Raw genomic sequence first — 57,671 nt, forward strand, 5'->3', positions numbered from 1 at the left:
ATGCTCTATGGGATTTCATAGGGATTCCAATCTGCCTGTATGCTGTTAGTCTTGAACAAAACTGGTGTTTTAGCTTTCATTCATCTCGCCATCTGAATTTTGGCTTTGCCCCAAACAGTTTGTCGAAATAGCCCCGCAAAAAAGAGGCCCCGCCGTTCTCTGTACGAGATAAACAGGGCCTCTTTATATACACCCGATCAAACCGGGTTGCCTAAACCGTTAAAAACAGTCTTTAACCAAAAGCCTCGCTGAGGCTATTTCAGTTTCTTTTCGGTTTCCTTGATCACGCTGTCGAGAACCTGACGTTTTTTCATGGTGCTGACGGCTGATTTCAGGACCTTGATTGCGCCTTTGTCATCGCCCTTGTCTTCCAGTGCGGTGGCAAGTTGGTTGAGCATACCGAAATAGCGGATATGGCCCAGGGTATCTGCGGCGCTGTCGGGGTCGTCGATCAAGGCAGCGGTTTGTGCCTTTGCGCCCTGATCGATTTTGGCGTTGATGGATTTAATCTCCAGCTCGGCCTTGTCCTTTGCCCCGCTCAGCACCTTGAAGTCCCGCAGCATCGGGGCGCTCAGGGCCAGATTGGCGTGACGCGCCGCCGGGTTTTTGGCACAGCGGTTTGTCACATCGCGCAGCACATCATTGGCACTATCCAGCGACGGCGCCCCCGCAAAGGCAATGGTCCGGGCCACATCTTCGGTGAAGTAATCCGGGGCCAGTTTGCTTTCTTCGAGGGATGATGGCGGGTTCACATAAACCCGTAGCACGTTGGAGCTGATGATTTCATCATTCACATCAATCACGGCCTGAATGTTATAGAAGCCGGGTTCATCAATGGTCCAGCCATCGGTCGATGCACTCACCATGTGCGAGCCGTAAAGGGCCTGTCCCGGTTTCAGGTCGGTGGTGTGCTCATGGTGACAATGAGTGGAAAGAGACCGCCACTTGCGGGTTTTCCCCTCGCTACGTTGCACAAACAGCGTGATGTGACGCCCGTCTTCCAACAAATCTTCTTCGATTTCCACGGCCTGATCCGATACATTCTTGAGCTTGAGTTCAAGGGAAACAGGTTCCAGGAACTGATAGCTGTTGTCCGACTTGTTCGGTCTGATTTCCAGATCAAAGTTGCCGCTCTGCAAACTACTGTCCTGTTCCAGATTGTGGTTAGAGAACCAGTCTTCATTGCCCATCTGCACAAAACGGCGTGGCGCATGGCGCATATAGACCAGCTCTTCATCCATAAAACGGAACCGGAAGTCAGAGAAGAAGGCACTTTCCCCACCGGATACCCGGAAAGGGTAGCTCATAAAGGTACGCGCTTCATTGTTGTTAGTTAGTGGTATCCACGGATCACCGCCATTATAGCTGAGCGATTTCTGCCACGAATGCGCCAGATTAAAGGCATGGCCCATTTCATGGATTGCCGTCCAGAACACCATGCGCCGACGCCATGCCGCCGCATTGGGGTCACCCGCCGGGGCGTCCTGAATAAAGCTGTCGGTGAAAATCGCCGTGCCCTGTCGGTGATTGGCCCCGATATCATCAAACATGATCCCGCCAAGGCCGCGCCCGCGGTCATGGCGTTTGGCAAAGAGCACCCACATGGCCCATTTCGGCAGATTTGCAAAGCGCGACCAATAGGTCACCATGGCATTATGCATTTCTGCATCGCTCCACGTGCCGTTGGCCCCCGACCCGCTTGTGGGGATCACCGATCTGTTCGGCGACATGGAAACATCAAACCCGGCACGGCGATAGACCGTATCCATCGAGATATTTTCCGCAGGCAGGTTCGCCGGACGGTTCGGATGGGACCCGATATCATAGGTGGTTGTTGGAACATCGGCATTTGCAACGCGATCAACCTCGAACTCTACCTCGTCAAAATGCTGGCTTTCAAAGTTGAGGTTATAGACACGGCGTGTTCTGCCCGGCCCGATCAGTGTCAGTTTGAATGTACCATAACCAATCCCCCGACCACGGGCTGCTTCAAAGATAACACGATTTCCGGGGATCAGACTGTCGAGACCATCGCGATAGGTGATGTTCGCTTCGACCCGGCGGTGGTTCCACCCCAGACAGCGGTCTGATGTAACCTCGGCAATGGCATGGGCTGTCGAAAAGGGAAAGCGGCGATTGACCTCTATTGAAATGCGGTTTTGCGGGAAAAAGCGATCCACATCCAGACGAACCTTGATGTTGATCAGGGACAGCGGCACAAAGGGGCCAGCCGGACTGACGGGCCGTGCGGGCACCGAAGGCGTTGGCAGCGGCAAGGGACGACGTGGTATCGGGAACGGGCGTGGTGTTGGCCTGAACGGACTTGAATAGCTATAGGTACCACTCAAGGCTGAACAGAAATTAAGGGGGATTTGTGGCCCCGGAATACGACCTGGTATGCGACCTGGTATTCTGCCCGGTATTCTGCCCGGTATTCTGCCCGGAATACCCGGTATACCCGGAACACCCGGAACGGGACCGCCCGGCACAGGGGTCAGCGCAGCCGGATCTTCATCACCAAAGGCATCATCAAATGCTTCAAGATCATCGTGGCCCAAATCACCAGGATCGGCCGGATCGCTATAGATACCGGGGACATAATCGGGATGTTCCTCGTCCTGGATCAGAACCACTTCATCGGTAAAATCGTCTGTATCCAGTTTCGATTTTCCAGAGGCCTTTGTTTTATTGGAACTTTCTTTCGTTTTTACAGCCATTGTAAACTCCTTCCAAATTCTTCAATTTAAAAAGGAGGATCTGAAATCAACGTCACCCCGTTACAGCTTCCAATCTCTGTCGTTTGCATCACCAAAGTTTTGGATCACCACAGCTCTGGATCATCTGGCAAGCGTCCTGTTCCGGCTTGCCGATGACTGCATCGGGGATGGCACAAATCTGATTATCGAGCGTTTATTTTTTTTACCAGACTGGATCTGGCGCATAATGTCAGCATGTTCATACAGTACTGGCACCCCGTGTTTGCCTAACAGATTCCACCAGATACCTTGTTCCAGATACCGTGCTGATGAAATCCCGCAGATAACACAAATCAGCAGGCAAAACACAAATCAACAGGGATGCGAGATACTTTCTCTACCCCGATGTCTGGTCACAGACTTTATTTCCCCCGCCCGCAAGGGACAAGACAAACCGCCATATAACCGAACAACAAAATACCGGGGTGCAAGCCAAGAGAGAATAAAAAGTTACAGACCGACGCGTTTTCACTTTCTGTCAGAAACCTATCTCTATTCAGATACCTCTTGCTAAGTTGATGGCTTCCCAAATCCATCGAAGATAAGTAAACCATAGCTTGCGTTTCATGTGTTGTGAATAAACAGTGAATAAAGCGTCCCCCAGTTTATCCCAATCTTTTCATTAACAAAATCAACCAATCAAAAGCACTTGGTTTACCCGATTTTTTCCCCTATTTTTAATTACCTCGGGAATCATTATATCTATCCCCCATGACATATTGAGAATACAAGGAAACCGATGTGAGCGAACTCATCCTCTATACAAGCGAAGATGGAAGTACACGTTTAAATTTGCGAGTTGAGGAAGAGAGTGTATGGTTAACACAATTGGAAATTGCCGAGCTGTTTCAAACTAGTAAACAGAATGTTTCGCTTCACACAAAAAATATTTTTGAGGACGGAGAACTACGATCATCGGCAACTGTCAAGGATTCCTTGACAGTTCAAAAGGAAGGTACTCGACAGGTAAAACGCCGAACAGCATTGTACAACCTAGACCTGATTTTGGCCATTGGCTACCGCATACGATCTCCCCGTGGTGTACAGTTTCGCCAATGGGCGACAACAAACCTGAAAGAGTTTCTCGTCAAGGGCTTCGTCATGGATGACGAACGCTTAAAAACCCCCGGAGGTTGGGATTATTTCGACGAGCTTCTTACACGTATTCGCGATATACGGGCATCAGAAAAGCGATTTTATCAAAAGGTGCGCGACCTCTTTGCCCTGAGTTCCGATTATGGAATAAAAGCAGAAGAGACCAGTCTTTTCTTTGCAGAGGTCCAGAACAAACTACTCTATGCGGTAACTGGCTGTACTGCTGCGGAGCTTGTTGTCAACCGATCAGACCCGACGAAACTCAACATGGCCTTGACGAACTGGCAAGGAGAAAGGGTCCGTAAAAACGATGTCATTGTCGCTAAAAATTACTTGTCAGCAGACGAAATTGATACCTTAAACAGACTGGTTGTTATCTTTCTGGAACAAGCAGAATTACGGGCCAAACAGAGGCAAGACCTAACCCTTGAATACTGGCGTAGCAATGTTGACAAAATGCTTGAATTCAACGATCAGGCAATTTTGGATGGCGCAGGCTCTATCAGCCGTAAACAAATGGAATCTATTGCTCACGATAGATATGATAGCTTTGATCAAGAACGTAGAGCAGCAGAAGCAGAAGACGCTGATAAAGAGGATCTCAAGGTTATTGAACAACTGGAACAGAAGCTGAAAAATCGAAATTTAAATAATGAAAAATAACATAAAGCACTAAAAGTGACATAATCATACAGACAAATAATACTTTAACATTCCCAACAATCTCTCACGAACAACTATTCAACAGAGCCAAAGTAACTTTGCTGCCCTAATCCCTTCCGTCGCTCTGCCTCACTTCATTCTGCGGCCCTTCGCTTTGCCGGAAGGCCGCAGAGCCGATGACGACCATGAGGGCGAGCAGGACAAAGAGGCCAAAGGCAAAGCGCAGGGAAGAAATTTCGGCGATAAAACCGATCAGGGGCGGTCCCAATAACAGGCCGCCGTAGCTGAAGGTGGCGACCGAGGCAATGGCCACGCCGGGGCTGAGTTGTTTGCTGTTCGCCGCGCGGGAAAAGACCAGCGGAAAGACAATGGAATAGCCCACACCCATCAAGGCAAGGCCCAGATAAGTCATGAACAGACCGGATGCTGTGGCGGTGATCGAACTGCCTATCAGCGCTGCGCCCCCGCAAAACCGTAGGATGTTCACCGGACCAAAACGGATGATCAGGCGATCCCCCACAAAGCGCATGGCAACCATGGTGATGGAAAAGACCGTATAGCCAAGGGCGGCCTGTCCCTCGCCCACCTGGATGACAGAGGTCAGGAATACAGCCGACCAGTCTGCCATGGCTCCCTCGCCCACCGCACAGGAAAAGGCCACCAGTGCGACCACCAGTAATGCCCCCCGTGGCAGAGCAAGTCGCGGCCCTTTTTTCTTTGTCTCTGGTTCCTGTGCTGCCTTATCTTTTTGGGATGCGCCTTGATCCTTTTGTGTCTGCCAAATCTGTGGCAGGGATGAAAACCAGATCAAGGGAGATAGCATCACGGCAAAGGCAAAGAACTGATGGCCATAACTTATCTCGTCCCAGGCGGCGATTGCACCAAGCCCCGCCCCGATACCTGCACCCACAGAAAAAAAGGCATGAAAGCTGGACATAATAGAACGCCCGTAATCGCGTTCGACCTCTGCCGCCCAAGCGTTCATGGCAACGTCCATCGCCCCCAGTCCAGCCCCGAACAGAACCACGGCAACACACAGCATGGCAACTACCGGACTATAGCCAACCAGCGCCACAGCCAGACAACACACCATCGCACAGCTTAGCGTCACCCTTGCCGACCCAAAACGGTCAGACAGACCGCCCGCAACGGGAAAGGCTGCAATCGCCCCGCCAGACATCAGCAACAGCAACAACCCAAGATCCCCCGGTGAGAGATCAAACCCCTGCTTGATAGAGGGAATGCGTGCCGCCCACGACCCGTAGAGGGAACCGTTGAGGATAAACATCGCTGTGACCGCCCAACGGGGGGATCGCAGGCCCTGGAATTGATTATCGGGTGATTGCTTTTCGGGTGATTGCTTTTTTGGGGCTAACCTTTCTTTGGCCAATTTTTCTTGAGACTGGCCTTGTTGGGACTGGCCTTGTTGGAATTGATCCTGACCTTTCGATTTTTTGCCCACAGCGATTACGCTTTCGTCAGACATGGTGCACCTCTATTTCAAACGCATCGTAAACTGTGGTCATGTCGGGTGAGGCAGAGGTTATCAGAACATCCATATCCGCACAGGGAATAACCTGATGCGCCGATTTCTCATCAAGCTTGTCCGCCGGTGCCAGAACCACAACACGATCTGCATTTTCAGCCATGATCTGTTTCACAGCGGCTTCTTCCGGGTCATCTGCGGACAAGCCAAAATCAGGGTCCAATCCGCATGTGCCCAGCACCGCCATATCTGCCCGCGATCTGGACAGGGTTCGAATGGCCTCTGCCCCCGTGGCAATGCCCCCCAAAGGACGAAGAGTGCCCCCGACCAACAGGGTTTCGATGCGCTTTTCCAACAAGATTGATGCAATCAGGGGTGACGGCGTGATCACCAGCCCCCCGTAACCAACGGGAAGGTGCCGTGCAAAAAAGAGAACCGAGGTCCCACCGTCCAGAAACAGACTTGGGTGTTCACTTAACAGATCTTGAAAAACCACCTCGGCCTTTACCAGCCAATCCGGCACTTCTCTCAAACGATCAACCACAGGGGAAAGGGGCTTGGCCACGGGTATGGCGCCCCCCTTGACCCGTTTGAGAACTCCCTGTTTTTCCAGCGCAATAAAATCCCTGCGGATGGTATCAAGTGACACCGACAGTTCGTCGCTTATGCGGCGGGCCACAAGTGTTTTGCCAACCTCAAGCCGTTTAATCAAAAGTGCCTGTCGAGTGTCCGGGTTATTTAGATCAAGTGATTGCATTTAAAGAGCTGTCGAGAACAAAAGGATAAGTTTATGTCAACAAATACTGCATAAAACTGCATTAAAATGCAAAATATTGCAAATATTATTATAAAGTTCATTTTTTGACCGGAAATCATCAACTTACAGAAACCTATTGTTAATTTAATTCCCCGATAATGTGTTTAGGTCATAAGACCTGCCTGTGTCAGGTATCAGGCACTTGGTTTAGGAGCATATAATTAATAGGGCATCGAACAGCATGAAAGGGGGCAGCCCCGGCCAAAACATGCTTCAAATTCTCTACGCACAGGACAGCGTAGCCAATTGTGCTGCCATGAAAGAATTTCTGGAACAATCTGGCCCCGTACAACAGGAACTGGGACCCTGCGTTGTGACAACCGTTCATTCCGGGAAAGCTGCTCTTGAACACGCGGAACAACAGACCTTTGATGTCGTCATGGCAGATTGTCATCTGCCGGATATGTCCGGACTTGAAATAACACAAGACCTATTGGAACAGCACCCCGAATGCCCCGTTTTTCTGATGGTGAACAAGGGGGCGGAACACCTTGCGCTAGAGGCTATTTCACTTGAAGTAACGGATTATATCGTACTGGACGAAAACCGGACTTACTTCAAATTTGCGCCAATCCTGATCAAAAAACTTCTGGCCCGGGCAAAGGCCAGAAAAAACAGGATCAAAGCAGAACAAAAAATTAAAAAGACAAAAGAAAAGCTGGAGCAACGGGTAGAAAGGCGCACCCGGGAACTGGCAGCACAATCCTATCTTCTGGAACATTCCCTCAACGCCCTGAATCAGGGATTTATTGTCTGGGACCCGGATGATCGCCTGGTCATTTGCAACAGGCGCTTTCACGACCTTTTCGGCCTTCCCCCTGGAACATTAAAGCCGGGAATAACACTGTACGAATTATTGTTGTTTCTGGCGAAAGACGGATACTATGGCAAAGGTGATCCGGAAAAGCTGGCCCAAAAAAAACACGCGGAAATTATGGTCGAGCGCCAGCAAGAGAAAGAAGTTCGCGTTACAGAAAACAATCGCGTGCTGGAAATTTCGCAGTACCAGGATGATAATCTGGGGCGTATCGCCACCTTCACAGATATAACAGAGATCCATCACCGCGAACGCGAAGCCGCCATGCTACAAGAAGCGTTGAACAACTTCACCGACAGCGTCATTCTCTATGATCATGAAGAACGGGTCGTTTTCACCAATAAACAATATCACGAGACCTACCCGGCCTCACCTGCGCAGGATCAAATTGCCGGTCATACCATGGCCGAACTTCTGCAAAGCAGCCTGAACGCCGGGCAAATAAACCATCCCCTTGCCAAAACTGACCCGGATGCGTGGCTGGCGCAACGCCTGAAAGAACGCCGGGAAAACATGCATACCCAGGGCGAGACAGTTCACGCCAACGGGCGCAGCTACTTTTACAAGGTTAGCAAATCATCAAGCGGCGGCCACATTCATATTCAATCTGAAATAACAGAACAGAAAAAAGCAGAAGAAGCCCTGCGGATCAGTGAAGAGCGCCTACAGGCACAGGTCAATGAGTTCAGGGAAAACGAAGTCCGTATGGAAGCCCAGGCCGCTGATCTTGTTCTGCTGGCTGAAAACCTGTCCGAAGCCCATGACAAGCTGGCCCGCCTTAACGAACAAAAAGACAAGTTCTTTTCCATTATTGCCCATGATCTCAAAGGACCTTTTAACGCCTTACTTGGTTTTTCCAGCCTGCTTTCTGGTCAAGGTGAAACGCTAAGCCCCGAGAAAACAAAAGAATATGGCACCTTGGTTCACCAATCCGCGGAACAGGTATTCAAGCTTTTGGAAAACCTGTTGGAATGGTCGCTGTTACAAATGGGGCGCATGAAATACGAACCCGGCCCCGTCGAATTAAAAGACGTCATTCAGGCCAACAAAGTTCTTTTCACCACGGCCGCAGACAAAAAAGGCATTACTTTTATCTGTAACCCAACAGACTATATTGCCCTGGCGGATTACAATATGATCGATACGATCATCCGCAACCTGATCAATAATGCGATCAAGTTCACACCCGAAGGTGGAACCGTCACAATTGATACACGCAACAACGGTGACTTTATCGAACTGGAAGTATCCGATACCGGTATTGGCATTGCCCCTGACCAGGTTTCAAAGCTTTTCAGGTTGGATGAAAACATTTCCACCAAGGGAACAGATGGCGAAATAGGCACGGGACTTGGCCTACACCTTTGCAAGGACCTTATCGAACATCAGGGCGGGAAAATACATGTTTTAAGCGACAGAAAACAAGGCGCGACCTTTCGTATTACCCTTCCTGTCTACCCGGCTGAACTGCTTTCAGATCAATTGATCAAAAGATCGCCAAAGCGCCCCGCATAGCTCATCAGATACCTGATTTCTTGCCGCCATTCCTTACCTGTGATTTACCACTTGTGATCCATCACCTGTGTGATCCAGGGCAGTACCAAAGGGGATTCCTGAGAAAGCACCTTAAACAAAGAAAATCCCTATACCTAAAGCGCCTTCTGGTTTTCAATCTGACGCCAGAGCTTGCTTGCTTCCAAACCCAAGAGATTACAGAGCATGGCAAACTCCTTTTGCTCTCGCGGATCAACCTCACGATCTGCACAGATAATCAGATGCGCCACCCGCAACAGGGTTCGGGACCGTTTGTATTTCCCTTCGAAAACTTTGATTTTTTTATAAAGCTCGGCTTTGGCCCCCTCTGTTCCGCTTTTGAGCAGATAGATATAATCATCCAGAATTTCAATCGCCCGGACGGGATCAAAGGTTTTCAGTGCTTCAATGTTATCAATGGCATAGTCGATGGAATAGCGTTCCTCGATAGAAATTTCCCCGTCCGAATAAGCCGTGATGGCACAAACAGCCATTGCCGCATGCAGGAAATCCTTGTTTTGATAGCGACGTACTTCGGTAACAAGCTTTTCCAATAACAAGCTGGACATTTGCCTGATCCCCCTCTTTTTCGAATGTTTCACATTACCCAGTATTACCCTTTACCCAATATTATAGGTAGGACCTGTTATCTCTAACTTCCAGTAAGCAAACAATAAAACAAGTTTTTTATTCCTATGATTTTGGACGCAGGAATAATACACTTTCTTTTGTACCCGTCGTATTATTGCCCCAAAAATACATAATTCTTCTGTATCAGTGATGTTTTTTCATCGTTGCAATTTACGATTTCACGGCAAATACTGCGTTCGTTTTTTTAAGGGAAAACATTACGTCGACAGCAATCGAATTCAGGGCGGTTTTATGGGCATTATTCACGCAACAAAGAACACGACAAAGGCTTTCTTTCGCACCTATCTCCTTGTTACAGGACTGGTTACGGGGCTAATAGCGGGCCTGGGCTTTACGACGCAAAGCGCCCTTGCCGACGGCAAGATTGATCCGGCACTCTGGAAATTAACCGATGAAGACAGTGTTGTGTGGCTATTCGGCACGGTTCATGCCCAAGACCCCGATCTTCAATGGCGTACAGAAAAAATAAAACAGGCCTTTGCCAGCGCCGACAGCTTTTATATGGAAGCCCCGGTTGCGGATGCAACACCGGAAACAATGGTCCCTCTGCTCCAGAAATATGCCTTCAACACATCCGGTACCCCCTTTTACGAACAACTTACCCCAGATGATCGGGCAAACTTTGTACGCGCCCTGAATTCTTTGGGTATTCCAGAAGAAGCCATGAAGAACTTCGACAATCTGCGCCCCTGGTTTACCGCGGTCACGCTGGCGGGGGTTCAAATGCAAGCAGAGGGTCTGAACCCCGAGGCAGGTGTGGATAAAGCCCTCTGGGAAGAAGCCAAAGCTGCGGGGAAAGAACTGGGCTATCTGGAAACGTTGGAACAACAGCTCCGAATTTTCGGCAACATGACACCCCAAGAAGATATGGCCATGTTCAACAGCTCCATGGTCCAGATGGTCGAAGATACCGACATGCTGGATCAACTGTTTACCTATTGGAAAACAGGCCAGATCGAAAAGCTTGCGACGCTGATGAATGCCTCTTTCGACGGACAGGATCGCATCAAAACCGCCTTGCTGGATGACCGCAACGCCGACTGGTCGGAAAAAATCGAAGACATCATGCGCGGATCAGGCACCGTCTTCATCGCCGTCGGCGCCGGTCACCTCGGCGGTGACCAGTCGCTGCAATGGTATCTGGAACGCCTGGGGTACGAGGTGGTCAGGCAGTGAGGAATACTTGGTCAGGGATGCTCAAGGGGTAAGAAATACAACTTGAAAAAGCCTTGACCATTTAACACCCCTGATAATTTTGTGCGATACAGTTTTGTATCAACTTCGCGGCAGTTTCTTTTTCTTCTGTGGACAGGTCTTCATCTAAACTCTGCATATTCTGCGCGGCTTTGGCATGGCCATTTTCAGCAGCAAAGAAAAACCACATCTTCGCGCGCAGCAGGTCCTTTTCTACCCCGTCTCCTTTGTAGTACATCACCGCCAGATTTCGTTGTGAATAGGAATTTCCCTGTGCCGCGGATTGCTTGAACCAGTCCAAAGCCTTGGCATAGTTTTTGGGCATTCCACGGCCTTGCAAGGCTAGACGCCCCAAATTCGCTTGCGCCAAGGCAGATCCCTGTCGGGCTGCAAGGCTAAACCATTGAATAGCCTCATCAACTTTGAAAAGATCCCGTGAGTTTTCAATAAAGAAGATACCCAGGTTCACCTGCGCTTCCATATTGCCCTGCTTGGCAGAACGGGTTAGCCAGATAATCCCCTCTTTGAGGTCCTGATCAACCCCTTTGCCTTGTATATAAAGCATGCCAAGGGCTGCTTGAGAATAGTGATCCCCCTTGTTTGCGCCTGCGCGATATAACTTGGCCGCAGCAACGTAATCCTGTCCCATACCTTCGCCATGCTCATACATTTTGCCAAGATTGAACTGGGCATCGGTATAGCCCTGTTCAGCCGCTTTGCTGTACCATTCGAAAGCTTGCTTGTAATCCCTTGGCTTGCCCTGCCCCTGATAGGACAACACGCCCAGGTTAAACTGCGCGACTTTATCACCTTTTTCTGCCAACTCTGTTAGTACTTCTGCCGCTTGGGTATATTCCCCTTTCTGAAAAAGGGTCGTCCAAAGCTGATCGTCCCGCGAAGGGGTGTTATTGTTTGAACTCGATAATGTCGGGGATTTTTCTGCCTCGGCCATTCCCTTTAGGTCCCAACTGGCTTCCTCTATCCCTTGTTCCGCAGCACGTTGGTACCACTTTTGCGCCAGCGCCAAATCCTGTTTCGTTTCATACCCGATGTAATAGAGTTCGGCCAAACTGTTCTGGGCCGCCGCGAAGTCTTTCTCTGCAGCCAGCGTCATATAGTCAATGGCTTTTGCCACATCCTTTTGTACACCGTCCCCCTTTTGATAGAGAGAACCAAGAAGAAATTGAGCGATATCATCCCCCTGTTCCGCAGATGGTAAAAACCATTCCGCAGCTTTTGCAGGGTCAGCGTCAACAACCTAGCCCTTCAGATAAAAAATCCCCATCTGACGTTGGGATGCCATATGCCCCTGGTCTGCTGCACGTCTGAACCATTTGAACGCTTTCCGGTCATCCCCCGGGTCGGCACGCCAGTTGAGATATAAGACGGCGAGATAATATTGCACCTTGGCATCACCAGCTTCTGCCAATGGGGTCCACTCTTCAATCGCTGTAGCATAGTCTTGACGTTTTGCCGCTTCCCCGCCTTTGTTGAAATCAGCTGCCCATAGTGAGGACGCATAGAAAAAACATAACAGCGACAGAAGATATTTCATGAAAAAGTGCGCCCCCAAAGCGTTAGAAAAACAGCAGATATCAAAGAGAATTAAAGCATTGAATAAAAACAGGAACAGAAGGTAGGCATATGACGCTTAAAGAATAATGTATCCCATCATGGTTATGCAACTATAGATCAACAAAATTTCACACCCTATTCACTCGGCAATAATCACCAGAACAGTTTGGGCTTCTTCCAATCCCTGATCGGCGGCCATTTTGTACCACTTGCGGGCCGTGTCCATATTTTCTTCAACGCCAGAGCCAAAGTGATACATCATCCCCAGCATCATCTGGGCCTGTGCTTCGCCGTTCACTGCGGATTTTGTCAGCCATTGGTGTGATAGTTCATCATCGGGGGCAACACCCTGCCCTTCCTTGTACATAACGCCAAGATAATACTGCGCCGTGGCGTTTCCCTGTTCGGCAAGCGGCGTTAATTCTGTCAACGCAGCGGGATAATCCCCCCGGATCAATGCGGTCTTCCCTTTATCCAGATCAGCAGCTTGAACAAGATTTCCAAAAAGAAAGCTATAAAGAAAAAAAGCACGAACAATAAACTGTTTCATTTAGAACCCCGCATGAAAAAAAAATTATCACCTATAAGACAAATACACCCGCTATCTGTCCTGACTTTAATGAATTAAACATCAGTAAACGCCGTGTGCTCGGCTAAAAAATCAAAAAAACGCGAATGTGCATCCCGCCTCGGGCACGATAGGTCAGTAATGTTTTTACAACAAAAAGCAGCCTTTAAATTTGCGTTGTCGGCACTCTGTGACCCTTTTATTTGCTTTTTGCAATTGTGCTTTTGTCAGTTGTTTCGCAAGAAGATCCTTGTAAACCAGGGCTTCTTCAACACCCTCTTCGTCTGCCAGAGAGAACCATATATAAGCCATGTCATGATCCCGATTGACACCGCTATGGCCGTGATAATAAGCCAAGCCTAATTGATACATCCCAGTCGGGTTACCATTTTTAGCCGCTTCACTATACCAACGTACGGCGATTTTATCGCTCTGTGGTACATCGTTTCCAGTGCTATAGATATGCCCCAGATTAACTTGCGAATGACTATTTCCCGCCTTGGCTTCCTTGTGGTAAATCTTCAGGGCTGTTTGACGGTCCACACCCCCCGCACTTCCGGTGAAATAAATATACGCAAGATTATGTCCAGCACGGCTCACGCCGTTCTTGTATGCGGCCTTGAACCATTTTACAGCAGCTTTGGGATTCTTGTTTACACCCAACCCACGATCAAACATTTCCCCCATATAATACTGGGCATAGGGAACGCCCTTTTCTGCGAGCGGATATAAAAATTCCAGCGCAAGGGAAAAATCGCCATCCAAATAGGCATTAGCGCCCACTAAAAAATCATCCTTGTCGTCTTCCCAAACGCGATCAGATGATTCCCGCGCCTTTTCATCCGGAAACTCGACAGCAATGGTGCCTCCAGAAGAAGAAGAAACAACCTTACGATTATTCCCAGCTGTCTGTTTTGCGTCAGCATTTTGCGCCTTTAGTCTGGCCAGTGGTTTCCTTGCCTGTTCATCCCCCTCATCAATGGCGCGCTGATACCATAGTTTTGCATTATCAATCTCACCGATTTTTTCATAAACACGCCCAAGCCCCAGATAAGCCGGGGTAAAACCTTTATCAGCCGCTAACAGATACCATTTAAGAGCATCTTCATCACTTTGGGCCAGCCCGGCATCACCCTTTTCATAGAACTCTGCCAAGGTAGCCTGAGATGCATCATTATTATTTTTTGCCCCGCGGCGGGCATGATATAACGCCAAGGTATCACTTTGTTCTCCGCCAACACCACTCTCATAAAGAAGCGCGAGCCGACTATCGGCATCGAAATTGCCCCGTTCAGAAGCACGCAAAAACCATTTTCTGGCTAAGACAAGGTCACGTTCCACCCCGTGGGCCAAACCATACATTTCACCCAGGTAAAACTGGGCCTCACCATCCCCCAATTCGGCAAGCTTATAAAACTCCTTAAGAGCGACGGCATATTCGCCATCAAGATAGGCGCTGAGCGCCTTGTCAAAATCTTGAGCGAAACTAGACTGGACAAAACTTGGCACAGCCAAAAAAACAATCGTCACCCACGATATAATGATCCGCATTCCAAAATTCTTTTTGACATGTTTCATTGCCTGCTTGCCCTCAAACAAAGATGTAAACAATACCCGCAAAGTATCAATCATTCGCAATTTTGGTAATTTTGATTGATACAGGTGCGCGCTATATTCTCCATAACTGCCAGAATGCTTTCAGAGAAATATTCTTTTGATTTATCAACGGCTGACTTTGAAGATTCGTCGCCTCGAATAGTCGCGATATGTAACCACATCCACCCCTCTTCATCCCGTGGATCAAGCGATATAAGGGCAAGACCTAATAGAGATTGAGCCTCAAGCCTTCCTTGTTTAGCCGCAAGCCTGAACCATTTCACTGCCTTTCCCATGCCTTTTTTGCCCTTGTCTTTCTTTTCAAGAACAAGCCCCATGATCTGTTGCCCCTTGGCATCTCCCTGAACAGCAGATTTCAGTGCCCAGTCTTGCGCCTTTTCAAGATCTTCGGGTGTTTCACTCCCAACCATATAGTAAAAAGCAACTTGGGCCTGCGCTTTGGAGTAACCTGACGTTGCGGAACGCTTAAAAAGATAAAAGGCCTGTTTAATGTCCCGCTCGACCCCTAATCCTCTGTAATACATATCCCCCATAAGATACAAAGCTTGGGGATTATTTGCCTCGACGAAAGGGTGCAGTATCTCAAATGCTTTACCATAGTCACCCGCAGCATAGAGTTCCTTATACTTTTCCATGGACGAGGCAAGAGATCCAGAGGACGACGAAGACGGTAAAGTGCTCTTGTCTTGCCTCTCAGTGATCGGGGCTTCCTTGGCAAGCTGTTTGGGAACCGGACGCGCAGGAATGTTATCAGGCTTTCTTTTGGGTTTGGGAATACTGGACAAAACTGCCCTCAGTTCTTCCAGTTTTACCTCTGCTTCTTGATCCCCGGCCTTTGCAGCCAATGCGTAAAAGTGCTGGGCACGCGCAAGATTCTTCCCCCCCAAGTCACCATTTTCATGCATCTGCCCGAGTGAGGTATAAGCCCCGATTTCCCCCAACTCCCCGGCTTTTTCATAGTATTCTGCCGCTTTTTTTAAATCTTTGGACACCCCCAGACCGTAATGATAGTGCATGGCTAAACCAACGTGAGCCCTGGGATCTTTCTGAGCGACCGCAGATTTATTAAGTTCATAGGCTTTTTCAAAATCCCGTGCGACGCCCTTCGCGGCCATATAGTGCGACGCCAGTAAAGTCAGAGCAGCGCCATCGCCCGTTTCTGCGGCACGAGAAGCCCACTTGAACGCTTCGTCATAATCTGGCGGACTTTTTTTGGCATAGATTTTTGATATCATGATTTGGGCTTCCAGATCACCTGCTTCTGCCAGGGGCAAGCCGGCCAATAAAGCGGCGCCATAGTCACCTGAATCTACAGCAAGAATCATGAACTTATAGATGCTCTCTTTTTCATCATCACTGAACGTCTGTCCCGGATCTGGATTTTCTTGCTGAACAGGATTATCAACCTTCTCGACGTCTGACTTCGCGTCAGCTTTTTTGCTCTTTACTCTCTCAGGAGATCTCTGCGGAGATTGAACCTGAGCATCTTGCAACCGTTCCATTGCTTCCATGGCAAGCCAATAGTCCTGATCCGCAGATTTCTGGTACCATTTACGGGCCTGATCCAGATCTTTTTCCACCAAAAATCCATGCTCATACCAGTACCCCAACTGGAACTGGGCATATTCGGATCCCTGTTGTGCATAATGGATTGTCAGCTCTTTAGCTTTTTTATCGCTTTTGGGTACGCCCTTTCCGTAGTGATGCGCAGAAATAATTTCGGCAACAGCGCGGTTTACCCCTTGATCTGCTGCACGCTTATACCAGTGATATACCTGTTGTAACTCTTTATCCCCAAATGAATAGACAGCCAAATCACTTGCATATTGTACCTGAGCCGGGGCATAGCCGCTCTCTGCAGCCTCTTGAAGCCATAATTGAACTTGATCGAAATGTTCAGTGTCAAACCACTTAAAATACTTTCTTTGTAATTCTAGTTGAGCAGGCGCATAGCCTTTTGATGCCAGACGAAACCATATATCTTTGGCTGTCGCTTGATGATTTTTTTCGTAAGCATCAACACCTCTGTAATATTCCCTGTAATAATCTTCCACCTCCAAAGTTTCAGAGGCCAAAGGGTCCATAATTAAATCGGGAAACGTTCCAGAAATCCGAACCAAAGCAGCCTTGGCCAAATCATTTTCGTTATCGACTGCATGGCGAAACCATCTAACAGCTTGAGAGATATCTAGCGGCGTCCCTTCACCATTTTCATAGAGCGTTGCCAATAAATATTGAGCTTCACCATTTTCTTGCTCTGCAGCAAGATAGGCCCATTTAAAAGCAGCTTTCAGATCTTTGTTTTCATCATCCTTGTAGTAATATTCGGCAAGTTTGAACTGAGCACGATGAAATCCCGCCTTGGCAGACTTTTTAAACCACTTGAAAGCTTGATCTTGATTATCAGGAATATCAGTTCTGTTAAGATATAATTCCCCTAAATCGTTCCCAGCAAAATCAACGCCAAGATCAAAAGCCTTTTTGTACCAGAAAACAGCCTTATCAAAATCTTGCGGTACAGATTTCCCTTTACTGTAAAGCTCTCCCAAAAGATGCATTGCAATAGCTTTATCGGTATTATCCCGAGCACCTTTTTCAAAGTACTCTATCGCCAACGCAATATCTTGTGGCCTATCCTCCCCTTTCAGATAGGCATAACCAAGATCAACCAAAGCATCACTATCACCTAACTGTACCAGATGATCAGCATTGTTGAAATCTTCCTCCATTTCAGTTACGCGCAAAAATTTCTCAACCTCAAATACCTTGTGTCCTGTGGCATCATCGACAAAGGAACCATAGCCTTCGAAAAACGGCCCCCCAGACAGCGAAAAAGTCAGTCGAGATCTTGCTTTCGAGTGTCCTTGATCAGCTGCTTTTCGATACCAGTAGATGCTTTTATTTTTTTCATACTCAACACCAAAACTGTTTTCGATGATAAACCCGAGCAAGTACTGTGCCTCGGCATGGCCTTGTTCGGCTGCTTTTCTAATCCATGCCAGCCCCTTTTTCTCGTCTCCTTCAACGTCCAGAGCTTTCCGATAAATTTCCCCGACCATATACTGTGCTTCGGCATTTCCCTTTATCGCATGGGGAAGAAGGATTTTCAGGGCCTGTTCATAAAGCTCATTTTTGAAAGCTTGCCTTCCATCCACCAAAGATCCCGCCATTTCACCGCTTGTTAATTCGGGGGGCATCACTTCGGGGGCCGCCGTTTTGTTAGGACCTGTTTCCAGATCATTTTCAGAAAGCGATTGTTGATTGACCAGTTCTTGCGTGTCGGATGACAGATCGGTGTTTTCTTCGTCTGATGCGTTCCTTTCATCAAACAGAGACACCAGCATGTCCAAAATGCCCCCGGTAGATTCCTTATCTGAAGTAGATTCCTTATCTGAATCTGTCTCGGTTACTGTTTCAGTTGCTTCTTCCGGGTTTAGATCTGGCTGGTTATCATCCAGATCATGATCATTCTTGCCCTTAGAATTTGGCGTATCCCCAGAATTTGGCGTATCCCCAGAATTTGTCGCATCCTGGGCCGTTCCACTATCCCCTTGGCCGAGCTTCTGGTTAATAATCTCGGACAATTTGACCAAGGACTTTCGATGTCCCTGATCTGCAGCAAGTCGATACCACTTCAGGGCCATATCCGGGTCTTTGGCAACACCCAGCCCCTGTTCATAAATCTGGCCCAAAATATACTGGGCTTTGTCGTATCCGTCTTCGGCAACCGGGGTCAGTGCCTCGCGCGCGACAATATAATCCCCCTGTTCAAAAGCTTCAAAACCATCCGGCTTTTCGGTGAATGACAAAAATACGCCAAGACCGACAAGCGCAACAAACAAGGGCAAAAGTAAAAAGCGGATCATGGACTAACCTGTGGAACAAAAAGAAATTATGACAAAGGAAAACACTCAACACCGCATCAGGGTTTTCCCCAGACACTTTTCGACAAGGGCATCTGCCTGTTTTATCTGATCCGGTGACATCTGTTGTCTGACAGACAGCAACGCAGGGGGCACCGATGATGATCCAACAGACGATGATCCAGATGAAGCATTGTTAGACCTGTTCTTCAAACTATGGGCAACAGATAGCCACATATAGGCTTTCACCAGATCCCTGGGCATCCCCTCGCCCCGTGCATACATTTGCGCCAGGCTGATCTGGGCATCCGTTTCCTGTTGCTCGGCGGCAAAGGTGAAATACCTGTGGGCCAGTTTATAATCCTGTGGCACCAGCTCCCCGGCATGATAGATATTGGCAAGCTTGTTCTGGGCAAAAGGAACGCTCTGTTTTGCGGCCCGTCGATATAGTTTGAAAGCTCTTTCCGGGTTAAGCGGCACACCGTTCCCGGTTTCGTAAAGATAAGCCAGTGCGGCTTCGCTGCGCGCATCATGACCATCGACAGCCCTTTGCAGCCATTTAACCGCTTTGGGCAAAGCGTCGTCTTTTGGACTGTTCAGATACATTCGGGCCAGACTGCCCTGTGCCGAAACATCCCCCTGATCCGCCGCCATGCCATACCACAACAATGCCCGGTCAAAATCTTCGTCCCCCCAATCCCCGTATTCATAGGCACGCCCAAGCCTGTTCTGGCTTTCGACATTGCCCAACTCAGCAGCACGGGTGAACCACCTTTCGGCCTCGCCGTAATCCTGTGTTACGCCCTGTCCCTTTTCGTACATCAGGGCGACATTGAACATGGCAATCAGGTTCTTTTTCTCTGTTCCGTCCTGGGCAAATGGCAGATAATTATCCATCGCGGTTTCATAATCACCGATGTCATATGCCTGTGCAGCCTCGTCCAAACTCGGCCCCCAATGATAGGACCAATAGGTGTGAAGCGCCGGGCCAAGCCCTGCCGCAAGAACAACAAGCCCACCGACAATAATGAGAAACCGTTTCATTTTAGTCCTTTTCAAATATGCGCAAACAAGCAAGCAACCTCGCGAATGCACAAGAGCATCAGGAACAAGAGAAGAACAAAACAGGCAAAGATATGATAAAATAAGACATTAGCCCCTCCCCCAGAGATCACGAATAATAACGTGACGGTGACTAGTTTTGCAACCAAGGATACAGATAATTTATTTTCTTGTTTCCCCATCCTCTTGTCTGGTTTCATACTGTTTCGAACTGAAAAAACCGAAAAACCACAGCCCGTTCCACATCAAAGACAAGGATCACAGCCGTCAATGCAGGGGGAAATTGATCAGCTTTTAGTGTTATCGTCTGCCGTTAATGCCATGGCGTTAGAGGTGGTGAGCACAAGCCCATTGCCCAAAAAACTGCCCGCAGCACAGGCCAAACGGCTTCGCTATGCAGACGACCTGACCTTTGTGGATCTCTACGAAAAAAGCGATAATTCTCTCAAAGAACAGATCCGTTTCACCAAACTTTCCGACTGGTTAGATGATCTGCGCCATAGAAAGGTTTCGGCGGCATGGCTGGTCCGGCAACCTCGAGAACAGACTGATACCGACACAACAAACACAGATGGCTACCACCCTCCCGAACATATGCAGATGGCTTTTGCCGGGGGGACAAAATCATGGTCCCTGATCACGTCTGGCCCCGGCTTTACCGAAGAATGGAAAACGGATTGGCAGCTGAACGGCAAGGGTAAACACGATCCAAATAAACACGCCCCGGATAAACACAACAGGGGTCAAGAAAAACAGGAACCACCTGTTTGGCAAGTTCGATATGGCTGCATCAGAAAAACCGATCGGGAAACACCCCGGCCAGCGGTAAATCTTGCGCAGGAAACCGTCCGACTGGAAAAGATACTACAAGAGATTGCAATACTGGCCGGACGGTTGGGCTATGACAACTGGCCCGCCGTTTTTGCCAAAGCACTTGATGCACTGGTGGGAAAGCCCGGCACCTCCTTACACCCGAACCTGAGGCCGCCCTACTATGCAGCCTATCCCAAAGAAGCTCATCGTTTACTGGCAGCAGCCTATAATGGCTGGGTCTTTGGCGGTATGGGGTCCTGGAATGATGTTGTTTTTTCCACCCTCGAAGATCAGGCCACTTATGACCGCCTGACCCCCGAACTTTATCAAGCCATCTGCCATGCCATCGTTGGCATCAGTTGCAGCTTTCGGAAACAATAATGTATTCGCAGACGAACACGGCATTACATCATTCATAACAAAAAAGATAAACTCCACCTTAACGAACAAACTTATTAAAGTGCAGATCATTATTTTCTTTTTGAGCTTTCAATTGATTTCCACAGCTCAATCATTTTTTGCAATATCTCAGGATTCTCAATCATTTCTTCAAGAAAAGCGACCTGATCACGACATCTCTTGGGTATTTTACCAACTATCGGTCCAAAGCCGTCTTCCTGTGGGGTAAAATACTCATGACACCATGGTAAAATGGCAGTTTCATAGAGATGAAACATTGTCTGCTGGGGTAACCCTGCATCATCCATATCAGAGGAATTACACACATAAAAGCAATAGGGCCTGTTTTTCTCCGTTCTTGACGTACCATAACAAACTTCAACATAAACTTCGTCTGTCTCAGGGTCACGAAGAACATCCCTGACAATACAAGGCCTGTTTTTAGGCCCAGGAACAGTATCTGGCAAATACGGAAACCAGCACCACAGTACATCCCATGGCACCGGCAAATTTTCATTAAAAGGGTAGAAGGTATAAGCTGTCACAAATTACTCGATTATTACCAAGCCTTTTTATCAGCAATGGATACGAGTCTTTTCTTCACGTCATCAGAAACAACCTTAGATAAAGCATCTAATTGCTGATAAGTGAGTTCGTCGCTATAATCCGCATGTGGTGGAGTGCGACGCTTGGTGGCATACGCGCTACCATTTTCTTCTTTAGTCAATGCACTCATTAAATTTTTACCCTATATTTTGTTCAACTGAATAGTAACTTGTATATTCTTAATTAAGGACTAAATTTCTCACCAGCCCTCAGCTACTTATCAACAGGCTATTAAATTCGGGTTATGTCTTCTCTACACATTTGTGCACGTAGTCAATGTATTTTCAATATTGACAGACAAATTAACATCACAAAAGCATTCTAAATTTCATCATAAACTCAAAATATATAATAAATATCAGATAATTAGAAAAAATTTGAAGCTTTAAATTTTTGCCAATAAATTTTACTATTATGCATTGACAGCAATTTAAACACTTTAAATTCACGATTCGACCCCGTAAATAAATTAACCATTACGATAAATACAAAACTTAGTATATTCTTTTGGCTATCCCCCCTCCCGTTCTTTAACCCGCCATTGATCCAGTTGGTCCAGACATTCGGCAAGGGGGATGGTTTGAACCCTCGGCATCTGTTGGTCTTTGCACAGGAAACGAAGCGACTGGGTGACCACGGCGGGCAAGCCGCGCAGGTAACGGTGGTAAAGGGCGCGCAATTCCGCTTCTTCATCGCTCATTTCTGCACCATAGCCTTTGGCCCCGCCGGAAAAGGGTTCATAGCGGGCAACCCCTTCGGAATGGTAGAGAAATTCGTAAAGTTCCATCAGCCAAAAGCCATTATCCCGGCGGCGTTCTGCGCGGCGGTCCCGACTGTCCTTGGGGCCAAGAACACCACGATCATAGAGCTGTTCCAGCAAACTAAGGGCACCACCCCTGTTGCTTTGCTCTATTGCGCCTATAGATACCGTACCTGTATTCTCCTCAACCTGATTTTGTTGATCCTGATTAAACCGGATATGTCCTTCTTCGGCAGTATGATGTGCTGGTGATCGTTCTGACTTTGCTGTTTTCATTGATTTTCCCATATCCAAAATCATCCCTTTGACTGTTGTTTTTACGGTCCGGTGTCAGAGGCTGTTCGCTGTGACTATTCTCTTGATCTTCTTCATCTTTCTTTTGGCTAATCAGCCTTGTCCCCGCTTTGACGAGCCTGTGTTAAGCCCCCAAGAAAGAAACCCAGGGCTTCCGGTCCTTCATTGTTTCGCCGCTCTCTCTCATTCCGTGCGGGGATCAGGTTGTCCCGGGCCTTCAAGTTCCGTAACAAGCGCTGTCGCAGGTCCTGTAACGGCGTCAACAGAGCTTCCAGCGTCCCCCAGTCGGGCCACCACTTTTGCCGCCCGGCGTCCTGCAAAGCCTGTAGCACACAGTCCGCGGGAAAGCGTGTCAGTTCATCCGCATAGACCTCTAGCTGAAGTTCCAGTGACGCCGCATCCATATTCCGGCTGTTGGTTTTGACCTTGAGCTTGAGCAGTTCACGCATGATCTCTACCCGTGACAAAGGCGCCAGCGACAAGGACAAAATACGTGCGACTTCATTCTGCTGTTCCCGCGTCATGGATTTTGGAAAGGCCACTTCTTCCAGCCTGCTCTTCGCCCCCTCGCCCGCAGGAAAAACCGTCCTGTATTTCAGCCCGACCGAGGACCCGAGCACCGATTTCACCGAGGTTAAAACCGCCCGGTCGTTGTCCACCACCCGCTGTCCCCGACGAATGGCTTCGGCCAGTCGATTGGCTGCCAGATGAATTCTTTTTGACCGGATAGCTATTGGCTGATCCATTTCCGGTCTGGATACGCAAGATCCAGTTTTGCCAGGTCCGGTGCCAATCGATTTTACAGGCTCTGCGTCCGCCAAGACTGGTCCAGTAGTTTCGGAATTTAAGGGCCTCTGTGGCAATGTCTTGTTCCTCTAGTCCACGGGTGCGGGCAAAGTCCTGATCCCGCCCATCCGGCACCCAATCCGTATCAAGGCGACAGGCGCGCCTTTGTTTCCCTGATTGCTCTTTCCGGGATTGCTTTTCGAAATCCACATCCTGATCATGAGGGGACTTCACTCCCTTGGGAGTTAAGGGGAGAGTCTGGCCTCTGGCTTCTGGACTCTGGGGTTTATCGCCCCCCTTATCCGCGTGAATATCATCTGTAATATCCGCCTTGTTATCCCCCCCTATATCAGCCTTATTATCTGGGGCCTTATGCCCTTGTCGTATCCTAGGCTTAACCTGTGGCGTCTTTTTCCTTTTAGGAGAAGAACTTGGGTCAGAAATCAAAGCAGCACCTTCGCCAGCTGAGTTTTTTTCCGTAACCGTTTTCCCTGTGATAAGGGACGGGTTGCCCCCTTTGCGCCCGTTGCTGCGGGCCACAGAAGACTTTTTCAAATCACGCAGCATCCGTCGCGAATACAATCGACCTTTGCGATCCCGGCTGAAAACCCCGGCCTCTTCCAGCTCACCCAGTAACGCGGTGACTTCTTCAGGCGTTGATCCAGACAGGGACGCAAGGGCAGACGTCGTGACGTTGCTGCCGTTGATCTCTAAATATCCCCCGGCCTCGTGCATGATACAAATCATCTCTAACCACAGCCCCCGCGCCGCAAGGGAACAGAGCTTCAACCCCACATCTGCCCGCCAGTCCGTCGGAAAAAAACTTGAACCACGGCAGTTTACTCATGGATAAACCTCCTTCTCTGTCTGCCAGAGACTAAGCATTAATACAGCCACCCGGAACTTGACAGAACCAGCTATCTTGCTCAGTCTTCGAACACACGCAATAAGGGAGAGATCGTGATTAAGAAGTTTATTACCGCGTTTATTTTTATACTGCTTGGCACCGGATATTCGAACGCATTTCCAACCCACGGCGACCTTATTTACGACGCCTGTAAAAATGGAAAACAGGTCGGTAAACGCGTCTATCTTGAAGGTGAGTTGCTGACAACACCCGATAACCTTTTGGCTGCAAAAAAAGGCATTTATTGTGCTGGCTATATCATGGCCGCAGAAGATGATCTTAGAGAAAAAGAAGCAGTTTGCTTGCCTCCTCGTAGCAGTAAAGTTTCTATTAATGCGGTGATCGATTACTTCGAAAAGCATCCAGAGTTGAAGAAAAAGAACGCTCGAATTGCCGTGGATGCTGCGATTAAAGCTAAGTTCCCTTGCCCTTGACCATAAGCCAAGAAAACACCTGAGATGAATCTTATAATTTCCGTCATAACCGCATCTGGCATTTTGCTTTCTGGGACGACCTTTGGAACTATCGACAATAAAACGCCATTCCCGCGCCCCAATACTGGTGGTGCCCTCTATGCCCAGTGCAGTCCACCTGCAGAAACACCCAAAGCCGAATATGGCGGCCTTTATTGCGGTGGTTATATAATGGCTATTCACGATAGCCTCAAAGAGCGGGTTGATTTTTGCACCTATGGCGATCCGACCAGCTATTTTGTTGATCAGGTTATGGATTATCTTAAGGCCCATCTTGAAGAATGGTCTCAGAGTGCTCCCCCCCTGATACGCAAAGTATTGATTATGGAAAATGACTGCTAGTTTCAGCATAATTTCCGCCTGAAGATTATCGCGCATCAATAAAGTCCCGTCGTTAGGTCGGACAGGCCGGAACCGTCTGTGTCGCCTTCGGGGGTATAGGGGTTGTCCTGGTCCTGCCAGTCCGGGGTCAACTTGCAGTCACCACAAATCCGCATGCCGATCCATTCGCTTTTAAAGGTCTTTTGACAGGAAAGGCATTTGCGTTCTTTCGCTGTGCTTTGGCTACCACCTTGACTATCGGGGCGGGAATGCTGGCTGGTCTTGCGGGCATAGCGCTTGACCCGTTCCACACGCGCGGGATCAACCCGCAAAATCACATAACGATCGCGATGCGGGCCAAGGCATTGGATCACCCCTTTTGCCACCAGTTCCTGTATATGTTTGGGAAAGGAGTTCACCTTTGCCATACCGCTGTTTGTTTTCAGGACGTTATAGGGCAGCTCCTGCCCCGGGGCATCGGCCAATGCCTTGAACACGGCATAGGGCGTGGGCGTTAGCTGGATTTTCGCGTCTTGCGACTTTATCCCGATAGTTTGGGCAGGTGAAAATCCGATAGAACAATCGGGCTGCAAGTCTTCGGCGGGTGTATATTTCATTTATAGATCAATCCCTTATTTCTAATTTTTTTCTGGATGTCTTCTGGATGTCTTCGGGGTGTCTTCTGGGTGTCTTCTGGGGGGAGGGAGCTTGCTCAGAACACTCCCTTAACCCTGAACCGATTGGTCCTGAGGAAAGGTGCTTTCCGTCTTTTCCGTCTGAACCACGGGACGTCTTGGCAAAAGAGACAGGCTCAAGGCCCGACGTGACAACGTGGCGCTTGCGCAAATCCCCTTCTTGAAGCCCTGAATTATCAAAGCGGGGGGGCAGCACAGATGGTAAATGTATTAAATCCCCCATCCTTTGAACTTGTTGGCGGTAAAAATCCTGCCAATCATTCCGGCGTATCATTCATCCCCCTCTTCGATCATCAGCGACCTCAAGCAAGCATCCGTGAACACTTTTTATTGCAAAGTGCGAAAAACCATATAAATTGTTCATGATTTGTTCTTATTTTCATATAAAAGTTTCCTTTTTGGAAACTTATGTGGCAACAAATTTAGCGGGTTCAAGCGAGACAGAAGACCGAAAAGATGGACACAATAGATACAGCGATAACTGTCTGATAGTAATTGCTTCTGAATGCGGTGAAATCGTTAGTATAAGTTCAGTTTCTGCTTGACTTGATGTGAAAAATGTATCCATAGTGGAAACCGAAGTCAAGAAAAATGTATCCATTTTGTAAACTTTATTTTGTCGATTCTGGATACTTATGAATTGACACGAACGAAACAAGACCGGTCAAAACAGACCGATGCACAAGAACAGAGTGCTTTTTGATTTGGTAATGTGACAGATAGTGTGTGCGGTAGTTTATGAAATATACCAACGGGATAAAATCGTCAGGCTGATGATATGGAAAACAGAATTAAGGAAATACGCACAGAAAAGGGAATGACCCTGCAACAGGTTGCGGACAAGGCCGGAACGACCAAGGCACAGGTGATGAAGCTGGAAAAGGGTGATCGGCGCTTGACCGACGTCTGGATGGTCCGCCTCTCCATCGCCATGTCCTGTGACCCAAAGGAGTTGCTCAACACCAATCGCAGCACCCGCCAGTCTATTGATACCAACAAATCTGATGATGCTGATGGAACAGGCCGTTTTGATGACGATGTTTCAGGGCGTAAACCTGCCGGAACGACTTCTCCCCCCCCTGCTCGTCCTCTTGCCCCGGCATCTGGCTGTGAGCCAGTGGCTGAAATTGCCGTACGGGGGGGCATGGGTGGCGGTGGTGAAGCCGGGGTATCCTATAGCGACGATGGACAGGGTGGCGTTGCCATTGCCGATGATGTCAAAGGCAACTGGTTCCTGCCCACGGAATACCTGCGATCTGAACTAAGCGTCAGCCCCGTCGCCGCGCGCATTATCGAAGTACAGGGGGATTCCATGACCCCGACACTGGTATCCGGCGACCGCGTGATGATTGATACCAACGACCAGCGCCCGACCCCACCGGGTATCTTTGCCCTCTGGGATGGCTTTGGCGTTGTGGTCAAACGACTGGAACTGATCCCCAATTCCGACCCGCCCCTGCTGCGGATCAGTTCAGACAATGCCAATCACAAGGAATACAAACGCACCATCGAAGAGGTAAACATCATCGGCCGCGTCGTCTGGTACGGCCGCCGGATGTAGTGGCCAGAGGAAAAACGATCAACGAAGACACACCCAAAAAAAGAAACAATACAAAAATAACTATGAGCCGCAAAATCCACTTACGCCACCTGAAAGAAACATCTTATAGATCAAGAAAAGCCTTCTGAAACTATGCAAAATAATAGGATATACTTCATGCACGCCAAACTAACACTTGCCGAGCGTATATGTAGCAGTTTTTGGTTTGGCATCGTCGCCCTAATATCATTATCTTCAGCCCTCGCCAGCATTGGGTTCCTGATGGCTACTCCCGCCAGGGTTCTTGCATCTTTTTTCTTCGGGGGCTGCTGTGCTGTTTTTTTTGTTCCCGCCGCGATTTTGAACCCAAACGAATTTTCGACAAATCGCGCACTAGCGACCGGGGCTTTAACCACTTTCTGTTCGGCAATCCTCATTGCTATAGCTATAGGAATCCTCTCTGAGAATAGTAAAGTCTGGTATAGCAACGACCCGGGCAAAATCCTGTTAGAGGACATAAAAGTTACACTGATTCTCATACTTTCAGGCTCTATACTTTCCATACCCTTCAGTGTGATTGGTGTAGCTGCTGCATCTCTCTTTTTTCACATGGTAACCAAACGTCGAAAAAAGCTAGCCCCGGAAATAGATCCGGATGTGTTTGAGTGATCCCGACTAATGACACGAACTCACAAGTTTCAAACAAATCACAATCGAAACCCTCTCTTTATTCCCATGGGGCTATTCCTATAATTACCGTGCAAGTAATATGACCGCCGGGTATGCCATACCTTATAAGATAGAGGCCGTATTCATGAAGTCACCATCTTGAAGGAGGTAATTTCTGCTAGACGGCAACTATGACGTTTAATAAAGTCGCTTAATTATTATAATAAAAAACAATCCTCTATCACCTTCCCCAAATGGGGGATGTTTCTTTGTAACCTAGGTATACACTTGAACAATAGAATACTCTTTTTAGCGAAAATAACTGCTTACCATCCTGACGATTAGAAAAACCACATATGTCTTACAAAGTTTTCCGCCTGATTATTGGCCTCTATTGGGGACTTGCCAGTTATTATTTTATTTTGTTTGTCCTGGACTTCGGGATCGACAGCCTGTACCCACAGCGATCCTTTGACGATGTTATTGGTATCCGCCAACTTTCGTCTTTCCTGATCGCATTTACGGTGGGGTATTTTGCCCTGCCCCGCTTTTTGAATGATCAGCAAGGCGCCAGACGCCGGGCCTTTATGGGGGGCATGCTTTGCTTTGCCCTGACAATGTTTCTGATCAATACCGTTGTGATATTGACCAGTGACTATGACAAGATCCAGTTTTTCGGTCAGGAACCTTCTGATCTGTTAAAAGTGCTTTTCCATCTGTCAGGTGCTTTGATTTCATCTGCTATTGTCTCGCCATTTGGCGGTCTTTTTGCCCTTATAGCTTTAAGGGTTCTTCCAACACCGACAACCGGGGCAACACCAACAACCGGGGCAACACCGACAACGGGGCCAACATCTAAGCAACCGGACAGAGATCAACCTTTAAGCCAGAGCAACCAATCAAAAATCAACTGAGCTGAAATCACACACCATGAACCCCAAATTCACACTTGCAGAACGCGTTTGCAGTGGTTTTTATTTCGGTATTGTTGCCGCCCTTTCACTATCGATTATTTTCGCAGACATTCGCCTTCTAACCCCAATTTTCCTGGGTGGCCTCTGTAGCGGATTTTTCATTCCCGCCGCCATTTTAAACCCCACGGAATATAAGACCCTGCGCGCCATAGGGGCCGGATCATTGACCACTCTCTGTGCCGCTCTGATTACGGGGCTTTTGATGGGTGTTTTTTACGAAAGCGGCCTAAAGCTTACCAATTTCAGCAACTACAGCTACGCAAAGCTTGTAGAACAGGTAAAAATGACATTTTTTTTCATGGGTTTTGGCGCAATCTTTGCCATTCCCTATAGCCTGATCGGGTCTATCGCCGCGATAGCTCTCTCCCACGTCCTCACCAACCGCCGAAAAAAGTACGCCCCCGAAATAGAACCAAGCGTTTTTGAGTAGCGATAGGAACTTTTCAGATCTGATACTTTGTTCAGCCTAGGATTCTAAGGATAAAATTATTGCCCGGTAATGATCAAAAGGCTCTGGTTCATGACACAGGTACATCGTGCATCTTTGCATCCTTCGCCCACTTCACGACCCGCTTCTACACAATCTGTGCTTCCCTCGGCAAAACTGGAACTGACCTATCCTTACCTTTGCGGGCAACGGGTTGCCGCCGAGTTTGATGCCCGTGTTGCTGTCGGTCTCGAAGACAACGTTCTCTTGATTGGTGAAATTGAACTCTATGGCTTTGACGCCAATAATCAGGGGGCCTATGAAGTTTGTGCCGACCCGTCCCTTTGCAATCTGATCCGGCGTTATATTGAAGCATCGGTAACAGAGCGGGATCGAGCCTATGAAGTTTTAGGTCATCACAAAGTGGCCGATAAAACACAGCCTTTCCGGTTGCCTGATATCCCCGCCAGATCACGGGAACCCCAATCCCCCGCGCGATCCCCAAAGCAGGATTTTAGGTCTTTTGTTAATGCCTATGCCAGCAGCTTTGTTGTTCCACCAAATGATACACCTTGATGCCTGGATTAATACCCGGTACATAATCGGTACAAATCTTTACGCGAAACTGTATTCTTACAGGATCAACACTGCCCCCAAATACCTATATCATAAGACAAAATTAAGATTTTCTTGATACGATCAGAAGATGAAAAAGTTCGGTACCATCGCCCTTGTTTCCACATTTCTTTGCAGCTGTATTATAAATTTTTCAATTATAGTTCAAGCACATGCACAGGATGGCAAAGCTGATTCCGCGCGCTCTCTGCATTTGGTAACCGAAGAATACCCCCCTTTGAATATGAGCAGAGATGGTCTTATTACCGGACTGGCAACCGAGTTAATCCGTCTTGCCGCCCATGAAAACAATATTAAACTAAAAATTGAAATGATGCCGTGGAAACGGGCTTATCATATCGCCAAAAACCGTCCCACTGTTTGTATCTATTCAACATGGCGCACTGCGGAACGCGAAGACCATTTCACCTGGATTGGCCCGTTGGCAAAGGATGCCTGGTCCTTTTATGCACCCAAAGATGCTTATATCAAAATCTCTTCACTGAAAGACACCTATCGCTATCGTGTTGGCGGTATTGACGGTTGGGCCTTTACCCAATACTTGCAACAAAATGAACATCCACATCTTGATTTAATCGCCGTCGAAGACGAAACGAACGCCCGGAAATTACAGACAAGTCGCATTGATCTTTGGGCAACCGGTCGGATTTCAGGCCAGCAAATTATCAAGGACCAAAAAATATCCAACTTTGAAGAAGTCTTTGCGGTCCGTGAAATCGGCTTGTGGCTGGCTTGTAACCCCCAAACAAACCCCGATATTATTCACGACCTGCAAAAAACACTGGATAAATTTGAACAGAACGGCACTGCACAAAAAGTCAGGGCCACGTTCCAGTTTAATTAAAACCCTATCCCCTTACCAAGATACAATTTTAGCTGGCAATTTATTTTTTTTAATACTTTTTTTACACACCACAACATACAATAGTATGCGAACCTCTGCTGTGGCCCTTAAAAATCTAGCCGCCTCAGTTCGATTTCATAGCTAGTAATGAAGCATACACCCTGAACAACAACAGGGTGAAGGAGACACCATGAAGCTAAGTTTTTTCACAAACCTTGGCATACGATTTCAAATCTTGGCGATTTGTATTCTTTCCCTTGTGGGTTTTATCGCCGTAGGTAGCGTCTTTCTGATCAGTAATCAGGTCAGAAACGGATATATTTCCAACCAGGATAAAGCACGTCATGTTCTGGAACTGGAAGAAAACCTGGATAAAAAGCTTTTGAACGCACGTCGCCGTGAAAAAGATTTTCTGTTGCGTCTGGATAAAAAATATGTCGGCCAACACGCAGAAGTTATGACGGAAATAAACCAATATCTGAGTGAGCTGGAAGTTCTATCCCACACGCCAGAATTCACAGGATATGTCAACGATCTGAAAAATCTGTCTGCGAACTATGAAGCACAATTCAAAACAGTTGTTCACGATCTAGAGGAAATCGGACTGAATGAAACCGAAGGCCTTCGTGGTGAGCTTCGCGGTGCCGTACACAATGTCGAAGAACGTCTGAAAAACCTGTATAATTCCGAATTAACAGTGCTGATGCTAATGATGCGTCGGCACGAAAAAGATTTCCTCTTGCGGAATGATCCAAAATATATTGGCCGTATTGGGGAACGTATCGATGAATTTAGAACAGAAATGAGAGCATCTGGTATCACCAGCAACGATGCCAAGGAAATCACAGACCTTCTGGGCAAGTATCAAGCCGCTTTCAACAAGCTTGCAGATTTGAAACTTACCTTGGAAAAGGATCAAAAGAAACTGAGTACCGTCTATGCCGAAGGTATTCCAGCGCTCTACAAAATGGAAGAAGCTGCCAACGCTGATTATGAAATGGCCAAGGAACAGACAAAGGCCAACGCCGAGATGACAATCCTGGTCATGGCGTCGGTTATCCTGATCACGGCAATTATTGTATTCGCCATTGGCTGGTGGATCAGTACTCTTCTATCCCGTCCGATCCAGGGGCTGACCTCTGTCATGGAAGATTTGACAAATGGCAACCGCGATATTGATGTACCCAACACTGATTCAACCAACGAACTGGGCAAGATGGCAAATGCCGTTCTTTTCTTTAAAGATCAATTGATCGAAAACGAACGTTTGAACCAGGAACAACAGGCCGCTCAGGAAGAACAACTGCGAAAGGCAGAAACCCTGCGTGATTTGATTGCCAACTTCGATAGCGAAGTCACCAATGTCATATCCCAGGTTGACCAAGCCATTGACACCATGTCAAAAACGGCCCCGACCATGCGCCAGGCCGCAAGTGAAGTCAAAGGCAAATGTGATATTTCTGCGCAGTCCGCAACCCGTGCAACAGAAAACGTACAAACGGTTGCCACGGCATCCGAAGAGCTTTCGGCCTCTATCAAGGAAATCGGTCGACAGGTTGAACAGTCCACCGACGTCACACAAGAAGCTGTTCAGCAAGCTGATACAACACGCAATATTATGTCAGAGCTGGCAGAATCAACCACGAAAATTGGTGAAGTCGTCGGTCTGATTACCGATATTGCGGAACAGACCAACCTGTTGGCCCTGAACGCCACGATTGAAGCCGCCCGAGCAGGTGAAGCGGGCAAAGGCTTTGCCGTGGTCGCCAGCGAGGTGAAAAACCTGTCCAACCAGACGTCGAAAGCAACAGACGAAATTGCGCTACAGATCAATGGCGTACAGGCCGCATCCATGCAGGCTGCCGAGGCGATTACAGGTATCACAACAACGATCCAGCGTGTGCATGAAATTGCATCGGCTATTGCCGCCGCAGTCCAGGAACAGGCCGCGGCAACATCGGAAATTGCACGATCTGTCGAAGAAACCGCGGGCATTGCCCAATCCATGCGTCAAGATCTGACCGAAACGTCTGATACAGCCCAGAACACTGAACAGGCAGCGGGTAATATGCTGTCCACTGCTGATGATCTGACAAATCAGTCAAATGTTCTCAGCACGTCCATTCAGACGTTCCTCGGCAATATTCGTTCCGCTTGATAGAAAATTTGGTGGATGAGGCCGCATTTGTCTTTGGCCCCGCTCACCAGACAACTTAAAAAGCAGGACCCTTTTAATCAGTCTTGAAATCAGAAACAGGTCAGTCCGTTGTCGGGCTGACCTGTATTTTATGGGCATCTGGTGTCCCAGAAAAAGTGACGAATTGCGACCCCGCGCCCCCTTGTTCTGATTTCCGTCCAGGACACTCCCTTATTTCTTTGGTGGCGAAAATCCTCTAAGAATTTGGCCTTTAATTGCTCTGGTTTCTAATTACTCTGGTCTTTAATTACTGTGGCCCTTTATTCACCAATTTCTTGAACCTTGCTGTCAAACCATGTCGGGTAATCGTCAATGACCTGCCCCGGTTTAAGCTGCTCCAGTTGCGTCAATGCTTCTTGTCGAATACGTTCCCGTTCAGCGTGGTAATAATCGCGTCGCACGGGGCTAATATAACGATCGGGCACACCCTTGTTCAGCTTGTCATAGAGACGCTGTACACCCGGGGGAATCATGGAAATATTTCGGTTGATATCAACCTGCGCCACGGCCAAGGCCTGACGTATTTTTTCAACGGGCAAACCGGTTATCCGTTCCAGCGAATTCAACTGTGCCTCAATGGTGCGCACCATTAGTTCGGCACGCCAATCCACCCGTTTTTGCAACAGATCATCAAAATAAGCAACGGTGCTCATTTTCGCAGATACCAGCCAGGAACTTTCAACAATAAGCTCTTTTTCATCACCCGCGGCCCCGACAACCGACCTGGCTTCGTCCGATGACAGGTAAACCCCGTTATTCAGCCCCGGCCCCTCATATCGGGTCAAGAGCTTGTCCCAACTGACCTGTTTGGGCACTGTAATGCTCCAGCTTTTTTCACCAGGTTTGTTTGGAATACCCAAATCAAGCTCTACGCCATAGCGTTGATCGGGGACCTCTTGATCACGCAGGATCAGCTTGAGCTTCACATCGTACAGTGCCAGCTTTGACCAGCTTTCTTCGGACAACTCACTTAATCGCGCCCGCCCGCCGGGCACTGGCGGAAGCGGTAAAAAAGCATTGGACAAGATATTCCAGATCACCTGTCCCTGAACGATGGCCTGTGCCCCGCCGTTCTCTATCCGCCATCGATAGGTGTAATCAATGCTTGGCAAAAAGCCGTTCTGCTTAGTCTTTTCCAGATCGGTCTGTGCACTGTCCCAACGCAGGGTATTGAACGACAAAAACTGGTGATCGCCTTCACCGCGACCAAATATATCGGCGCGGGCAACAGATCCCGTCACGCCCATGGCTGTTATGCTAATAATACCAGAGACTATGGCCGATTGTAACAAGCCACGCCTTAATACCCCGACACACAGCTTATTAAAGGGGAAACCCATCCATAAATCGTTCAATTTTCCAGCCATGTGTCAACCTCCTTTACAAAAAGGTTTACCCGCTGCAACCGGCTATAGTTCAATTCGTTTGGCTGTAATTGAACCGCCCCCGTCTTCAGGGGCAACTGACTTTCTTCGGCAAGTTGGAAATAGCCTTCGATCAAGTAACCAGATGCCAGGGGCAGGACAAGTTTTTCCGCTTCGACAAAGCTCCGGACCTGTGGAACATAATGTGCACCGGAACTAAGCAGGGCAAAAGCAACACCACCGTATAAGGCATAGCGGAACCGATAGCGACTGAACAGGGCGCAAACAAAAACGGCGATCAACACAACACCCGACAGGATAGAAATGTTAACCCACTCCTGCCAGGCCATGGCTGGCGTCAACAGCGGGGAAACCAATGCCAACGCAGGCAGGGTAATATAAACCGCCAGGACAATGAGGCCACTGACAAATCCCAGAAAACCCCCGCCGGACCTTTCGTCAACATCGCTGTCCCAGACATAGGGCGACGGGTCCCGCTTGTCATACGTTCCCTTATCGTCCAAATTTGGATCATCTAAATTTGGGTCATCATGCAGATTTGGTGATTTGCCTTGTAAATTACCCGCCCGATCCTTTTGGCGACTTTTGGTCCCCTGATCCGTCACAGGTTTTGTCCGACCATCCAGGGGCGAAAAATCATCCAGATTAATGCCCCCTTGTTCCATGCCAATATCGGCCGTCCCCTGTTTGACTTCAGGTTTTTTGTCTTGTGCCTCTAAATCTCGCGCTTCTGCATCATTAGAAAACGTTTCTGTTGCCTCTTCAGCCGCGGGGGATGTTCTTGGTCTGGTCAGCTTTTCCAGCAATGGTTGTTCGGCAAACAGGGGCTTTTCGACCAACAGAATAACATCTTCGTCTTCCTGATCCCGCTCGCTCAGATAGCTGTCCAACGAAACATCGGATGAATCATCCGACGAATTTTCATCCGCGTCCTTCTTTTGTGACACGCCTTTCAAAGCATCGGGATCATTAGGCTCCCCGTCGTGCAGCATTTGATGATCCCCGATTTGATAATCACCGGTATCAGTTTTCGGAACAGATTGATCAGACGTCGTGGCAGCGGACGATTTTTCAGCAAGAATTCTTCTGACGGCCTCGTCAAAATTTGCAGTTTCAATCAAAAGGGATCGTTCATCCAGCGGGGGATCTTTTTTACGAAGGCTATTAACAAAAACTTGCCGTGCCCGAAGCAGATAATCGACCAGATCATCCGTTTCCATATCATGTAATGACGGCAAGCCCTCTTTTAAAACTCTGACTTTTTCTTCTGGCAACCTCTACTCCGGCCCGTTTTTGCACACTTTTCACAAACAAAGCAGCTTTCCGAATTTACCCCGGAAACCCTGTCACCCTTTGGCTGATCCCAAGGTTTCCTGGCTGACTTTCGGTATCTACCCCCATAGATAAAGTCAGTCTAATCGGATTTTGCCCCCATACGCCGTCTATTGTTTGCACCATCTTCTTGAAACATAGGTTTTCTTGTCATGCATCTTAACCCTGTTCCCACAAAAAGGGAGATCTTTTTCATTTTTCTTGATCTCCCCCTTATTCCCGAATTTTTGTCCCGCCATTCACACAGGCAACACTCACACGGAAATACTCACACGGGAATACTGCGGGTTTTATCCAGACACCGTCGCTCAAAATGATCAGCCTGATAGGGCATGACAAGCTCTGGCTTGTCTTCTGCGTAGATAACGTCCAGATGATCATGGGGAAAAGCTTCCCAATAGCTTTTCTGACCAATCTGCTTGGCAAAACTGGTCTCGATTGTTTCCCCCTGATGTTCAAATCGCAACAGCACATAGAACCCGCGGCCCATCCGGGATTTGGTCCCCATGACCTTGGCCTTTGCCACCCGCCCATGGCTATAAACATGAACCATATTTCCAACCATTTCGATCAGGGTCCACCAGATATACAGCGCAATCAGGGTTCCAAAGATCACCGGAATGGTCAGATCAGGGTTAAATGAAAAACCATTCGCAGGGCTAAAGACAACCGCCCCCATCACCCATAAAATCACCCCGGCAACAACAAGGGCCAAAAAGCTGTAAAAAAGATAACGCAAAAAATAATAAGAAACAGCATCAGGCCTGATATGACCCGCAGCTTTCAGCTCTCGATAAAAGGGTAAAAAATCCCGCGCCCCGATTTTCAGGAATAGTTCAAATAAAGCTGTCATGAAAAATCTTGGAAGAACCTTGGATGATGAAAACAAACACAGGCGACAGTCTGCCTTTCCCTGCTGCCGATGGCAAAGGTATTATCGCCGTTTGATACGTTTTGTCTAGCGTACATCAACGAAGCTGATGGTATGAACGCTGCCCCTATCCAACGCCGAACTATATACAATGCAGCAGGTAATTAACTAATTAGTAGCAAAGGCAAAATAATATCAAGATCAGTTAAGGCACAAACACTGATATCCCTGTAAAGGCAGGTACTTATGACAATGAAACCGGGCGCGTATTACATTCAGTCCGAACTTGATCAAAAGAAGGATCCCAAAGATCAGACCTTTAAGAGAATTGATAGCTTTTCAGATAGCTTTTCTGGCCGACGGACAGGACCTCTAAGCAGAAAACAGCTTGTGAAAACAAGCAAGAGCACTGATTTCCTCGCACACAAAAGATTATAAATCTTTCCTTCGTGCCTGCTCCACCCCCCCCGATTACAGATGCACTTTATATGCATCCTTTTTTCTTCTCTACTTTAGAGAATATCAGGGTCAACCTTACAAAGATTCAAAAATCATTCCAGTACTGACGTTATATCCAGCGGCGGACTTTTTGACAGTATGCCTCGTACGCCGGGCCAAATTTCTTGCGCATGATCTTTTCTTCAAAGGTAATATACCAGCGATCGGTAATCACCAGAAACAGAACCGCAAGGGCAAAAGAACTATAGGCCCCGCCCAGTAACAGGGCAAACCCAAGCAAAGCAGTTACAAACCCCAGATACATTGGATTTCTGGACCATCTAAACACCCCCTCTGTCACCAGCACATCCGGCTGGCCAAAGGTCATGATGTTGGTACGCTTTCTTTTGAATAAGCGACTGCCGGAAAAGGCCAGAGCCAAACCACCCGCGATAAACGGAATTGCCAAAAGGTTATAGCCATCCGGAATGGTGTGTGGGCTTCCCTGTTGCCAACACAACACTGCCATAAGGATGATAAAAATGAGAAACAGAACCGGGGGCAACAATTTTTTCATAACATCACTCTGGTAAAAGAAGCCATCACACAAAGATATTCCAGGGCAACAAGAACAGCTTCGTGAACAAACAAGTTGGCGACCTTTTACCCAAGACCAACACTTGCTGCCTTAACATATGTTAAGTCCCAAAGCCCCCCCCCAGGAAAAGCAGCATAAAGGTAGATGGGCCCTTTAAGTCATGGCCATTTCGCGACGAATACGGGATAGAGTGACATCTGTAATGCCCAGATACATGGCCACATGTCGCAACGGGATCAAATCGCTGTCTGCCCCAAATTCAGCAAGGAAACCTTCGTATCTCTGCCGTGCCGACAACATTAGGAAATCAGCTTCCCGGCGTTCTTTTTTGAGTACAAGGTTTTCATAAAGGCGGCGAACAAACGTTGCCCAGTTTTTGTTTTCTTCAGAAAGTCGGATCAAATCACCATAGTTAATGACCATGACGTCACAGGGGGTAATTGCCTGTGTGTAGAATGGGCTCTGTTCACCATTTACCACGCTTGAAATACTGGCAAAGGCCCCACCCGCCTTGACCAGCGACTTGTTTCGCTCGCGACCTTCACTATCAATATAAAAGTAACGACCAATACCTTTAGTTAAAAAATACACACCTTCGGGCCTATCCCCCGCCGAAAAGATGATCTCGTCAGCTTGGTAAGATCGATCTAGAAACAAGGCCTTAGCTTTCGCCCATTCGCCTGAAGATATAGGAGAGAGTTTTTGAATCGTTTGCAAAAATAAAGACATGCAAAAGATGTAAAAACTAATTTAACCGCAAACAAGTCCTAAATAAACTCGCAAAAAAACAACACTCAATGATTGGCGAAAAAAACAGCAGATAACCCTGTTTAAGATGTTTCATCATCCGTCAGGCGTTTCATCATGCGGTCATAGGCACCGCTTTCCCGGTATTCTTTCAGTCCCTTGTTGAACCGGGCCACAAGTTCTGCACTGCCTTTCAGGGCTTTGGGAAACAGAACATAGCTCAGATTATTCAATATTGCCTTGGGGTGGTGGGTAATCTGTGCGCGTTCCTCGGGCGAGAAATCCCGGGACAGGGCATAATAACCAACGGACATTTCCTGGGGGTAAATCTGAACACGATCAACCAACAATTTCTGGAAATTCACCTTGTCATTTGCCCCCCGATCCATAATCAGGGTGCCATCAGCCAAAGCCGCATCCAGTTCAGGGCCATAGCTGTATTTAATCCCGCCGCCAAGTCGATAGGGTTTCAGATCGTCCATTTTCGCCCAGTCGAATGGCTTGTCCTTGCGATGAAAGAATACGAACTGTTCTTTGAGAACCGGATCACTATAGATAAACTCTTCTTCCCGTTCGCTTTTGTGCATCCAGACACCCATGGCCTGAAATTGTCCTATAGCTGCTTCGTGATAGCCCCTGCCCCACGGTAAGAAAGTCAGTTCGGCTTCAATACCTTGCGAGGCAAAAATCTCGACAATCATTTCAGCAATAACGCCTTTGCCCTCTATTTCCTGAGATAAAAAAGGCGGCCATTCACCGACTGTCACGGTAATTTTTTCATCTGCCGCCAGTGCCGTGACAGGCAGAGATAGCGACGTAACAGTTGCAATGGTCATGGCGCAAAGTACAGACAAATACCTGAGGCCGCGACACAAGCCTTTTAAAGTGCTTTCCATCTTACGATCAGCCCTTTTCTTTCTGTGCCACTATACTATAGCAGAAAAAAGGATATTTTTCTCGGTTTTTAGTTTTGGGGAACTTTTCAAGAGAAACCCAAGGTGGGAAGAACCGTTTTTTTAATCATCATTAGAATGACCAAGCCCAGAATTCTTCCCAACACTTAATCTCCATTTTCAAGGACCGCCCCCATTTAACATTAAGTAACTCTGTTTCATGAGGGTCATCTTTTCGGCCCTCGATTTTCAGCCCTCGATTTTCAACAGGGGCAAAACCACTTACGCCGACGAAATCGCCTGATTAGATCGCGCCGAAACAGGTCATAAAAGACCTAGGCCTGAACAAAGCCGTCCCATCTGGACATATAGGTGATGAATTTCTCGCTTAGGCCTTCTTGTTCAAGGTGCCCTTTGCTCACCGGTAATTTCGCCGGGGTAAAATCACCATTTTTTGCCAACTGTTCCGGGAAATCGTGGTGTAATATCGCGGCACGTCCAATCAGAACAAAGTCAGCACCGGCATCAAGACAGTATTCCACATCCGGCTGTGTCATGATTTTACCCGCAACACCCAGTTTCACCGTTCCGCGATCAAGCTCGGTAAAGTACGAAATCAATGGACGTCCCTTATAGGCGTCATCTTCGGGTTCCTTGCGGACATCCCACAAAGACATATCCAGAAAATCAATTTCGCCCGCAGCAAAGATATCTTTTGCCACCTGAATTACCTCACCCAGATCCATATCAAAACGTTCCGGTGACAGGCGCAAGCTGACATTAAAATCAGCCCCACAACGCTGTCGAATGCCCTTGATGATTTCCTGAATGGGACGCATCCGGTTTTCAAGGCTGCCGCCAAACCTGTCATCTCGTTGATTGATTGTCGGGCTTAAAAATTGAGCCAGAATATAGCCATGCGCCCCGTGGATCTCGACACCGTCAAAGCCCGCCTTTTCAGACCGTTCTGCCGCAGCAATAAAGTCTTCAATTAGCTGTTCAACCTCGTCCGTGCTCAGGGCACGCGCGCCATGCTCGTCATTATCTGACGCACAGACCGGACTAGTCCTGATCAGATCAGCGGGTGATCGCATTCCGGCGTGGTGAAGCTGTACGATGGCCAGACTGCCCTCGTCCTTGATGGCCTTTGCCAGACGACTCAAACCTGGCAAGTGATCATCAGAAAACACCCCCAACTGTCCGGGAAAACCCTGTCCATTCGCCTGAACATGGGCAGCACAGGTCATGGTCAGGCCAAAGCCGCCCTTGGCACGCATGGTTAACCAGTGAAACTCTTCATCAGAAAGTGTTCCATCCGCATGGCTTTGCGTGTTGGTCATGGGGGCCAGCATAAATCGGTTTTTCATGGCCGGACCACGGGTAAAGGAGAGAGGCTCAAATAACTTTTGCATGATCAAATTCTTGTCGGATGTTTATGAGATAGAGATCACATATAGGGTTGTTACAAAATTCTTGAAGGGGCGGGTAAACATCTGTTTCACTGCGCCCTGCCCCTTCAGACCTTCGAATAGCTTAATGGCCTAGGCCTTTAACGCGTCGAGCAACAAGCGAGCTGTGGAATCAGACGACCCCGGATTTTGACCCGTTACGATATGCCCGTCACGAATAGAATAATCAGCCCAATCGTTCGCAGACTTGAAAATTGCCCCCGCTTTTACCAGTTCTTGTTCTACAGAAAAGGGAACGATTTCTGTCGCACCTGCGGCGGCTTCTTCACTATCTGTAAAGCCAGTTATTTCCCGCCCCTCGACAATTGGGGCATCATTTGCATCAGTTGCTTTTATCAAGGCGGTAACGCCATGGCACACTGTGCCGATCGGCCTTTGATCCGCATTGAAAGAACGCAACAGGGCCAGCGAATGCACATCATCGGTCAAATCGTATAGTGGCCCATGACCGCCGGGATAAAAGACCGCATCAAATCCATCAGCCTTGATGGAACTCAATGGTTTTGTATTTGCCAACAGATCCTGTGCCTCGCTGTCATCAGTAAAACGGCGCGTATCATCACTTTGGAAATCATCCCCCAGACTTGCCGGATCAACAGGGGGTTGCCCACCCAAGGGCGAAGCTAAAGTAATGTCAGCTCCGGCTTCCTTGAAACGATAATAAGGGGCCGCCAGCTCTTCCAGCCAAAGCCCTGTCTTTCTGCCGCTAGAACCAAAATCTTCGTGAGAGGTAACAATCATCAATATATTCATAACCAAGTCCTTATTTTATCTTGCATAAACAAAATTATCGCTGTGTCTGAATACAAAGTAATTCGCTCTACCCAAAAAGATAATACATCTGAAAATAAACATATTGTTTAAAAATATTAGACAATATGTTTCTATCGACTTAGGAAGGGTACAGAGACAGGAAAGTCGAATAATGGACGATCTACGCGGTATGATAACCTTTGCACGTGTGGTTGAAAGCGGCAGCTTTGCAGCCGCCGCACGCAAACTTGATCTGGGGCGGGCAGCGGTCAGCCATCAAATCAAACTGCTCGAAGAACGCCTTGGGGCAAGATTGTTGCACCGAAGCACCCGCAGTCTGAGTCTGACCAGTGCCGGAGAAGATTATTATCAAACGTGTAAGTTAATCAGCGAAGAAGCCGAAGCCGCAACCCGCCGTATCCAGAACCTCAGTGATCAACCTGTTGGCCGTATTTCCCTGACCTGCTCCACCAACTTTGGGCTGAAACGCATTGTTCCCCTGCTCAGCCAGTTTCGCCAAAACTATCCGGGGATTGAGCTGGATGTAGAACTGACAGATGAAATCACCAATCTGATACAGGGGGGATACGATATCGCCATCCGTTCCGGCCCGCTGGATGATTCCGACATGATGTCAAAAAAAATCTGTAGTACCGTGCGCCGTATCTGTGCCGCCCCTAAGTATTTGCAGAACAGATCAAAGCCAGAGACACCCGAAGATCTGGCCGCGCATGACTGGGTAACCTATAGCAGGCATTCCGGTCTTATCACGCTAAGAAAAGATGATCGGCGTTATACAGTCAGAATCAAAGGTCCGGTTCACACCAACAATGCGGGGGCGCGGTTAGAATTTATCTTACAGAGTCACGGCTTGGGACTTTTGCCGGAACACGACATCAACGATCAACCCGCAGGGACCTTGGAAATTCTCTTGCCGGATTACAATATTCCAACCCTTGATCTCTTTGCCGTCTATCCACGCGGTGCTGCATCCAGCCTCAAGGTTCGTATGTTGATTGACTTTCTGGCTGAAAAACTTTCAGCGCAACAGAAAGCCCCACATAGTTTTAGTAGATATCAAACCTGAAGTTATAAAAACAAGACGGAACTGTTCCCTCGCAGCCGATAATGATCCAGCTGACAACAGCTCCGCCTTCCCCCCCTCAATAATCCGTCCAAAAACCTTATCAAAAGAGGATCAAACTTTTGTGCCCCGGTTTTCAGGTGAACCTTCAAACAAAAAGCAGTCAGGCCAACTAAAATAATCGGCCAAAGAAAATTAATCAGGACTTGCAAGTATCCGCATCAATAGTGATTTCGGTCAAGGCAGCACCCGCTGTATCAGTATAGTTATAAACATAGGAAGCGCCTGCACTGTAGAGCTTGCTAAAAGGCTCCTTGCCACACATGGTCGCCATCAGGTTCTTTTTGACTTCTGCCGTAAAGACGTCCAGATCAGTTTCATCTTTTTTAACGTCAACTTTATAGTTGTATACCAACACAGATCCCTCGGTGGATACAGCCTCCAGGGTCGTTAGCTCATCAACTTGCATCGGCAGGTTTTTATTGAGCTGCGCAGCAGCTTCTTGCAGTGCCTTTTCAATTTTCCCGGAACTGAACATTGCATTCATTGCAAAATATCCGATAACACCACCGACACACAGAACGGCAAAAATCATGAGTTTTTTCATAACATTCTCTTTAATCATCTTTAATGATAACCAACTGGGTAACACCACAGGTGCGATAAAGCGTCGTTGATACTTCAGATATGCAGCAAACGGAGCCAACAGCGATGTCGTAACCAAGGTTATTTCCGGGCGAATAATGAAATCTATTAACGGCGGTGCCATCCCCCATTTAGGGTATCCGGAAAAAGATATCTGACTTTGGTAATGTTAGGGACAATACCGGGGATAATACCGGGGACGATATTAGGAAAAACGAAAGTATCGTCTTGAAGCGCCCAAAAACGGTTCCCATATATCGGGCCTATGTTTTCAGGGAAAATTCTGGAACATTTTTCGTGTCACACACGTTACAATCATATCGGCAATAGGCCAGCAACAAGCCAGCAATAAGAAAGACGATCTCACACGATTAGCTACTCCCCACAAAAAACGATGTTTTTATTGAACACTTCAATTCTTCAAAACGTAAAAAATTCAAAGAAATCTTGATTTCACAAGATAGACAGCGCATTCTTTTTTAAAAATGTCAAAAATAAAGAACAGCGAGTCTTGCACAGAATTTAGAGATTCTTGCATAGAATATTTTGCAAAGGTCGTGTTTTCTTTGCAAAGAGCAATGGGACCACCTAGAAATAATTAAACACAAAAAAATACGTCACACCAGGTACATCAAACCTGGAACGACACACCAGAGATGATACAGATGGATCTAGAAACACATGCGCTATGAATCCCCTCAAACCGTTGAAGCGGCATCCGCCTTACTTGCAGGCGAAGAAGGTCTGGCCCGCGTCTTGGCGGGCGGTACTGATCTTTTGGTACAAATGCGTTCAGGCATGGTAGAGCCTGATTTGATTGTCGATGTAAAGAACATCCCCGCTATGACATCTATCACCGAAGAAAATGGTGGCTACCGTATCGGTGCGGCCGTCCCATCGGCAGAGATGAATGAACACAAAGGCCTCTGCGCCCTTTGGCCCGGTGTTATGGAAGGTGCTGACCTGATCGGATCAACACAGGTTCAGGGCCGTGCCACCATGGTTGGTAACCTTTGTAACTGTGGCCCCGCTGCGGATAGTGTGCCGGGCATGGTTGCGGCCAATGCGATCGCAACGATCGTTGGCCCCAATGGCCGCCGTGAGGTTCCGGTAATTGATATTCCTGTCGCCCCCGGTAAATCCACCCTTGCCAAAGGCGAGCTGGTCGAAAGCGTCTTCCTGCCTGCCCGTCCCAAGCGTGCGGGTGATGCCTATCTGCGCTTTATTCCGCGCACAGAAATGGACATTGCCGTGGTCGGTGTTGGCGTCAGTCTGGAACTGGATGATGATGGTGTTTGCACCCATGCCCGCGTGGGTCTGGGTGCTGTTGCGATCAAGGTTCTGTTGGTCGAAGAAGCCGCTCAGGCGCTGATCGGCACCAAGGTTGATGAGGCTGCGCTAGAGAAGATGGCAGCCGCCACCTCTGCGGCCTGTAAGCCGATCAACGACAAGCGCGGCACCATCGAGTTCCGCACCAAGGTTGCCGGTGTACTGGCAACCCGCGCCGCAAAGATTGCTCTTGAAAGAGCCAACGCAAGGGCCTCTAACGGGGGAGAGAAATAACAATGTCTGGAATTCATGTTTCCACCACTATCAATGGCGATGCTGTTGAATACGTCTGTGATGTCGAAGAAACCCTGCTTGATGTCCTTCGTGATAAGCTTGGCATGACGGGATCAAAAGAAGGCTGTGCCTCTGGCGATTGCGGTGCCTGTTCTGTGACGGTTGACGGTCGCCTGACCTGTTCCTGTCTGATGCTGGGCGCAGAGGCACAGGGCCGTGAAATCGGCACGATCGAGGGCGTTGCCAAGGGTACAGAACTGCACCCAGTACAGCAAAAAATTCTCGACAATGCCGCCTTGCAATGCGGGGTCTGCACGCCGGGTTTTGTTGTAGCCGCAAAGGCCCTTTTGGAAAAGAACCCCGACCCGACCGAGACCGAAGTTCGCTATTGGCTCGCCGGGAACCTGTGCCGCTGCACAGGCTATGACAAGATCATTCGCGCGGTCATGGACGCCGCCGCAGAAATGAGAGGGAATTGATATGGCTCGAAATCCTGATGCAGACAACACACCCGTAAAAAAAGAAATCGAGAGCCCAAGCGCAAAGTTTGACGCTGAGAAAGCATCTTCCTTCAAGGTTGTCGGCACACGCCCAGCGCGCCCGGACGGGATGGACAAGGTCACAGGCCGCGCACGCTTTGGCGCCGATATGGTTATGCCTGGTCAACTGGTCGGCCTGATCCTGCGCAGCCCACACCCGCACGCTGTCATCAAAAGCATCGACAGTTCAGCCGCCGAAGCCCTGTCCGGTGTAAAGGCCGTTGTCACCCGCGATGACTTTGCGCCCAACGATGATCACGCTGATGTTCTCTATAACATCATGGCGCGTGAAAAGGCCCTCTACGAAGGTCATGCCGTCGCCGCCGTTGCCGCGACCAGCCGTGCCATCGCCCGCAAGGCGCTCAAGCTCATCAAGGTTGACTATGACATCCTGCCCCACGTTACAGACGTGGACGAAGCCATGTCACCCGACGCCCCTGTGCTTCACGACAGCATCATCACCAAAGGTGTCAGCCCAACGCCGACAAAGCCATCCAACGTGGTTGCCCGTAGCGAGTTTGGCCACGGCGATATCGACGCTGGCTTTGCACAAGCAGATGAAATCATCGAACGCAGCTTTAAAACCGCTGCAACGCATCAGGGCTATATCGAACCCCATGCCTGTGTCGCCAACGTCGGCGCCGATGGCATGAGCGAGCTTTGGTGCTGTACCCAGGGTCACTTCCACGTCCGTCAGGTCTGTGCTTCTCTGCTGGGCATTGATGTTTCCCGCCTGCGTGTCACGGCCTCTGAAATCGGCGGTGGTTTTGGCGGCAAGACAACGGTCTTTATTGAACCCGTTGCCCTTGCCCTGTCCCGCAAGGCTGGACGTCCGGTAAAGATCGCCATGACACGTGACGAAGTGTTCAAAGCTTCTGGCCCAACCGCAAGTTCCAGCATGAACGTGAAGATTGGTGTCACCAAAGATGGCCGCATTACCGCTGGATACGGTGAATTCCGCTATCAGGGCGGTGCCTTTGCCGGTGCCCCCGCTGACTTTGGTGCCATGTCTGCCTTTGCCTGTTATGCATTGGATAACGTCAAGACCGAAGCCTATGATGTGGTCACCAACCGCCCTAAGGGCGCAGCATACCGTGCCCCCGGCGCACCAATGTCGGTCTATGCAGTTGAAAGTGTAATCGACGAACTGGCCGCACGCATTGGCATGGACCCCATTGATCTGCGCCTCAAGAACGCCGCCAAGGAAGGTGCCAGAAGCTCATACGGGCCAAAATTCGGATCATGCGGTCTTGTCGAAACACTGGAAGCAGCCAAAGCCCATCCACATTACAGCGCACCGCTTGGCCCTAATCAAGGACGTGGCGTGGCAAGTGGTTTCTGGTTCAACTTTGGCGGCGAGACCTGTTCAAACCTCAACATCAATGCCGATGGTACCGTGACCATTGCCGTGGGAACGCCCGACATTGGTGGGTCCCGTGCGTCCATGTGCATTATGGCCGCCGAAGAACTCGGCATTCCCTATGACAGGGTACGTGCCATTGTCGCCGATACCTCTGCCCTTGGCTACAACGATACAACCGAGGGCAGCCGTGTGACCTTCTCTAGTGGTATGGCGGTGATCAAGGCATCGCAACAGGCCATTACCGAAATGTGCAAACGCGCGGCCCTGATGTGGGATATTCCCGCCGAAGCCGTCACATGGGAAGATGGCTATGCCAAACCTTCCGGCCCCAATGCCGGGGATTTTGAGCCACTTTCCCTCGCCGAAATCGCGGCCACAGCGGGCAAGACTGGCGGCCCCATTGCCGGACATCATGAATATAACGCCGATGGTGCCGGGGTCAGCTTTGGCACTCATATTGTGGATACAGAGGTTGATCCGGAAACGGGCAAGGTGGATATCATTCGCTATACGGTTATTCAGGATGCAGGCAAAGCCATTCATCCGGATTACGTCGAAGGGCAGTTCCAGGGCGGTGCCGCGCAGGGTATCGGCTGGGCGCTCAACGAAGAATACATCTATGGCGATGATGGCAAGCTGCAAAACGCGGGTTTCCTGGATTACCGTATGCCTGTGGCATCCGATCTGCCCATGATCGACACGGTTATTGTCGAGGTTCCCAACCCCGGCCATCCTTATGGTGTTCGCGGTGTTGGCGAAACCGGGATCGTGCCGCCGCTGGCCGCCATTGCCAACGGTGTCTCTGCCGCCGCGGGTGTGCGCATGACCGAGCTGCCCATGTCACCGCCACGGGTGCTCAAAGCCATAGACACCGCCAAGATTGCTGCTGAATAGGGGCGATTGTCCCTGTTCAGTTGGCCTAAAAAAAAATCAAGCGACCCCTGATCAATAAAGGGGTCGCTTGGCACTTTAAAACTCTGGAGATATAAATTCAGGGATATGTAAGCTCAGGACAGAGTAAATATGGTTCAAGTCACCCTTTCCGGAACAATCCAACAGGCCGCTGGCGGCATATCGACACTTGAAATAGAAGCAAAGAATATTCGCCAGTTGTTAAACGCTCTGGAAAAGCAGTGCCCTGCCCTGAAACCCGAACTGGAAAAAGGCGGCATTGCGGTTGCCATCAACGGAACCATCTACCGCGACGACTGGTTCCAACCCATCCCCGAAGACAGCGAAGTATTTCTGATACCGAGGCTGGCGGGTGGTTAGTTGGCCGGTGGGTAATTGGCTAGTCGGTAGATGGCGGCCAATCATATTTTTGCCAACACGCACATACGCGATTTCAAACTTATGATCTACAGATCATAAAGCAGTAATATGATCCATAGATCATAAAAAATTTACACCTAATAATTTAATCTCAAAGATAACCAGTGCGTATGGTACGCGATTGGAAACGGACATACAAAACAAACACTGGTTGCTAGACACCAGCATCGAAAAACACCCCCAGATCATTATAATCCGGGGGTGTTTTTTTTAAATGCCGATGTTAATCGGTTTAGCCAGCGTTAGACAGTACCAAAGATGGTTACTGTCAAATCATCTTCGACGTAAAGCTTGACATCTTCACCGCCAGCACCAGTACCGACATATTCGTTAAAGGTTACACCGTCGATTGTGCCGCCAGAACCAGTGATGGAATTACCCGTGGCTGTCCAGGCGATTTCGGTATCACCATTACCACCCGGAACACTGTTCCCGGCTTCCAGGTGAACACCATCTTTCGCGCCATCGCCCATAATATACAGAATGTTGTTATCATCTGTAATGTCGATAACATCCTCGACAGACAACATACCCGTCGAAGTTTGCCACAACTCTGGAGCGAAGACACCAAAGTCTTCATAGCCAGTACTGCCATTGGTCAAATCAATGACTTCGATATTGCGGATCAAACCATTGCCCGCACCATCATTGGGTTGTAGATCAACATTAACACCATTTTGTGCGCCGACAGGATCAATCCAGATGGATTGATTACCAGCACCAGCACCCGGTATCACCAAGGTATCAAAACCGTCACCACCGTCAATCAAGGTACCCGGCACAAAATCAAAGCTTTCATCCGTGCCTGGCGGTGGGGGTGCTGTCACTGCCGTTACATTGATATCCAGTGTCGCCGTAGAGGTATCACCATCTGCATCGGTAATCTCATAGGTAAAGCTGTCCACCAGATCAACGTCGGTCACATTTGCTTTTGCTTCGTAGGTATAGGACCCATCTTCGCTGAGCGTCAGGGTACCGTAAGCTGTTTCAATTGGTGCGCCCAATGCCACTGGTGTGCCATCCCCGGCAACAACGCCGGTTACAACCGCACCATCAGCCCCAAGATGATCGTTAACAAGAACACCGCCAGCCGCAAGGACGGTCAGGGTTTCACCCTCATCCACATCACCGCTGTCAACAACAGCAAGCGGACTGTCATCATTTAGGTCAAGCCAGATATGTCCGTTTGCAATATCTCCATCATTATCGGTGACTTGATAGTTTATACGGAATTGAGCGTTGTTTTCATCTATTCCACTGACATGATGCAAAGGAGCTAGTTGTGTGATTGTATACGCACCTGATGTTGTATCACTCAGAGTAATCTTGAATATATTGACGTAGCTACCATCGCCTTCGATATCTTGGGCAAGAGTGATCTCCGTAGGACTAAAATAAATCCCAAGAGAGGGCGTAGCCCCACCTCCGCCAGCCATACCAGCCAGAACAATGCTTTGAATACCATCAGCACCAGCATCGAAATCAAGTGTTCCGGTCAAGTTTTCGCTATCAGGATCAGCATCGCCAACACCACCGGCATGACCACCCGCAAGGGCATCGTCATCCAGTTTAATGCGTGCATTATTGGCATTGTTCACCGTTGGCACAGCATCTTTAACCGTAATGTTCAAGGTTGCAGTGGAAACATCACCGTCCGCATCCTTGATTTCATAGGTAAAGGTATCAACAACATCGTCGCTGATCATGTCAGATTTGGCTTCGTAGGTGTAGGACCCATCGGCATTCATGGTCAGGAAGCCGTAATCTGTTTCAATCGGTGTGCCCAATGCCACTGGCGTACCAGTCCCGGCAACAATACCAGAGACAACCGCACCATCAGCCCCCTGTTCGTCATTAGAAAGAACACCATCAACCGCCGCAACATCAAGGGTGCCAGCTTCGGTCACTTCACCGTTGTCATCAACAGCAAGCGGACTGTCATCATCTACATTGATTGAAATTGATCCGGATGCACTGTCCCCGTCTTTATCAACCACTTCATAGGTGACGGTGAAATCTGTGTTATTCTCGTCCAGACCCGCTGTATGGGCAACCGCCGCAAGCTGCGTGACCGTATAGGCACCCGATGTTTTATCAGTCAGGTTCACACGGAAAACGTCTGTTGATACGCCATTGATAACCTGACTGACGGTCAGAACAGTACCATCGTTGGACAAAACAGAAGAGAACCCGGCGCCGGATGGCAAGCTGACCCCGGTCAAGAGAACACTTTCAACACCATCGGCACCCGCCGCAAAGTTCAAGGTTCCGGTCAGGTTAGCAGTATCGGGATCTACATCACCTGTACCACCCGCATGACCACCCGCAAGGGCATCATCGTCCAGCTGAACCAAGGCGTTCAGATTGCTATCAACAACTGGCTCACTGTCTTCGATATAGATGCTGAGGGTTTCTTCGTCTTCATCACCGTCGCCATCACGGACTTTAAAGCCAAAATCAAGCGTCAGTGGATCCGTTGTGTTGCTACCGTCTGTTGACTGATCAGGGTGATCCACTGGCCCGTGCAGGGTAACAGTATATTCGCCAGTTTCGGGATCAACTTTCAGCGTCACGATATCAGTTGCGCCACCGTCGATTGTTCCCACAAGAACAAGATTGCCCGCGCTATCAGTACCAACGGTACCAAAATCAACATCCTTGCCACCAGATTTCAGAACGGCCCCATCCGGGTTACCGTCTTCACTGTCTTCCCAGCCTTCGAACCAAAGATCAACAACGGCAATACCATCCGCATTGTGATCAATATCAAGCGTACCGGACACAGAATCATTTGTATTATCGTTGTCCAGAAGGTTTGCTTCGCTGATATCTTCTGACGCATAGGTATCGTGCGCATCAGCTTCGTCATCTTCGATAACAACAACAAGGTTTGCGGTGTCTGTGTCACCATCGTTGTCTGTAATCGTATATCTGAACTGAAGACTGAGTGGGTCTTTGTCATTCGCATCGTCTTCCAGACTTAGGTCCGGATGATCAATGCCTTTGGTGACATCCACAGTGTACGCGCCTGATGTCGGATTAATGGTCACGGTAACAACGGGTGTTGTACCCCCATTACCATCAGGAACAGTCCCAACCATAACCAACTGACCACCAACCATCTCAGCAGGACCAAAGGTAACGTCCTCGCCACCGGATGTCAGTGTTGTGCCATTGGGATTGTTGTCTTCGGTATCTGACCAGCGGATAAATTCAACATCCGTAATCGCGCCACCATCAGCACCAAAATCAACATCCAGTGTGCCATCAACCGCCGCACCACCGTGCAGGATATCGTGCTCAGACGCCCAGGAACTTTTGTGTGTTCTGTATTCGCTATCCGCATCTGGTCCGTCGTCCTTGACACGTACAGAGAAATCTTTCGATGCCGTATCGCCATCACCATCTGTAACTGTCGCAGTAAAGGTCAGTTTAAGCTGATCACGGGATCCAACCTGCTGGTCACCATTCTGATCAGGGTGATCAATCGGGCCAAGCAACGTTGCTTTGAAAGATCCGGAATCTTCATCCAGTGTCACCTTGATGATTTCGTCATCACCTGCTTTACCAATCAGCGTCAGCTTGCCATTGATCACCACGGCAGAACCAAAGACAACCGGAACACCATTTGACGTCAGGTTACCATCAAAACCCGGTGCAACAGCATCACCAGCCGTGCCATCAGGATCTGTCACAGATTTCAGCTCAAGCCCTGTAAACTTGCCACCATCAACACCGAAATCAGCAAAAATTCGGCCAGAGACACTGTCTTTATGATCGCCCCTGGTCAGATCAGATTCTTTAAGATCATCATTGTTGTTACGAATATAGCCGATGCTTGGGCCATCATCCTGAATGGTAATGGCCAGATTTGCGTATTCGCTGGCATCACCTTCATCATCAATCGCACGAATTTGCAGGTTAAGCGCCGCCGTAACTTCATCGTGGGAATCAGGGTTCGGGTTCTTAACTGACTGGAACTGTACAAATGATGCTGTCAGGCTGCTGCTCTCGCCCGCAGATGGTTGTTCAAGATGAACAGCAAAAACCGCATCGCCATCTTCCGTCAGACCCCAAACGATATTCGGGTTTGCAGGGTCTGTATGCAGGAAGATTGCTTCACCCGCAGTTGTCTGCAAGACGCTTGGCGTACTTCCGTCATAAGACTGGAATTCAAAACTTTCTTGCCCAACATTATTATCATCAACGGTTGAATCTGTCGCCGCATCCCCTGTGTTCGGCCCGTCAGAGAAGAAATTAACCGAAATCTCATTTTCAGCAAAGCCAAGTAACCCCGGGACGGAATCAACTTCATCAAAATGAAAACCACTTGAAGCAATCGCGATACCAGCAGAACTTTCAATCCACCAGACATCATTTGCATCCCCCTGAGGGAACGGGCTTTCATCGTGAACCAGTGTTGCGTCCTGTACCTCCGGTACATCTTCTTGAATATCAACAACCACAGCATCCACCGTTGTGGACACATCATTGAGATCAGTCAGATCAGCACCACTAAGATCGGTTTCAGTTGCCGTTGCTGTAACAGTAATTTCAGCCGGACCGTCTTCGTTTTCGGAACCATCGTTCAGACGCTGTGACGTCCAATCCAGCGGATCAAAGGTAAAGTCAATGGTTACACTACCGTCACCAACGATACCATCCGGCGTATCTGTTACCGGATCAATGCCGTTCAGTCTGTCAACATAGTCTGTGATATCGAACGTATAGGTTACAAAACCACCTGATTCTTCGGATGTGACAGTGACCAGACCAGCATGCTCACCAAAAGTTTCTTCCAGATCCAGAACCCAGTCAGCCGGAACCCCTTCAAGCTTGACTTCGTGAGTTTCTGACCCATCCGCGAAATCATCAAAAGTCAAAGAAACAGGTATCGTCGTCAGTTCTGGCGTTTCTTCGTCCTGACTGATCAGGTTACCTTCAATTGATAGGTTTTCGAGAATAAGCGAAGGATTGACAGCGGTATCATCTTCGTTAAAGACAGCAATACCAATTTCTACGTCACCACCTTCAGCAAAGGTATAGGTAAAGACACCATCTTCAGAACCCGATACTGATTGCCCCAGAACATGGATTTCGCCATTTATAACGATAAAAGCAGTGTCATTATATTCAGTACCTTCGCCGCCTTCGCCACCAGAACCTTCTCGGTCAATAAAGTTGAAATCAAAAGTAAGTGTCTGCCCTGCTTGAACAGTCAGAACAGATTTAACAGCAGATCCATTTCCGTCTTCAAAGTTTTCAACTTCTTCGTCGCCATTATCTGCCGCGGTATTTAAATCTTCTATACTTACGCCCAGGAAATCAGCAACGGCTGGTCCATCATTTGAAGTAGAAGAAGTCGATAACCCTGGGCCGTTTTCGCCACCTTCACCACCATCGTCACTAGGACTTAGTTCAGTATCGGTGCCTCCATTTACAGATGAAGTTCCAGAGCTCTGGAACACAGTCCAGTTATCAAGATTGGAAAAATCATCATTATAAATGACGCCAGTCTCTACCGGACTGCCCTTTTCATCCGCATTCAAACCCAGATCAGGTTTATCCGCAGCAGCATCAATAATGGCTGTGCCAGATGCGGTGATAGAGGCTGTTTCGCCGCTATCGGGGTCAGAAATGTTCGCTGTGATGGTAACCGGAATGTCCGCGTCGCTATGTTCATCACCTTTTAGATAAACTTCGTCTAGGTCAGTGCCGAGGATATTGATCGGTAGTGTACCAACTTCTTCACCCGGCACAGAGCTGAAAACGATGTTTTCAGGGGCAAAGCCACCAACGTAAAGTGTCACACCAACAGGTAGGGACGTAATATCAATAGAATCAACAACCTCGTTGTCCGCGGGGACAAAGGTAAAAGCGATTTGCATCGGTGATTCTGTCTCGTCATCAAGATGCTGGTTTGCCTGCCAGTCTTCAAAGCCACCAACAAAGGCACCATTGACATCCGCACCATCAACGACGGTTGTTGCAAAGGTAAAGCTAAAAGTACCTTCGGCAGGATCAGGATTATCCGCTGCAAGAGCCGCAGCTGCAAGTTCTGTCAGTGTTCCACCAATCGTCCCCTGTGCATTCAGGCCGTCGATTGTTTCACCAAAATCATCGCTATAGGTGCTGCCGCCACCACCTTGGGGTCCAGCGCCCGCACCAGCGGCAGTCTCAAGGGTTTCACCCTCAACAAGGGCCTGTGCCTGACCGATCAAAAGTCCGGCAGGAAGTTCAATACCACCAATAACAAGAACAGGGGCATCTTCTCCTTGCGCATCTTCAACAAGGTTCTGGAAAACGATGCGGCTGTCGGCGCTACCGTCACCGTTACTGTCAAAGGTCAGAACAAAGTCGTTGCCTTCCAGTACCGGGGTTGCTGCCGTCGCATCAAAGTTCAGGGTTGCGGTCTGCCCTCTTTCCAATGAAATCGTTTTGGTTTCACCACCTGTGGGTGCCGTGATCTCAACTGCTGAAGCTGCCTGACCGACCAGAAGGTCTTGCCCTTCTTCGCCCGAAACGTTTTTATCGCCTGTAGTTGTAAAACTTTCAGTCATATGTAGAACCCCTGTTTTGAATTTCGGCACACAGATTACCCAGGAAACCGGCGACCTGCCCTTTGCGAGACTTATCAAGTATTGGGTCTAAGCATACAGAAGAAAAGATAAATAACAACTAACATTACGCAACAAACTACATCAATATGTATGATTCTTATATTGCTTTTTATTTTTATTTTACTGCAATTTGACCGTGATTTTATTGGTTTTCTCATAATCCCTTTGAATGATCAGATTCCAAAAGGCTTCCGCCACAGGACCAAAGGGATGATTTGTGGTGCGCGAAATATAGGTTTCGATTTCCACAGGACCAAAATCGGATGAACTGAGAGGCACCAGATCACCAGAAGCCAGTTCATCACCGATCATATGCAGGGGAACACGCCCCCATCCCAAACCGGAAAGAATGATCTGTTTTTTGGTCAGAAAGTCGTTCACTCGCCACGGCACACTGGTTTCCAAAATACCGTACTTTCGCTCATCCCTGTTGCGGCTACGGTCCGTGACCACAACCTGGGTCGCCCCGTGCAAATCTTCCTTTGTTAATTCCGACGCATCTTTTTGTTCTCGGGAACATCCGGATACAACAGGAATCAAACTGACCGGGCACAGCTTTTCATAGCGGGTCATTTCAATTTTATCGAACATTTCGCCCCCGGCGACCATGGCAATATCCGCTTCTTTGTCTTCCAGAATTTCCAAAGGGGCCGAAAAGTTTTCAACAAAAAGGGTCAAGCGGGTTGATGGATATTGATCCCGTATAATACGAAGCGCCCGCAAAACTTCCTGAATGTCGAAAACTTCAGAAACAACAATTCGAAGCTCTGCCTCTACCCCTTGCGCATAATGCTGGGCCAGATCGCTCAAATCCCGTGCCTGAGAGAGAACAGTCCGCGCTTTTTGCACCAGAACCTTGCCGTGATCCGTCAGCAAAGGGCGATACCCCTCCCGCTCAAAAATTTCCACCCTCAGCTCTTCTTCCAGATTTTTTATCGCAATAGAAATCGCAGACTGACTTTTGTGCAGGGCTTCTGATGCAGCGCGAAAGCCGCCGTGGTCAACCACACTCACCAGCGCACGTAACTGTTCCAGGGTCATCTCACAACTCGATCTATTTTACATATCAATTCAATATAATATTTATACTTTTTTAAATCATGTTTCATCCGATATTTCAAGCACACACCACGGATGACCCAAGGCTTCATAGCAAACCGAAAGGTCATAAAAAGCTGAAAGAGGAATGACATGCTCAACACATCAGAAAATTATGGCGGGATCGCCCGGTTATTCCATTGGGTGATTGCCGTGGCTGTCACAGGGCTTTTTGGACTGGGCCTTTATATGGTCGAGCTAAGTTACTACGAACCTGCCTATAAAACCTATCCTGCCCTGCACAAATCCATTGGCATTCTAGTGGCAATACTCATGGTGCTGCGCCTGATCTGGCGGTTGATCAATATAACCCCGCAACCGCTTTCGATTGCACCCAGGTCCAGCCGGGAAGCCAACAAACAAAAGCTGGAACACGCAGCAGCTTCACTGGTTCATTTTCTGCTCTACGCCCTGCCTTTTGCACTTTTTCTGTCCGGGTATTTGATCTCAACAGCTGACGGACGGCCTATCTTTGTTTTTGATGCCATCCGGGTTCCGGCAATCTTCCCACCAAGCAAAGGTCTGGAAGACACCGCCGGATTGGTTCACGAAATCATCGCATGGTCGCTGGCGGGCTTTGTTGTCCTGCACGCCCTTGCCGCTTTGAAACATCATTTCATCAACAAAGATCGCACCCTGCTACGCATGCTTTTGGGCCCAGCGCCCGAGAACAAAAACAAAAACGAAAAACAGAATACCCGAAAACAGAAACTCAGGAATTCTGAACAGGCTGAAGCCCCCTTTGATCTGGGATCAGCCCCATAACCAACAACAGAGCCTCCCCCTCTGCACACGTTTTTTTCACCAACCAAACAGATGTTTAACCAACTACATGGGAAAATAAATCAATGTTAAAATCCAAGATCAAATCGACACTTGCCGCTTCTCTTCTGGCTTTTGGCGTCTCTTTTGGGATCTCTGGCGGCTTCGTCGCAACGGCAAACACAGCACAGGCCGAAACCTATCAACTGGATACACAGGGTGCCCATGCATCTATCCAGTTTAAAATCAGTCACCTTGGCTATTCATGGATACTGGCACGCTTTAACAAATTTGAAGGCCAGTTCGAGTTTGATGAAAACAAGCCCGAAGCATCTTCCATTTCCATCACCGTTGATACAGCCAGCCTTGATTCCAACCATGCTGAGCGTGATAAACACCTGCGAAGCGCAGATTTTTTTGATGTTTCCAAGTTCCCCACAGCGACCTTCGTCAGTACAGGACTAAAACCTGTTAACGACACCAAAGCTGTCCTGAGCGGAGATCTAACCATCAAGGGTGTAACCAAGCCAATCACGATGGATGTAAACTGGATTGGCGGCGGCGATGATCCATGGGGCTATGTCCGTCAGGGTTTTGAAGGTTCGGTTGTTATTCCCGTGGGCGATTACGGCATGATGGACATGGGCCCAAGTGCACAGGAAGTCGAAATCCTTGTCTTCTTCGAAGGTGTGCGTCCGAAGGGTTAAAACACTTCGTTGATATTCAACAAGGTACTTACAAATTATAAAATAGGAGAGGAAGCAACAGCTTCCTCTCCTATTTGTCTTAACAACATTGTCTTTACCCTATGGCAGAAGGAACCTATCTTCGTTTTCTAAATTCAAATGCTGTCGTAAATCGTTGTAAACTTGGTGTAAGAAGCAACTGCCCCGCCCCCTAAATCAAATAAATTTAAAGAATGCACAGGATTAAAAAGCATCAAAGACCAGAGGAAACCATTAATGCCCCCTCAATCTAACACACGCCCAAAGATAAGAACCCGCCTTACCGACTTGCTTGGTATAGAGCATCCCATTCTTTGTGGCGGGTTGATGCACTTGGCTGATGCAAATTATGTTGCCGCCGTGGTCAATGCCGGGGCCATGGGGTTTATCTCTGCGTTAACCTTTCCCGATCCCAA

The 57,671-nt window shown here is 48.5% G+C and carries 49 protein-coding genes (1 of these 49 running past the window's edge); 21 read left to right on the forward strand and 28 right to left on the reverse strand.

Annotated features, from left to right (window positions below; all coding sequences use genetic code 11):
* Positions 1-254: 254 nt before the first annotated feature.
* Positions 255-2,717, reverse strand: a complete 2,463-nt coding sequence (locus tag WH95_RS01670; protein WP_204247671.1) for a zinc metalloprotease — start codon at positions 2,715-2,717, stop codon at positions 255-257.
* Positions 2,718-3,497: 780 nt separating this feature from the next.
* On the opposite strand from WH95_RS01670, the gene WH95_RS01675 reads away from it, so the two are divergent.
* Positions 3,498-4,514 (forward strand): virulence RhuM family protein, encoded by a 1,017-nt coding sequence (locus WH95_RS01675; RefSeq protein ID WP_046502221.1) that lies wholly within the window; start codon positions 3,498-3,500, stop codon positions 4,512-4,514.
* 106 nt (positions 4,515-4,620) lie between these two features.
* On the opposite strand, the gene WH95_RS01680 is transcribed toward WH95_RS01675, so the two are convergent.
* A complete protein-coding gene (locus tag WH95_RS01680; protein WP_052741699.1) occupies positions 4,621-6,000 on the reverse strand; it encodes an MFS transporter in 1,380 nt (459 codons plus the stop codon).
* Positions 5,993-6,757 (reverse strand): DeoR/GlpR family DNA-binding transcription regulator, encoded by a 765-nt coding sequence (locus WH95_RS01685; RefSeq protein WP_052741700.1) that lies wholly within the window; start codon positions 6,755-6,757, stop codon positions 5,993-5,995. The genes WH95_RS01680 and WH95_RS01685 overlap by 8 nt, the downstream gene beginning before the upstream one ends.
* A 241-nt stretch (positions 6,758-6,998) precedes the next feature.
* Between WH95_RS01685 and WH95_RS20315 the strand changes: the two genes are divergently transcribed.
* A complete protein-coding gene (locus WH95_RS20315) occupies positions 6,999-9,149 on the forward strand; it encodes a hybrid sensor histidine kinase/response regulator (protein WP_052741701.1) in 2,151 nt (716 codons plus the stop codon).
* Between the two features lie 134 nt (positions 9,150-9,283).
* On the opposite strand, the gene WH95_RS01695 is transcribed toward WH95_RS20315, so the two are convergent.
* Positions 9,284-9,736, reverse strand: a complete 453-nt coding sequence (locus WH95_RS01695; RefSeq protein WP_046502223.1) for a tellurite resistance TerB family protein — start codon at positions 9,734-9,736, stop codon at positions 9,284-9,286.
* A 313-nt stretch (positions 9,737-10,049) separates the two neighbouring features.
* Here WH95_RS01695 and WH95_RS01700 point away from each other — a divergent pair, with 313 nt between their 5' ends.
* The gene (locus WH95_RS01700; protein WP_052741702.1) at positions 10,050-10,994 is read left to right on the forward strand and encodes a TraB/GumN family protein; all 945 of its coding nucleotides are present in this window, start codon (positions 10,050-10,052) and stop codon (positions 10,992-10,994) included.
* A 61-nt stretch (positions 10,995-11,055) separates the two neighbouring features.
* On the opposite strand, the gene WH95_RS20320 is transcribed toward WH95_RS01700, so the two are convergent.
* From WH95_RS20320 to WH95_RS01725, 6 genes are all read right to left on the reverse strand, one after another.
* On the reverse strand, positions 11,056-12,204 hold the full coding sequence (locus tag WH95_RS20320) for an SEL1-like repeat protein (protein WP_281174798.1): 1,149 nt from the start codon (positions 12,202-12,204) through the stop codon (positions 11,056-11,058).
* A 66-nt stretch (positions 12,205-12,270) separates the two neighbouring features.
* Positions 12,271-12,567, reverse strand: coding sequence for a tetratricopeptide repeat protein (locus tag WH95_RS20325; RefSeq protein WP_052741704.1), 297 nt, complete (start codon positions 12,565-12,567; stop codon positions 12,271-12,273).
* 159 nt (positions 12,568-12,726) lie between these two features.
* A complete protein-coding gene (locus WH95_RS01710; RefSeq protein ID WP_052741705.1) occupies positions 12,727-13,137 on the reverse strand; it encodes a tetratricopeptide repeat protein in 411 nt (136 codons plus the stop codon).
* Positions 13,138-13,302: 165 nt separating this feature from the next.
* Positions 13,303-14,733, reverse strand: a complete 1,431-nt coding sequence (locus WH95_RS01715) for a tetratricopeptide repeat protein (protein WP_162199368.1) — start codon at positions 14,731-14,733, stop codon at positions 13,303-13,305.
* A 50-nt stretch (positions 14,734-14,783) separates the two neighbouring features.
* Entirely contained in the window at positions 14,784-18,638 is a 3,855-nt protein-coding gene (locus WH95_RS01720; RefSeq protein ID WP_046502228.1) for a tetratricopeptide repeat protein, read from the reverse strand.
* Positions 18,639-18,683: 45 nt separating this feature from the next.
* Positions 18,684-19,679, reverse strand: a complete 996-nt coding sequence (locus tag WH95_RS01725; protein WP_052741706.1) for an SEL1-like repeat protein — start codon at positions 19,677-19,679, stop codon at positions 18,684-18,686.
* A 288-nt stretch (positions 19,680-19,967) separates the two neighbouring features.
* On the opposite strand from WH95_RS01725, the gene WH95_RS01730 reads away from it, so the two are divergent.
* Complete coding sequence (locus WH95_RS01730; RefSeq protein ID WP_046502231.1) at positions 19,968-20,891, forward strand: hypothetical protein; 924 nt, start codon at positions 19,968-19,970, stop codon at positions 20,889-20,891.
* Positions 20,892-20,980: 89 nt separating this feature from the next.
* Here the strand turns inward: WH95_RS01730 and WH95_RS01735 are convergent, their stop codons facing one another.
* The 5 genes from WH95_RS01735 to WH95_RS20330 form a co-directional block, all read right to left on the reverse strand.
* Positions 20,981-21,454, reverse strand: a complete 474-nt coding sequence (locus WH95_RS01735) for a hypothetical protein (RefSeq protein WP_046502234.1) — start codon at positions 21,452-21,454, stop codon at positions 20,981-20,983.
* Between the two features lie 14 nt (positions 21,455-21,468).
* Positions 21,469-21,645 (reverse strand): hypothetical protein, encoded by a 177-nt coding sequence (locus tag WH95_RS21225; RefSeq protein WP_157845854.1) that lies wholly within the window; start codon positions 21,643-21,645, stop codon positions 21,469-21,471.
* 381 nt (positions 21,646-22,026) lie between these two features.
* Positions 22,027-22,551, reverse strand: coding sequence for a hypothetical protein (locus tag WH95_RS01740; protein WP_157845855.1), 525 nt, complete (start codon positions 22,549-22,551; stop codon positions 22,027-22,029).
* 107 nt (positions 22,552-22,658) lie between these two features.
* A complete protein-coding gene (locus tag WH95_RS01745; protein ID WP_157845856.1) occupies positions 22,659-23,111 on the reverse strand; it encodes a hypothetical protein in 453 nt (150 codons plus the stop codon).
* Positions 23,071-24,150: a cyclic nucleotide-binding domain-containing protein gene (locus WH95_RS20330; RefSeq protein ID WP_052741707.1), complete on the reverse strand. Its 1,080-nt coding sequence runs from the start codon at positions 24,148-24,150 to the stop codon at positions 23,071-23,073. The genes WH95_RS01745 and WH95_RS20330 overlap by 41 nt, the downstream gene beginning before the upstream one ends.
* Positions 24,151-24,315: 165 nt before the next feature.
* On the opposite strand from WH95_RS20330, the gene WH95_RS01755 reads away from it, so the two are divergent.
* Together WH95_RS01755 and WH95_RS01760 are read left to right on the forward strand one after the other, a co-directional pair.
* Positions 24,316-24,696: a Rap1a/Tai family immunity protein gene (locus WH95_RS01755; protein ID WP_046502242.1), complete on the forward strand. Its 381-nt coding sequence runs from the start codon at positions 24,316-24,318 to the stop codon at positions 24,694-24,696.
* Positions 24,697-24,720: 24 nt separating this feature from the next.
* A complete protein-coding gene (locus WH95_RS01760) occupies positions 24,721-25,077 on the forward strand; it encodes a Rap1a/Tai family immunity protein (protein ID WP_046502245.1) in 357 nt (118 codons plus the stop codon).
* A gap of 35 nt (positions 25,078-25,112) precedes the next feature.
* On the opposite strand, the gene WH95_RS01765 is transcribed toward WH95_RS01760, so the two are convergent.
* Positions 25,113-25,673: a hypothetical protein gene (locus tag WH95_RS01765; RefSeq protein ID WP_046502248.1), complete on the reverse strand. Its 561-nt coding sequence runs from the start codon at positions 25,671-25,673 to the stop codon at positions 25,113-25,115.
* A gap of 7 nt (positions 25,674-25,680) precedes the next feature.
* Positions 25,681-26,025, reverse strand: coding sequence for a hypothetical protein (locus tag WH95_RS01770; RefSeq protein ID WP_046502249.1), 345 nt, complete (start codon positions 26,023-26,025; stop codon positions 25,681-25,683).
* A gap of 504 nt (positions 26,026-26,529) precedes the next feature.
* Between WH95_RS01770 and WH95_RS20335 the strand changes: the two genes are divergently transcribed.
* The 7 genes from WH95_RS20335 (at position 26,530) to WH95_RS01805 (ending at position 32,999) form a co-directional block, all read left to right on the forward strand.
* Positions 26,530-27,312, forward strand: a complete 783-nt coding sequence (locus WH95_RS20335; RefSeq protein ID WP_052741708.1) for an XRE family transcriptional regulator — start codon at positions 26,530-26,532, stop codon at positions 27,310-27,312.
* Between the two features lie 156 nt (positions 27,313-27,468).
* A complete protein-coding gene (locus WH95_RS01780) occupies positions 27,469-27,960 on the forward strand; it encodes a hypothetical protein (RefSeq protein ID WP_046502251.1) in 492 nt (163 codons plus the stop codon).
* Positions 27,961-28,316: 356 nt separating this feature from the next.
* Positions 28,317-28,874 carry a hypothetical protein gene (locus WH95_RS01785; RefSeq protein WP_046502254.1) on the forward strand — a complete coding sequence of 186 codons (558 nt, stop codon included), beginning with the start codon at positions 28,317-28,319 and terminating at the stop codon, positions 28,872-28,874.
* A 16-nt stretch (positions 28,875-28,890) separates the two neighbouring features.
* The gene (locus tag WH95_RS01790; protein ID WP_046502256.1) at positions 28,891-29,364 is read left to right on the forward strand and encodes a hypothetical protein; all 474 of its coding nucleotides are present in this window, start codon (positions 28,891-28,893) and stop codon (positions 29,362-29,364) included.
* Positions 29,365-29,454: 90 nt separating this feature from the next.
* Complete coding sequence (locus tag WH95_RS01795; RefSeq protein WP_157845857.1) at positions 29,455-29,937, forward strand: hypothetical protein; 483 nt, start codon at positions 29,455-29,457, stop codon at positions 29,935-29,937.
* A gap of 130 nt (positions 29,938-30,067) precedes the next feature.
* Positions 30,068-30,841 carry a substrate-binding periplasmic protein gene (locus WH95_RS01800; RefSeq protein WP_046502260.1) on the forward strand — a complete coding sequence of 258 codons (774 nt, stop codon included), beginning with the start codon at positions 30,068-30,070 and terminating at the stop codon, positions 30,839-30,841.
* 190 nt (positions 30,842-31,031) lie between these two features.
* Positions 31,032-32,999 carry a methyl-accepting chemotaxis protein gene (locus tag WH95_RS01805; protein ID WP_046502262.1) on the forward strand — a complete coding sequence of 656 codons (1,968 nt, stop codon included), beginning with the start codon at positions 31,032-31,034 and terminating at the stop codon, positions 32,997-32,999.
* Between the two features lie 299 nt (positions 33,000-33,298).
* Here the strand turns inward: WH95_RS01805 and WH95_RS01810 are convergent, their stop codons facing one another.
* The 8 genes from WH95_RS01810 to WH95_RS01850 form a co-directional block, all read right to left on the reverse strand.
* Positions 33,299-34,405 (reverse strand): hypothetical protein, encoded by a 1,107-nt coding sequence (locus tag WH95_RS01810; RefSeq protein ID WP_046502265.1) that lies wholly within the window; start codon positions 34,403-34,405, stop codon positions 33,299-33,301.
* On the reverse strand, positions 34,390-35,697 hold the full coding sequence (locus WH95_RS01815) for a hypothetical protein (protein WP_157845858.1): 1,308 nt from the start codon (positions 35,695-35,697) through the stop codon (positions 34,390-34,392). The genes WH95_RS01810 and WH95_RS01815 overlap by 16 nt, the downstream gene beginning before the upstream one ends.
* Positions 35,698-36,023: 326 nt before the next feature.
* Positions 36,024-36,608, reverse strand: coding sequence for a hypothetical protein (locus WH95_RS01820; RefSeq protein WP_046502269.1), 585 nt, complete (start codon positions 36,606-36,608; stop codon positions 36,024-36,026).
* Positions 36,609-37,194: 586 nt separating this feature from the next.
* Entirely contained in the window at positions 37,195-37,641 is a 447-nt protein-coding gene (locus tag WH95_RS01830) for a methyltransferase family protein (RefSeq protein ID WP_046502274.1), read from the reverse strand.
* A gap of 174 nt (positions 37,642-37,815) precedes the next feature.
* Positions 37,816-38,391: a Crp/Fnr family transcriptional regulator gene (locus WH95_RS01835; RefSeq protein WP_046502277.1), complete on the reverse strand. Its 576-nt coding sequence runs from the start codon at positions 38,389-38,391 to the stop codon at positions 37,816-37,818.
* Positions 38,392-38,492: 101 nt separating this feature from the next.
* A complete protein-coding gene (locus WH95_RS01840; protein WP_052741709.1) occupies positions 38,493-39,305 on the reverse strand; it encodes a substrate-binding periplasmic protein in 813 nt (270 codons plus the stop codon).
* Positions 39,306-39,637: 332 nt separating this feature from the next.
* Positions 39,638-40,714 (reverse strand): NADH:flavin oxidoreductase, encoded by a 1,077-nt coding sequence (locus tag WH95_RS01845; RefSeq protein WP_046502280.1) that lies wholly within the window; start codon positions 40,712-40,714, stop codon positions 39,638-39,640.
* Positions 40,715-40,843: 129 nt separating this feature from the next.
* Positions 40,844-41,524 carry a type 1 glutamine amidotransferase domain-containing protein gene (locus tag WH95_RS01850; protein ID WP_046502283.1) on the reverse strand — a complete coding sequence of 227 codons (681 nt, stop codon included), beginning with the start codon at positions 41,522-41,524 and terminating at the stop codon, positions 40,844-40,846.
* 172 nt (positions 41,525-41,696) lie between these two features.
* On the opposite strand from WH95_RS01850, the gene WH95_RS01855 reads away from it, so the two are divergent.
* Positions 41,697-42,611 carry a LysR family transcriptional regulator gene (locus WH95_RS01855; protein ID WP_046502285.1) on the forward strand — a complete coding sequence of 305 codons (915 nt, stop codon included), beginning with the start codon at positions 41,697-41,699 and terminating at the stop codon, positions 42,609-42,611.
* A gap of 196 nt (positions 42,612-42,807) precedes the next feature.
* Here the strand turns inward: WH95_RS01855 and gspS2 are convergent, their stop codons facing one another.
* On the reverse strand, positions 42,808-43,377 hold the full coding sequence (gspS2, locus tag WH95_RS01860) for a type II secretion system pilot lipoprotein GspS-beta (RefSeq protein WP_046502286.1): 570 nt from the start codon (positions 43,375-43,377) through the stop codon (positions 42,808-42,810).
* Positions 43,378-43,934: 557 nt separating this feature from the next.
* Between gspS2 and WH95_RS01865 the strand changes: the two genes are divergently transcribed.
* From WH95_RS01865 to WH95_RS01880, 4 genes are all read left to right on the forward strand, one after another.
* Positions 43,935-44,816, forward strand: a complete 882-nt coding sequence (locus WH95_RS01865) for an FAD binding domain-containing protein (RefSeq protein ID WP_046502289.1) — start codon at positions 43,935-43,937, stop codon at positions 44,814-44,816.
* A 2-nt stretch (positions 44,817-44,818) separates the two neighbouring features.
* Positions 44,819-45,295: a (2Fe-2S)-binding protein gene (locus WH95_RS01870; RefSeq protein WP_046502293.1), complete on the forward strand. Its 477-nt coding sequence runs from the start codon at positions 44,819-44,821 to the stop codon at positions 45,293-45,295.
* A gap of 1 nt (position 45,296) precedes the next feature.
* Positions 45,297-47,612, forward strand: a complete 2,316-nt coding sequence (locus WH95_RS01875; protein WP_082113936.1) for a xanthine dehydrogenase family protein molybdopterin-binding subunit — start codon at positions 45,297-45,299, stop codon at positions 47,610-47,612.
* Positions 47,613-47,741: 129 nt separating this feature from the next.
* Positions 47,742-47,990: a MoaD/ThiS family protein gene (locus WH95_RS01880; RefSeq protein ID WP_046502296.1), complete on the forward strand. Its 249-nt coding sequence runs from the start codon at positions 47,742-47,744 to the stop codon at positions 47,988-47,990.
* Between the two features lie 302 nt (positions 47,991-48,292).
* Here WH95_RS01880 and WH95_RS01885 read toward each other — a convergent pair whose 3' ends face one another.
* Together WH95_RS01885 and WH95_RS01890 are read right to left on the reverse strand one after the other, a co-directional pair.
* Positions 48,293-54,610, reverse strand: a complete 6,318-nt coding sequence (locus tag WH95_RS01885; RefSeq protein WP_046502299.1) for a DUF5801 repeats-in-toxin domain-containing protein — start codon at positions 54,608-54,610, stop codon at positions 48,293-48,295.
* Positions 54,611-54,790: 180 nt separating this feature from the next.
* On the reverse strand, positions 54,791-55,711 hold the full coding sequence (locus WH95_RS01890) for a LysR family transcriptional regulator (RefSeq protein ID WP_046502301.1): 921 nt from the start codon (positions 55,709-55,711) through the stop codon (positions 54,791-54,793).
* A gap of 150 nt (positions 55,712-55,861) precedes the next feature.
* On the opposite strand from WH95_RS01890, the gene WH95_RS01895 reads away from it, so the two are divergent.
* From WH95_RS01895 to WH95_RS01905, 3 genes are all read left to right on the forward strand, one after another.
* Positions 55,862-56,533, forward strand: a complete 672-nt coding sequence (locus tag WH95_RS01895) for a cytochrome b (RefSeq protein WP_082113937.1) — start codon at positions 55,862-55,864, stop codon at positions 56,531-56,533.
* Positions 56,534-56,616: 83 nt separating this feature from the next.
* Positions 56,617-57,237 (forward strand): YceI family protein, encoded by a 621-nt coding sequence (locus WH95_RS01900; protein ID WP_046502303.1) that lies wholly within the window; start codon positions 56,617-56,619, stop codon positions 57,235-57,237.
* A gap of 255 nt (positions 57,238-57,492) precedes the next feature.
* A protein-coding gene (locus WH95_RS01905; protein ID WP_046502306.1) for an NAD(P)H-dependent flavin oxidoreductase crosses the window boundary here: on the forward strand, positions 57,493-57,671 show its beginning. It continues 841 nt past the right edge of the window; 179 of the gene's 1,020 nt are visible here — the first part of the coding sequence; the start codon lies at positions 57,493-57,495; its stop codon lies off the right edge, out of view.

It is taken from the genome of Kiloniella litopenaei (genome assembly GCF_000982415.1).
GTDB classification, from domain to species: domain Bacteria; phylum Pseudomonadota; class Alphaproteobacteria; order Kiloniellales; family Kiloniellaceae; genus Kiloniella; species Kiloniella litopenaei.

Excerpts from the sequence above, each read along its gene's own strand:
- WH95_RS01670 (WP_204247671.1), bottom strand. The coding sequence starts at position 2,717 with ATGGCTGTAAAAACGAAAGAAAGTTCCAATAAAACAAAGGCCTCTGGA.
- WH95_RS01680 (WP_052741699.1), bottom strand. The coding sequence starts at position 6,000 with ATGTCTGACGAAAGCGTAATCGCTGTGGGCAAAAAATCGAAAGGTCAG.
- WH95_RS01685 (WP_052741700.1), bottom strand. The coding sequence starts at position 6,757 with ATGCAATCACTTGATCTAAATAACCCGGACACTCGACAGGCACTTTTG.
- WH95_RS20315 (WP_052741701.1), top strand. The coding sequence starts at position 6,999 with ATGAAAGGGGGCAGCCCCGGCCAAAACATGCTTCAAATTCTCTACGCA.
- WH95_RS01695 (WP_046502223.1), bottom strand. The coding sequence starts at position 9,736 with ATGTCCAGCTTGTTATTGGAAAAGCTTGTTACCGAAGTACGTCGCTAT.
- WH95_RS01700 (WP_052741702.1), top strand. The coding sequence starts at position 10,050 with ATGGGCATTATTCACGCAACAAAGAACACGACAAAGGCTTTCTTTCGC.
- WH95_RS20325 (WP_052741704.1), bottom strand. The coding sequence starts at position 12,567 with ATGAAATATCTTCTGTCGCTGTTATGTTTTTTCTATGCGTCCTCACTA.
- WH95_RS01710 (WP_052741705.1), bottom strand. The coding sequence starts at position 13,137 with ATGAAACAGTTTATTGTTCGTGCTTTTTTTCTTTATAGCTTTCTTTTT.
- WH95_RS01715 (WP_162199368.1), bottom strand. The coding sequence starts at position 14,733 with ATGAAACATGTCAAAAAGAATTTTGGAATGCGGATCATTATATCGTGG.
- WH95_RS01720 (WP_046502228.1), bottom strand. The coding sequence starts at position 18,638 with ATGATCCGCTTTTTACTTTTGCCCTTGTTTGTTGCGCTTGTCGGTCTT.
- WH95_RS01725 (WP_052741706.1), bottom strand. The coding sequence starts at position 19,679 with ATGAAACGGTTTCTCATTATTGTCGGTGGGCTTGTTGTTCTTGCGGCA.
- WH95_RS01730 (WP_046502231.1), top strand. The coding sequence starts at position 19,968 with ATGCAGGGGGAAATTGATCAGCTTTTAGTGTTATCGTCTGCCGTTAAT.
- WH95_RS21225 (WP_157845854.1), bottom strand. The coding sequence starts at position 21,645 with ATGAGTGCATTGACTAAAGAAGAAAATGGTAGCGCGTATGCCACCAAG.
- WH95_RS01740 (WP_157845855.1), bottom strand. The coding sequence starts at position 22,551 with ATGAAAACAGCAAAGTCAGAACGATCACCAGCACATCATACTGCCGAA.
- WH95_RS01760 (WP_046502245.1), top strand. The coding sequence starts at position 24,721 with ATGAATCTTATAATTTCCGTCATAACCGCATCTGGCATTTTGCTTTCT.
- WH95_RS01765 (WP_046502248.1), bottom strand. The coding sequence starts at position 25,673 with ATGAAATATACACCCGCCGAAGACTTGCAGCCCGATTGTTCTATCGGA.
- WH95_RS01770 (WP_046502249.1), bottom strand. The coding sequence starts at position 26,025 with ATGATACGCCGGAATGATTGGCAGGATTTTTACCGCCAACAAGTTCAA.
- WH95_RS20335 (WP_052741708.1), top strand. The coding sequence starts at position 26,530 with ATGGAAAACAGAATTAAGGAAATACGCACAGAAAAGGGAATGACCCTG.
- WH95_RS01780 (WP_046502251.1), top strand. The coding sequence starts at position 27,469 with ATGCACGCCAAACTAACACTTGCCGAGCGTATATGTAGCAGTTTTTGG.
- WH95_RS01785 (WP_046502254.1), top strand. The coding sequence starts at position 28,317 with ATGTCTTACAAAGTTTTCCGCCTGATTATTGGCCTCTATTGGGGACTT.
- WH95_RS01790 (WP_046502256.1), top strand. The coding sequence starts at position 28,891 with ATGAACCCCAAATTCACACTTGCAGAACGCGTTTGCAGTGGTTTTTAT.
- WH95_RS01795 (WP_157845857.1), top strand. The coding sequence starts at position 29,455 with ATGACACAGGTACATCGTGCATCTTTGCATCCTTCGCCCACTTCACGA.
- WH95_RS01800 (WP_046502260.1), top strand. The coding sequence starts at position 30,068 with ATGAAAAAGTTCGGTACCATCGCCCTTGTTTCCACATTTCTTTGCAGC.
- WH95_RS01805 (WP_046502262.1), top strand. The coding sequence starts at position 31,032 with ATGAAGCTAAGTTTTTTCACAAACCTTGGCATACGATTTCAAATCTTG.
- WH95_RS01810 (WP_046502265.1), bottom strand. The coding sequence starts at position 34,405 with ATGGCTGGAAAATTGAACGATTTATGGATGGGTTTCCCCTTTAATAAG.
- WH95_RS01820 (WP_046502269.1), bottom strand. The coding sequence starts at position 36,608 with ATGACAGCTTTATTTGAACTATTCCTGAAAATCGGGGCGCGGGATTTT.
- WH95_RS01830 (WP_046502274.1), bottom strand. The coding sequence starts at position 37,641 with ATGAAAAAATTGTTGCCCCCGGTTCTGTTTCTCATTTTTATCATCCTT.
- WH95_RS01835 (WP_046502277.1), bottom strand. The coding sequence starts at position 38,391 with ATGTCTTTATTTTTGCAAACGATTCAAAAACTCTCTCCTATATCTTCA.
- WH95_RS01840 (WP_052741709.1), bottom strand. The coding sequence starts at position 39,305 with ATGGAAAGCACTTTAAAAGGCTTGTGTCGCGGCCTCAGGTATTTGTCT.
- WH95_RS01845 (WP_046502280.1), bottom strand. The coding sequence starts at position 40,714 with ATGCAAAAGTTATTTGAGCCTCTCTCCTTTACCCGTGGTCCGGCCATG.
- WH95_RS01850 (WP_046502283.1), bottom strand. The coding sequence starts at position 41,524 with ATGAATATATTGATGATTGTTACCTCTCACGAAGATTTTGGTTCTAGC.
- WH95_RS01855 (WP_046502285.1), top strand. The coding sequence starts at position 41,697 with ATGGACGATCTACGCGGTATGATAACCTTTGCACGTGTGGTTGAAAGC.
- gspS2 (WP_046502286.1), bottom strand. The coding sequence starts at position 43,377 with ATGGCACCGCCGTTAATAGATTTCATTATTCGCCCGGAAATAACCTTG.
- WH95_RS01865 (WP_046502289.1), top strand. The coding sequence starts at position 43,935 with ATGCGCTATGAATCCCCTCAAACCGTTGAAGCGGCATCCGCCTTACTT.
- WH95_RS01870 (WP_046502293.1), top strand. The coding sequence starts at position 44,819 with ATGTCTGGAATTCATGTTTCCACCACTATCAATGGCGATGCTGTTGAA.
- WH95_RS01875 (WP_082113936.1), top strand. The coding sequence starts at position 45,297 with ATGGCTCGAAATCCTGATGCAGACAACACACCCGTAAAAAAAGAAATC.
- WH95_RS01880 (WP_046502296.1), top strand. The coding sequence starts at position 47,742 with ATGGTTCAAGTCACCCTTTCCGGAACAATCCAACAGGCCGCTGGCGGC.
- WH95_RS01885 (WP_046502299.1), bottom strand. The coding sequence starts at position 54,610 with ATGACTGAAAGTTTTACAACTACAGGCGATAAAAACGTTTCGGGCGAA.
- WH95_RS01890 (WP_046502301.1), bottom strand. The coding sequence starts at position 55,711 with ATGACCCTGGAACAGTTACGTGCGCTGGTGAGTGTGGTTGACCACGGC.
- WH95_RS01895 (WP_082113937.1), top strand. The coding sequence starts at position 55,862 with ATGCTCAACACATCAGAAAATTATGGCGGGATCGCCCGGTTATTCCAT.
- WH95_RS01900 (WP_046502303.1), top strand. The coding sequence starts at position 56,617 with ATGTTAAAATCCAAGATCAAATCGACACTTGCCGCTTCTCTTCTGGCT.